52 protein-coding genes and 1 pseudogene (2 of these 53 only partly in view) are annotated in these 56,962 nt (G+C 70.5%); 23 read left to right on the top strand and 30 right to left on the bottom strand.

Annotated features, from left to right (window positions below):
* The 7 genes and pseudogenes from OG588_RS47740 to OG588_RS47770 all read left to right on the top strand — a co-directional run.
* Positions 1-754, top strand: a pseudogene (locus tag OG588_RS47740) (ABC transporter ATP-binding protein); it begins 162 nt to the left of the window's first position.
* The gene (locus OG588_RS47745) at positions 751-2,238 is read left to right on the top strand and encodes a glycoside hydrolase family 43 protein (protein WP_405952778.1); all 1,488 of its coding nucleotides are present in this window, start codon (positions 751-753) and stop codon (positions 2,236-2,238) included. Before OG588_RS47740 ends, OG588_RS47745 begins: the two are co-directional and overlap by 4 nt.
* A 56-nt stretch (positions 2,239-2,294) precedes the next feature.
* A complete protein-coding gene (locus OG588_RS47750) occupies positions 2,295-4,493 on the top strand; it encodes a beta-galactosidase (protein ID WP_405952779.1) in 2,199 nt (732 codons plus the stop codon).
* Complete coding sequence (locus OG588_RS47755) at positions 4,490-7,051, top strand: beta-glucosidase (protein ID WP_405952780.1); 2,562 nt, start codon at positions 4,490-4,492, stop codon at positions 7,049-7,051. Before OG588_RS47750 ends, OG588_RS47755 begins: the two co-directional genes overlap by 4 nt.
* Complete coding sequence (locus OG588_RS47760; RefSeq protein ID WP_405952781.1) at positions 7,048-8,619, top strand: DUF4038 domain-containing protein; 1,572 nt, start codon at positions 7,048-7,050, stop codon at positions 8,617-8,619. The genes OG588_RS47755 and OG588_RS47760 overlap by 4 nt, the downstream gene beginning before the upstream one ends.
* Positions 8,620-8,624: 5 nt before the next feature.
* On the top strand, positions 8,625-11,306 hold the full coding sequence (locus OG588_RS47765; protein WP_405952782.1) for a family 78 glycoside hydrolase catalytic domain: 2,682 nt from the start codon (positions 8,625-8,627) through the stop codon (positions 11,304-11,306).
* Positions 11,307-11,571: 265 nt separating this feature from the next.
* The gene (locus tag OG588_RS47770) at positions 11,572-11,985 is read left to right on the top strand and encodes a DUF6069 family protein (protein WP_405952783.1); all 414 of its coding nucleotides are present in this window, start codon (positions 11,572-11,574) and stop codon (positions 11,983-11,985) included.
* A 48-nt stretch (positions 11,986-12,033) separates the two neighbouring features.
* Here the strand turns inward: OG588_RS47770 and OG588_RS47775 are convergent, their stop codons facing one another.
* From OG588_RS47775 to OG588_RS47845, 15 genes are all read right to left on the bottom strand, one after another.
* Positions 12,034-12,834: an inositol monophosphatase family protein gene (locus OG588_RS47775; RefSeq protein WP_405952784.1), complete on the bottom strand. Its 801-nt coding sequence runs from the start codon at positions 12,832-12,834 to the stop codon at positions 12,034-12,036.
* Between the two features lie 116 nt (positions 12,835-12,950).
* Positions 12,951-13,958 (bottom strand): alpha/beta hydrolase fold domain-containing protein, encoded by a 1,008-nt coding sequence (locus tag OG588_RS47780; protein ID WP_405952785.1) that lies wholly within the window; start codon positions 13,956-13,958, stop codon positions 12,951-12,953.
* A 176-nt stretch (positions 13,959-14,134) separates the two neighbouring features.
* On the bottom strand, positions 14,135-14,581 hold the full coding sequence (locus tag OG588_RS47785) for an SRPBCC domain-containing protein (protein WP_405952786.1): 447 nt from the start codon (positions 14,579-14,581) through the stop codon (positions 14,135-14,137).
* A gap of 42 nt (positions 14,582-14,623) precedes the next feature.
* Positions 14,624-15,547, bottom strand: coding sequence for a zinc-binding dehydrogenase (locus tag OG588_RS47790; protein WP_405952787.1), 924 nt, complete (start codon positions 15,545-15,547; stop codon positions 14,624-14,626).
* A gap of 86 nt (positions 15,548-15,633) precedes the next feature.
* Positions 15,634-16,035, bottom strand: a complete 402-nt coding sequence (locus tag OG588_RS47795) for a helix-turn-helix domain-containing protein (RefSeq protein WP_019056206.1) — start codon at positions 16,033-16,035, stop codon at positions 15,634-15,636.
* A gap of 127 nt (positions 16,036-16,162) precedes the next feature.
* Positions 16,163-16,567 (bottom strand): nuclear transport factor 2 family protein, encoded by a 405-nt coding sequence (locus tag OG588_RS47800; protein ID WP_405952788.1) that lies wholly within the window; start codon positions 16,565-16,567, stop codon positions 16,163-16,165.
* Positions 16,568-16,637: 70 nt separating this feature from the next.
* Positions 16,638-18,080: a dihydropyrimidinase gene (hydA, locus tag OG588_RS47805; RefSeq protein ID WP_405952789.1), complete on the bottom strand. Its 1,443-nt coding sequence runs from the start codon at positions 18,078-18,080 to the stop codon at positions 16,638-16,640.
* Between the two features lie 26 nt (positions 18,081-18,106).
* On the bottom strand, positions 18,107-18,487 hold the full coding sequence (locus OG588_RS47810; protein WP_405952790.1) for a gamma-glutamylcyclotransferase: 381 nt from the start codon (positions 18,485-18,487) through the stop codon (positions 18,107-18,109).
* Between the two features lie 13 nt (positions 18,488-18,500).
* Complete coding sequence (locus OG588_RS47815; protein ID WP_405952791.1) at positions 18,501-19,664, bottom strand: NAD(P)/FAD-dependent oxidoreductase; 1,164 nt, start codon at positions 19,662-19,664, stop codon at positions 18,501-18,503.
* Entirely contained in the window at positions 19,661-21,034 is a 1,374-nt protein-coding gene (locus OG588_RS47820; RefSeq protein WP_405952792.1) for an FAD-dependent oxidoreductase, read from the bottom strand. The genes OG588_RS47815 and OG588_RS47820 overlap by 4 nt, the downstream gene beginning before the upstream one ends.
* Complete coding sequence (locus OG588_RS47825; protein ID WP_405952793.1) at positions 21,027-21,320, bottom strand: (2Fe-2S)-binding protein; 294 nt, start codon at positions 21,318-21,320, stop codon at positions 21,027-21,029. Before OG588_RS47825 ends, OG588_RS47820 begins: the two co-directional genes overlap by 8 nt.
* A 35-nt stretch (positions 21,321-21,355) precedes the next feature.
* Complete coding sequence (locus tag OG588_RS47830; protein ID WP_405952794.1) at positions 21,356-22,123, bottom strand: amino acid ABC transporter ATP-binding protein; 768 nt, start codon at positions 22,121-22,123, stop codon at positions 21,356-21,358.
* Entirely contained in the window at positions 22,120-22,848 is a 729-nt protein-coding gene (locus tag OG588_RS47835) for an amino acid ABC transporter permease (RefSeq protein WP_317770830.1), read from the bottom strand. Before OG588_RS47835 ends, OG588_RS47830 begins: the two co-directional genes overlap by 4 nt.
* Before the next feature lie 38 nt (positions 22,849-22,886).
* On the bottom strand, positions 22,887-23,762 hold the full coding sequence (locus OG588_RS47840; RefSeq protein ID WP_398842921.1) for an ABC transporter substrate-binding protein: 876 nt from the start codon (positions 23,760-23,762) through the stop codon (positions 22,887-22,889).
* A gap of 7 nt (positions 23,763-23,769) precedes the next feature.
* Complete coding sequence (locus OG588_RS47845) at positions 23,770-24,720, bottom strand: dihydrodipicolinate synthase family protein (protein ID WP_405952795.1); 951 nt, start codon at positions 24,718-24,720, stop codon at positions 23,770-23,772.
* Between the two features lie 257 nt (positions 24,721-24,977).
* Here OG588_RS47845 and OG588_RS47850 point away from each other — a divergent pair, with 257 nt between their 5' ends.
* Complete coding sequence (locus tag OG588_RS47850) at positions 24,978-26,015, top strand: LacI family DNA-binding transcriptional regulator (RefSeq protein WP_266866907.1); 1,038 nt, start codon at positions 24,978-24,980, stop codon at positions 26,013-26,015.
* Between the two features lie 137 nt (positions 26,016-26,152).
* Here the strand turns inward: OG588_RS47850 and OG588_RS47855 are convergent, their stop codons facing one another.
* Positions 26,153-26,656: a hypothetical protein gene (locus OG588_RS47855; protein ID WP_019056218.1), complete on the bottom strand. Its 504-nt coding sequence runs from the start codon at positions 26,654-26,656 to the stop codon at positions 26,153-26,155.
* A 342-nt stretch (positions 26,657-26,998) separates the two neighbouring features.
* Here OG588_RS47855 and OG588_RS47860 point away from each other — a divergent pair, with 342 nt between their 5' ends.
* The 3 genes from OG588_RS47860 (at position 26,999) to OG588_RS47870 (ending at position 29,435) form a co-directional block, all read left to right on the top strand.
* On the top strand, positions 26,999-27,724 hold the full coding sequence (locus OG588_RS47860; RefSeq protein WP_405952796.1) for a metal-dependent hydrolase: 726 nt from the start codon (positions 26,999-27,001) through the stop codon (positions 27,722-27,724).
* Positions 27,721-28,296 carry a helix-turn-helix domain-containing protein gene (locus OG588_RS47865; RefSeq protein ID WP_019056220.1) on the top strand — a complete coding sequence of 192 codons (576 nt, stop codon included), beginning with the start codon at positions 27,721-27,723 and terminating at the stop codon, positions 28,294-28,296. The genes OG588_RS47860 and OG588_RS47865 overlap by 4 nt, the downstream gene beginning before the upstream one ends.
* 74 nt (positions 28,297-28,370) lie before the next feature.
* On the top strand, positions 28,371-29,435 hold the full coding sequence (locus OG588_RS47870) for a threonine aldolase family protein (RefSeq protein WP_405952797.1): 1,065 nt from the start codon (positions 28,371-28,373) through the stop codon (positions 29,433-29,435).
* A gap of 102 nt (positions 29,436-29,537) precedes the next feature.
* Here the strand turns inward: OG588_RS47870 and OG588_RS47875 are convergent, their stop codons facing one another.
* Positions 29,538-30,938 carry a glutamate decarboxylase gene (locus OG588_RS47875; protein ID WP_405952798.1) on the bottom strand — a complete coding sequence of 467 codons (1,401 nt, stop codon included), beginning with the start codon at positions 30,936-30,938 and terminating at the stop codon, positions 29,538-29,540.
* Positions 30,939-31,134: 196 nt separating this feature from the next.
* Positions 31,135-31,566, bottom strand: a complete 432-nt coding sequence (locus tag OG588_RS47880; RefSeq protein WP_405952799.1) for an acyl-CoA thioesterase — start codon at positions 31,564-31,566, stop codon at positions 31,135-31,137.
* Positions 31,567-32,014: 448 nt separating this feature from the next.
* Here OG588_RS47880 and OG588_RS47885 point away from each other — a divergent pair, with 448 nt between their 5' ends.
* Positions 32,015-33,079, top strand: a complete 1,065-nt coding sequence (locus OG588_RS47885) for a LacI family DNA-binding transcriptional regulator (protein WP_366097693.1) — start codon at positions 32,015-32,017, stop codon at positions 33,077-33,079.
* Positions 33,080-33,388: 309 nt separating this feature from the next.
* Here OG588_RS47885 and OG588_RS47890 read toward each other — a convergent pair whose 3' ends face one another.
* Genes OG588_RS47890 through OG588_RS47905 form a run of 4 tightly spaced genes read right to left on the bottom strand, consistent with a single transcriptional unit; the run spans position 33,389 to position 38,016 of the window.
* Complete coding sequence (locus OG588_RS47890) at positions 33,389-34,780, bottom strand: glycoside hydrolase family 32 protein (protein WP_405952800.1); 1,392 nt, start codon at positions 34,778-34,780, stop codon at positions 33,389-33,391.
* Positions 34,777-35,631: a carbohydrate ABC transporter permease gene (locus tag OG588_RS47895; RefSeq protein ID WP_393049625.1), complete on the bottom strand. Its 855-nt coding sequence runs from the start codon at positions 35,629-35,631 to the stop codon at positions 34,777-34,779. The genes OG588_RS47890 and OG588_RS47895 overlap by 4 nt, the downstream gene beginning before the upstream one ends.
* Positions 35,632-35,644: 13 nt before the next feature.
* Positions 35,645-36,610, bottom strand: a complete 966-nt coding sequence (locus tag OG588_RS47900; RefSeq protein WP_405952801.1) for a carbohydrate ABC transporter permease — start codon at positions 36,608-36,610, stop codon at positions 35,645-35,647.
* Positions 36,607-38,016, bottom strand: a complete 1,410-nt coding sequence (locus OG588_RS47905) for an extracellular solute-binding protein (protein WP_405952802.1) — start codon at positions 38,014-38,016, stop codon at positions 36,607-36,609. Before OG588_RS47905 ends, OG588_RS47900 begins: the two co-directional genes overlap by 4 nt.
* Positions 38,017-38,220: 204 nt before the next feature.
* Here OG588_RS47905 and OG588_RS47910 point away from each other — a divergent pair, with 204 nt between their 5' ends.
* A complete protein-coding gene (locus OG588_RS47910) occupies positions 38,221-39,810 on the top strand; it encodes a glycoside hydrolase family 32 protein (protein WP_405952803.1) in 1,590 nt (529 codons plus the stop codon).
* A gap of 149 nt (positions 39,811-39,959) precedes the next feature.
* Here the strand turns inward: OG588_RS47910 and OG588_RS47915 are convergent, their stop codons facing one another.
* Positions 39,960-40,856, bottom strand: a complete 897-nt coding sequence (locus OG588_RS47915) for an NAD-dependent protein deacetylase (protein ID WP_405952804.1) — start codon at positions 40,854-40,856, stop codon at positions 39,960-39,962.
* Between the two features lie 185 nt (positions 40,857-41,041).
* On the opposite strand from OG588_RS47915, the gene OG588_RS47920 reads away from it, so the two are divergent.
* Positions 41,042-41,617, top strand: coding sequence for an EF-hand domain-containing protein (locus tag OG588_RS47920; protein ID WP_405952805.1), 576 nt, complete (start codon positions 41,042-41,044; stop codon positions 41,615-41,617).
* Between the two features lie 40 nt (positions 41,618-41,657).
* On the opposite strand, the gene OG588_RS47925 is transcribed toward OG588_RS47920, so the two are convergent.
* Together OG588_RS47925 and OG588_RS47930 are read right to left on the bottom strand one after the other, a co-directional pair.
* Positions 41,658-42,074, bottom strand: coding sequence for a CocE/NonD family hydrolase (locus tag OG588_RS47925; protein WP_405952806.1), 417 nt, complete (start codon positions 42,072-42,074; stop codon positions 41,658-41,660).
* A 159-nt stretch (positions 42,075-42,233) separates the two neighbouring features.
* Positions 42,234-43,139, bottom strand: coding sequence for an AfsA-related hotdog domain-containing protein (locus OG588_RS47930; protein ID WP_405952807.1), 906 nt, complete (start codon positions 43,137-43,139; stop codon positions 42,234-42,236).
* A 182-nt stretch (positions 43,140-43,321) separates the two neighbouring features.
* On the opposite strand from OG588_RS47930, the gene OG588_RS47935 reads away from it, so the two are divergent.
* From OG588_RS47935 to OG588_RS47950, 4 genes are all read left to right on the top strand, one after another.
* Positions 43,322-43,984 (top strand): ScbR family autoregulator-binding transcription factor, encoded by a 663-nt coding sequence (locus OG588_RS47935; RefSeq protein ID WP_405952808.1) that lies wholly within the window; start codon positions 43,322-43,324, stop codon positions 43,982-43,984.
* A 139-nt stretch (positions 43,985-44,123) separates the two neighbouring features.
* Positions 44,124-44,804: an SDR family NAD(P)-dependent oxidoreductase gene (locus OG588_RS47940; RefSeq protein WP_405952809.1), complete on the top strand. Its 681-nt coding sequence runs from the start codon at positions 44,124-44,126 to the stop codon at positions 44,802-44,804.
* A gap of 81 nt (positions 44,805-44,885) precedes the next feature.
* On the top strand, positions 44,886-45,941 hold the full coding sequence (locus tag OG588_RS47945; protein WP_405952810.1) for an MBL fold metallo-hydrolase: 1,056 nt from the start codon (positions 44,886-44,888) through the stop codon (positions 45,939-45,941).
* Positions 45,942-45,973: 32 nt separating this feature from the next.
* The gene (locus tag OG588_RS47950; RefSeq protein WP_405952811.1) at positions 45,974-46,735 is read left to right on the top strand and encodes an SDR family NAD(P)-dependent oxidoreductase; all 762 of its coding nucleotides are present in this window, start codon (positions 45,974-45,976) and stop codon (positions 46,733-46,735) included.
* A 43-nt stretch (positions 46,736-46,778) separates the two neighbouring features.
* Here OG588_RS47950 and OG588_RS47955 read toward each other — a convergent pair whose 3' ends face one another.
* Positions 46,779-47,492: a hypothetical protein gene (locus OG588_RS47955; protein WP_405952812.1), complete on the bottom strand. Its 714-nt coding sequence runs from the start codon at positions 47,490-47,492 to the stop codon at positions 46,779-46,781.
* Between the two features lie 123 nt (positions 47,493-47,615).
* Between OG588_RS47955 and OG588_RS47960 the strand changes: the two genes are divergently transcribed.
* On the top strand, positions 47,616-50,309 hold the full coding sequence (locus tag OG588_RS47960; protein ID WP_405952813.1) for a LuxR C-terminal-related transcriptional regulator: 2,694 nt from the start codon (positions 47,616-47,618) through the stop codon (positions 50,307-50,309).
* A gap of 63 nt (positions 50,310-50,372) precedes the next feature.
* Complete coding sequence (locus OG588_RS47965; RefSeq protein ID WP_405952814.1) at positions 50,373-51,494, top strand: alpha/beta hydrolase; 1,122 nt, start codon at positions 50,373-50,375, stop codon at positions 51,492-51,494.
* A 10-nt stretch (positions 51,495-51,504) separates the two neighbouring features.
* Here OG588_RS47965 and OG588_RS47970 read toward each other — a convergent pair whose 3' ends face one another.
* The gene (locus OG588_RS47970; protein WP_405952815.1) at positions 51,505-52,167 is read right to left on the bottom strand and encodes a TMEM175 family protein; all 663 of its coding nucleotides are present in this window, start codon (positions 52,165-52,167) and stop codon (positions 51,505-51,507) included.
* A 195-nt stretch (positions 52,168-52,362) separates the two neighbouring features.
* Here OG588_RS47970 and OG588_RS47975 point away from each other — a divergent pair, with 195 nt between their 5' ends.
* The 3 genes from OG588_RS47975 (at position 52,363) to OG588_RS47985 (ending at position 54,750) form a co-directional block, all read left to right on the top strand.
* The gene (locus OG588_RS47975; protein WP_405952816.1) at positions 52,363-52,830 is read left to right on the top strand and encodes a cupin domain-containing protein; all 468 of its coding nucleotides are present in this window, start codon (positions 52,363-52,365) and stop codon (positions 52,828-52,830) included.
* A 44-nt stretch (positions 52,831-52,874) separates the two neighbouring features.
* The gene (locus OG588_RS47980; RefSeq protein ID WP_405952817.1) at positions 52,875-53,789 is read left to right on the top strand and encodes an alpha/beta hydrolase; all 915 of its coding nucleotides are present in this window, start codon (positions 52,875-52,877) and stop codon (positions 53,787-53,789) included.
* 64 nt (positions 53,790-53,853) lie between these two features.
* The gene (locus OG588_RS47985) at positions 53,854-54,750 is read left to right on the top strand and encodes a helix-turn-helix transcriptional regulator (protein ID WP_405952818.1); all 897 of its coding nucleotides are present in this window, start codon (positions 53,854-53,856) and stop codon (positions 54,748-54,750) included.
* An 11-nt stretch (positions 54,751-54,761) separates the two neighbouring features.
* Here OG588_RS47985 and OG588_RS47990 read toward each other — a convergent pair whose 3' ends face one another.
* From OG588_RS47990 to OG588_RS48000, 3 genes are all read right to left on the bottom strand, one after another.
* Positions 54,762-55,772 carry a MerR family transcriptional regulator gene (locus OG588_RS47990; protein WP_405952819.1) on the bottom strand — a complete coding sequence of 337 codons (1,011 nt, stop codon included), beginning with the start codon at positions 55,770-55,772 and terminating at the stop codon, positions 54,762-54,764.
* Positions 55,773-55,780: 8 nt separating this feature from the next.
* Positions 55,781-56,200: a hypothetical protein gene (locus OG588_RS47995; RefSeq protein ID WP_405952820.1), complete on the bottom strand. Its 420-nt coding sequence runs from the start codon at positions 56,198-56,200 to the stop codon at positions 55,781-55,783.
* A 277-nt stretch (positions 56,201-56,477) separates the two neighbouring features.
* A protein-coding gene (locus tag OG588_RS48000; RefSeq protein ID WP_405953400.1) for an RNA polymerase sigma-70 factor crosses the window boundary here: on the bottom strand, positions 56,478-56,962 show its 3' portion. 382 nt of this gene lie beyond the right edge of the window; the window shows 485 of its 867 coding nt (coding positions 383-867); its start codon lies off the right edge, out of view; the stop codon is at positions 56,478-56,480.

Below are 56,962 nucleotides of genomic sequence, written 5' to 3' on the forward strand. Positions count from 1 at the left end.
GAGTCGGGCTCGGGCAAGACCACGCTGGGCCGAGCGGTTCTCGGACTGGCCCCGATCGCCTCCGGCACCGTCCGCTACGACGGCAAGGTCATCTCCGGCCTGGGCGCGAAGGAACGCAGGGCGCTCAGCAGCGACATCCAGGTGGTGTTCCAGGACCCGTACACCTCCCTCAACCCGGCGATGACCGTGAACGACATCCTCAGCGAACCGCTGCGCGTCGCGGGTACCCCTCGGACGGAGGCCGAGAAGCGGGTGCGGGACCTGCTCGACCACGTACGGCTGCCCGCCGACGCGGGGGAGCGGCTGCCACGGGAGTTCTCCGGCGGACAGCGCCAACGCATCGCCATCGCAAGGGCGTTGTCCCGGGACCCGAGGGTCATCGTCTGCGACGAACCGGTCAGCGCACTGGACCTGTCGACCCAGGCCCGGGTACTGGACCTGTTCGTCGAGATCCAGGAACGCACCGGCGTCGCCTACCTCTTCGTCACCCACGACCTCTCCGTGGTCCCGGCACATCAGCCACCGGGTCGCGGTCATGCGCGGCGGGGAGATCATCGAGACCGGCGACGCGGCGACCGTCACCACCGCACCCCAACACCCGTACACCCAGCGCCTGTTGCTCGCCGCGCCGGTGCCGGACCCGCAACGGCAGGCGGAACGCCGGGCCGAACGGCGACGGCTGGCGGCGGCCCTGGCGGCCGACACCTCCACGGAAGTTCCCACCAACGCCTCGATGTCGGGAGACCGAGCATGACGCTGCCCAACCCCACCGTCCCCGGCTTCCACCCGGACCCCAGCATCACCCGCGTCGGCGACGACTACTACCTCGCCTGTTCCAGCTTCGAGTACCTCCCCGGCATACCGCTGTTCCACAGCCGCGACCTCGTGCACTGGGAGCAGATCGGCAACGTGGTGACCCGGCCGGGGCAGTTGGCGGTGGAGAAGGTCCCCACGCTGGGTGGCGCCTGGGCGCCCACCATCCGGTTCCACGACGGCCGCTTCTGGCTGGTCGTCACCGACGCGATGGGGCGCGGCAGTCTCATCTTCACCGCCGACCGCGCCGAGGGCCCCTGGTCCGACGGCATCGTCATGGAAGGCGTGCCCGGTATCGACCCGGACCTCGCGTGGGACGCCGACGGCACCTGTTTCGTCACCTACTCGGGCCTCCAGCTCGACGGAGACCGCGCCGGCGAGCACCTCGGCGTCCAGCAGGTCCGCATGGACCTGGAAACGGGCCAAGCCCTCGAAGAACCACGGTCGTTGTGGTCGGGCACGGGCCTGATGTTCCCCGAGGCGCCGCACCTCTACGAGATCGACGGCACCTGGTACCTCCTGATCGCCGAGGGCGGCACCGAACGCGGGCACTCCGTCAGCATCGCCCGCGGCCACCGCCCCGACGGCCCCTTCGAGGGCTGCCCGGCCAACCCGGTGCTCAGCGCCCGCAGCACCGACCGCCCGGTCCAGAACACCGGCCACGCCGACCTCGTACGCACTCCCGACGGCAGCTGGGCACTGTTCCTGCTGGGCATGCGCCCCGGCGGACTGACCAGGGCTTTCTCCCCCATGGGCCGGGAGACGTTCAGCACCACGCTGGAATGGGCCGACGGCTGGCCGGTGGTGCAGCCGGTCCAACTGACCCCGGCCACCGCGCCGGTTGAGCACCACGACGACTTCACCGGCACCCAACTCGGCCTGGAATGGCTCTCGATACGAACCCCGGCCGCGGACTGGTCCTCACTCACCGAGCGCCCGGGCCACCTCGTCGTACACGCCGACGGCTCCACCATGGACGACCCGCGCCCCCGTTTCGTCGGCCGCCGCCAGCAGCACCAGGCGTCCGTCTTCTCGGTCCGCGTGGACGGCGCTGGTGGAGTCGGCGGGCTGAGCCTGCGGATCGACGAACACCATCACTACGACATCGAGGTGGGCGCCGGCACCGCCCGTGCCCGTGCCCGGGTGGGCCAGCTCTGCCAGACCTGGGAGCAGCCGCTTCCCGCAGGGCCGGTGACCGTACGGATCGAGACCGAGCCGGTCAGCGGCATGGGGCTCGACGCCCTCGGCCCGGACGTGGTCCGCCTGTCCGTCGACTCCGGCACCGGACCGGTCGAACTCGCGGCGCTCGACGGCCGCTACGTCTCCGCCGAGACCGCCGCGTCCTTCACCGGCCGAGTCGTCGGCATGTACGCCGCCGAAGGGACCGTCGCCTTCGACCGGTTCAGGTACCGGGGCGAGGACTGAGCCTTCCTCCCGTCCGAGACAGCCGACCGGCACCGAGAGAAAGTCACCAGCACCGTATGGGCACTTCCTCCCCACGCATGCTCTTCGGAGCCGCGTACTACACCGAGTACCAGCCGTACGAACGACTCGCACAGGACCTCGACCTCATGGCCGAGGCCGGGTTCAGCGTCATCCGGGTCGGCGAGTCGGTCTGGTCGACCTGGGAACCCCGCGAGGGCACCTTCGAACTCGGCTGGCTGCAACCGGTGCTCGACGCCGCCCAAGAACGCGGCATCCAGGCGATCATCGGCACCCCGACCTACGCCGTCCCGCCCTGGTTGCGCCGCAAGTACCCGGAAACGGCGGCCCGTTCAGGCACCGGGCAGCCCATCCCGTACGGCATGCGGCAGGACGCGGACTACTCGCACCCCGCCTTCCGGCATCTCGCCGAGCGGCTGGTCCGCAAGATCGTGGGGCGCTACGCCGACCACCCGGCGGTCATCGGCTGGCAGGTCGACAACGAACCCGGGCTACGCATCTTCCACAACGACTCGGTGTTCCAGGGCTTCCTCGACCACCTCCGCGACCGCTACGGCGACGTCGAGACCCTCAACCGCCGCTGGGGGCTGACCTATTGGTCCCACCGGTTGCAGGACTGGGCGGACCTGTGGACCCCCGACGGCAACTCCACCCCGTCGTACGACCTGGCCTGGCGCCGCTACCAGTCCCGGCTGACGCAGGAATACATCACCTGGCACGCCGAGTTGGTGCGCGGCCTCGTCCCGGAGCAGCACTTCGTCACCACCTGCGTCGCCCTCGGCCAGCAGGGCCTGGACATCTCGGCCATCGGCAAGCCCCTCGACGTCGCCGGGGCGAACATCTACTACGCCACCCAGGACGGGCTGGCCCTGCCGGGTCCCGACGAGCCGGAGGGCGGTCTCTATCCGTTCTTCGTCGCCTGGTCAGGACCCGCCTGGCTCTACCTCCAGAACGACATGGCGCGCGGCATCCGCCAGGAACCCTTCCTCGTCATGGAGACCAACGCCACCTCGATCGGCGGCTCCGCGGACAACTTCCCCCTCTACCGCGGCCAGGCCCGCCAGGCCGTGTGGAGCATGGTCGCGCGCGGCGCCAGGATGATCGAGTACTGGCACTGGCACTCCCTGCACTACGGCGCCGAGACCTACTGGGGCGGCATCCTCGGCCACAGCCTGGAACCCGGCCGGACCTACGACGAACTCTCGGCGATCGCAGGGGAGTTCAAGCAGGCCGGCAGTACGATCGAGGGCCTGCGCCCCCGCAGCGATGTCGCGATGCTGCTGTCCGCCGACAGCCGCTGGGCCATGGAGTTCATGGCGCCGCTCCGGGGCAACACCCCTGCGTGGTTCGGCGATCCGCAGTCCTACGACCGCATCGTCGCCGCCTTCTACCGGGGGCTGTTCGACGCCGGGTTGTCCGTCGACATCGTTTCCCCGGAGCAACTGCCGTCCAGTTCCGAGGAGTTGGTGGAACGCCGGCCGGTGCTGGTCGTCCCCGCGCTGTACATCGCGGACGACGCGACCCTCGACCTGCTGCGCCGGTACGCCGAAGCCGGCGGCCACCTCGTCCTCACCCCGCGCACCGGTTACGCCGACGAGGAGGCCGTTGCCCGGCACACGGTGATGCCCGGAGTGCTGCGCCCCGCCACGGGAGTGCGCTATCAGGAGTTCACCAATGTGCTGACGCCGGTCACGGTCACCCAGGGGGACGGGACGTCGTACGGCCCCGCCCTGCACGGGCACGCCACCGCCTGGGCCGATGGACTGATCGCGGAGGGCGCCACCGTCCTCGCCGGGTACGACCATCCCCACCTGGGCCAGTTCGCCGCCGTCACCACGCACGAGTACGGCGACGGCCGCGTGACCTACGTCGGTACCGTCCCGGACCGCGAGCTCTCGCGCAGCCTCGCGGACTGGATCGCCGCGGTCTCGGTCCCCTCCGACGCCTGGCGCGAGGACCGACCGCCGTCCGTCACCTGTACGTCGGCCACGACCGCCGACGGCGCTGTCCTGCGCTTCGTCCACAACTGGGCCTGGGATCCGGTCGGTTACCACCTGCCGGAAGACGTCCGCGACCTGTTCACCGGTGAGCCCTTCGCCGCCGGAACCACGCTCGAACTCGGGCCCTGGGACGTCCGGTTGCTCATCGAGCGCGAGGGCGACAGCTCCGTGGAGCGAACGCCCACCGCCCCCACTGCCCCCACTTCACCTTCACCTTCACCGAGGAGGACGCCGTGACCCGGCAGCCCACCACCGACGCCCCCTCCATCCCCTCCGCTCCCTCCGCGACCGACGAAGCCGAGCTCGCCAGGCGCCTCGGCGCGCTCACCCTGGAGCAGAAGGTGCGGCTGCTGACCGGCGCCGACTTCTGGTCCCTCCACCCCGAACCCGCCATAGGTCTGCGCCGGTTGGTCGTCTCGGACGGACCCGCCGGAGTCCGCGGTGAGCTGTGGGACGAGCGCAGCCCCTCCGCCAACGTGCCCTCGCCCACCGCGCTCGCCGCCACCTGGGACGAGCCCCTGGTCGAACGGCTCGGCGGACTGCTCGCCCATGAGGCGCGCGGCAAGGGTGTCGACGTCCTCCTCGCCCCCACCGTGAACCTGCACCGAACCCCTTACGGCGGACGGCACTTCGAGTGCTTCAGCGAGGACCCGCTGCTCACCGCCCGCATCGGCGTGGCCTATGTGCAAGGTGTTCAGGGCGGCGGCGTGGCGGCCACCGTCAAGCACTTCGTCGGCAACGACTCGGAGACCCAGCGCATGACGCTCGACGCGCGGATCGGTGAACGCGCCCTGCGGGAGCTGTACTTGGCGCCGTTCGAGCGGATCGTCGGCGAGGGCCAGGTCTGGGCCGTGATGGCCGCGTACAACGGGGTCAACGGGCACCCGATGACGGAGAGCCCGCTGCTGCGCCAAGTGCTGCACGACGACTGGGACTTCGACGGGCTGGTGATGTCGGACTGGTTCGCCGCCCGCACCACCGAGCCGTCCGCCCGCGCCGCGCTCGACCTGGTGATGCCCGGCCCGATCGGCCCGTGGGGCGACGCGCTGGTCGCCGCCGTACGCAAGGGCAAGGTCGAAGAGGCCCTCGTCGACGACAAGGTGCTGCGACTGCTGCGCCTCGCCGCCCGGGTCGGCGCGCTGAGCGATATCCCCACCACAGCCACGCCGCTCCACCACGACGCCGCTTCCGTGGCGACCCGACTGCGCGAGACCGCCGCCGCCGGATTCGTGCTGGCCCGCAACGAGGACACCCAACTACCCCTGGACCGCGCGGCGTTGAGCCGGGTCGCCGTCCTGGGACCCAACGCCGCCGCGGCCCGGACCCTCGGCGGAGGCAGCGCCACCGTCTTCCCGCCCTACACCGTCTCACCCCTCGACGGCATCCGCGCCGCCCTGGGCGACGGCGTCGAGGTCACCCACGGCGTCGGTGTCACCCCGCAAACTCGCGTACCCGCGGCGGCACTTGCCCACCTCCGCCACCCCGACGGCTCCGGTGAGGGCGTGGAGGTGAGCTTCCTGGCCGGGGACGGAACCCTGCTCGGCTCCGAGCGCCGTAGCGGAGGTGCCTACACCTGGATGGGGTCCTACGGCCCCGGAGTCCCGACCGGTGAGGTCGCCCGGGTGGAAGTGCGCACCGTGATCCGCGCGACCGACGCCGGCCGGTACGCCGTCGGAGGCTCGGGCATCGGACGCTTCCGGATGTCCGTCGCGGGCGTCGAGGTGTTCGACGTATGCCTCCAACTCCCGCCGGGGGCCGACCTGGTGGAGGGTCTGATGACCCCGCCGCAAAGTCTCCACACCGTCGATCTGGCGGCGGGCGAGGAGACCGAGGTCGTCCTCACCCACGACATACTCACCCACGACACAGTCACCCACGACGCCGACTCGACGGACGATGCCCTCGGCGACGCGGTCACCATGTTCCAGCTCAACCTCCAGCCGCCGCACGGCAGCGACGACGAGGAGATCGAGCGGGCCGTGGCACTCGCCCGCGAGGCCGACGTCGCCGTGGTCGTGGTCGGCACCACCGAAGAGGTCGAGAGTGAGGGCTTCGACCGCGAGGGCCTCGCCCTGCCCGGCCGGCAGGACGAACTCGTCCGCCGGGTCGCCGCGGCCAACCCCCGTACCGTCGTGGTCGTCAACTCCGGTGCCCCGGTGCTGCTTCCGTGGTCCGGGGAGGTCGCGGCGGTACTGCTCGCCTGGTTCCCCGGCCAGGAGTTCGGCAACGCGCTCGCCGACGTCCTGCTGGGCGTCGTGGAGCCGGGCGGCCGACTGCCCACCGGGTGGCCCGTGTCCGAGGAGGGGCTGCCCGCCACCGACCCGGTCGACGGCGTACTCGCCTACGACGAGGGGCTGTTCATCGGCTACCGGGGCGACGGCCGCACCGGATGGCAGCCGCCCCGCTACGCCTTCGGCCACGGACTCGGCTACACCACCTGGGACTACGTGTCGATCGACGCCCCCGGCGAGCTGCCGTCCGGCGCGGATCTCACCGTAGACGTGCGGATACGCAACAGCGGCACCCGGCACGGCAAGCAGGTCGTGCAGGTCTACGCCGGTCGCCCCGGCAGCGTTGTCGAGCGCCCGCTCCGCTGGCTCGCCGGGTTCGCTGTGGTCGAGGCGGCACCCGGCGAGGAGGTCGTCGCGACGGTCACCGTGGCCGCGCGCGCCTTCGAGCACTGGAACGCCGAAGTGGGCGGCTGGGCGGTCGAGTTGGGGACCTTCACCCTGGAAGCCGGCCCGTCCTCGGTGACCCTGCCGCTGGCCGCCGACATCGCCGTCGGCAACTCATGAGTGATGCGCGGCCGGAAGCGGACCTGGTCGTCGCCCCCTGGCGGCAGACCGAGATCACCCTGACCGGGACCCGCGACCACGCCAACCCGTACACCGACCTCGACGTATGGGCCGAGTTCACGCACGATTCCGGGACCGTCCTGCGCCGCCCCGCCTTCTGGGACGGCGGCCGGGTCTGGAAGGTCCGGTTCGCCTCACCGCACACGGACGGCCGCTGGACCTGGCGCAGCGGCAGTTCGGTGGCGGACGAAGGACTGTCCGGGCAGGGCGGAACGCTCGTCGTACGCCCCGGCGCTGACGACGCCAACTCCTTTCACCGGCACGGGTTCTGGCGCATGTCGCCCGGCGGGCGCAGCCTGGTGCACGCCGACGGGACGCCCGCGCTGCTGGTCGGCGACACCGCCTGGGCCCTGCCCTGGCGGGCCACCGAGGAACAGGTCACGGAGTACGCGGCGGACCGGCGGGCCAAGGGCTTCAACGCGGCCCTGCTGATGAGCGTCCAGCCCGACATGGACGCGCGCGGACCGCGCGACCGCACCGCCGACAAGGGCTTCGATGTCGGCTTCGAGGACCTGCCCACCGGGCACATCACCGTCCTGAACCCGGCGTACTTCCAGTACCTCGACCGGCTGATCGGCATCCTCCGCGACCACGGGATCGTCCCCGTACTCCAGCCGCTCTTCCACGGGTTCGGCTGGAAGGGCCTGCGCGTGGCGGGCCCGGTCGTCCCACCGCAGGAGTACGCGTGCTACTGCCGCTATCTCGTGGCCCGTTACGGCGCCGCCCCCGCCGTCTACCTGGTCGGCGCCGACGGCGAGGGCCACGAACCACAGATCGCGGCGGGCGGCGCGGAGGTCGGCCGCTGGGACGACTACGGCCAGCCCTGCGGTATCCACTACCGCCCGCACGCCGACAACTGCGCCCACCAGAGCGAGAGTTGGCTGCACTTCCAGTGGTGCCAGACCGGCCACATGGGCGGACACGTGCAGGAACGGGTCGCCGACATGTGGCGCAACACCCCCGCCAAGGCCGTCGCCAACGCCGAGCCGACGTACGAGAACACCGGCCGTCCCGGCCGCGCCGCGGGCTGGTGGCAGGGGCACGAGGCCTGGAGCAACCTCTGCGCCGGCGGCACGATGGGTGTGGTCTACGGCGCGGCGAGGCTGTGGCAGTGGCGGCTGCACCCCGCCGAACCCGGCCACGAGGAGTTCTTCCTCGCCAAGGACGCCGGCTGGCGGGAGGCACTGGACTTCGAGGGCTCACACCACGTCGGCCTGATCTCCCGCATTCTCGCCGGCCTTCCCCTGACGGACATGCGCCCCGACTGGCGCTCCGCCCTCGCACCCCGGGGCCTGTCCGTCCCCGGCGTGCTGTATCTCTGCTACGCAGAGGAGGGCGGCCCGCTGTTCATCACCGACCCGGAGAACGTCCCGCTCCCTTACCGGGTGATCGATCCCCGCACCGGCGAGACCGTCCGCGAGGGCGTGCGCACCACGGCCGCGGATCCCGTACCCGACGCAGGCGGAGCCCCACGGGTGTACATCTGCCATGACCCGAGCCGGAGTTGATACCCGTGCATGTCACGCCGCCCACCTTCGAGCACCACCGCGAACCCCTCGGTATCGGCGAGCACGCTCCCCGCCTCAGCTGGCGCACGGTCACCGACACCGGGGACTGGCACCAGGCCGCCCACCAGGTGGAGATCACCGCCGCCGACGGCACGGTCGTCACCGACACCGGACGCGTCGAGTCCGCCGAGTCCGTCCTCGTCCCCTGGCCCGGGCCGCGCCTCGGCTCCCGGCAACGCGTCGGCGTACGGGCCCGAGTCTGGGGTGAGGGTGAGCACGACCCCTCACCCTGGTCGACGACCTCGTACGCCGAGACCGGCCTCCTGGAACCGACCGACTGGACGGCCCGCCCCATCACCCCGGACAGCGGCGCCCTCGCCGAGGAACCGCTCCCCGCAGCGCTGCTCCGCCGCGACTTCACCCTCACCGGTCCCGTCGCCTCCGCCCGGCTGTACATCAGCGCGTACGGCGTCCACACGGCCGAGATCAACGGCGAGCGCGTGGGCGACCAGGTCATGGCTCCCGGCTGGACCTCCTACCAACACCGCCTGCGCTACCAGACGTTCGACGTCACACCCCTGCTGCGGACCGGCGCGAACACCATCGGAGCCCTGCTCGGCGAGGGTTGGTACACCGGGCGCCTAGGCTTCCACGGCGGTCGCCGCAACATCTACGGTGAACACCGCGCGCTCCTTGCCCAGTTGGAGATCGCGTACGCCGACGGCACGACGCACACCGTCCGCACCGATGACCACTGGCGTACGACGACCGGTCCCGTGCTGCGTTCGGAGATCTACGACGGCGAGGCCTACGACGCACGGCGTGAGCGGCCGGGCTGGTCCGCGCCTGGGCACGACGTGTCCGACTGGACCCGCGTCCACGAACTGCCTTCCCCGCACGCCGAGTTGGTGGCACCGACGGGCCCGCCCGTGCGACGCACCCAGACCGTCGCCCCGGTCGCGGTCATCACCACCCCGTCCGGCAAGACGATCCTGGACTTCGGGCAGAACCTGGTCGGCCGGCTGCGCATCCACGTCGAGGGCCCCGCCGGCCACGAGGTCACCCTGCGCCACGCGGAGGTGCTGGAGCACGGCGCACTGAGCACTCGCCCGCTGCGGTTCGCCGCCGCCACGGACACGTACGTCCTGAGAGGCGAAGGCGTGGAGGTGTACGAACCCCACTTCACCTTCCACGGCTTCCGATACGCCGAGATCGGCGACTGGCCCGGCCCGCTCGACCCCGCCGCCGTCGAGGCGGTCGTACTCCACACGGACCTGGCCCGCACCGGCTGGTTCGAGTGCTCCGACCGCCTCCTGAACCGGCTCCACGAGAACGTCGTGCAGGGCATGCGCGGCAACTTCCTCGACGTTCCGACGGACTGCCCACAGCGCGACGAACGCATGGGCTGGACCGGCGACATACAGGTCTTCGCACCCACCGCGTCCTTCCTGCACGACTGCTCCGGCATGCTGAGCGGCTGGCTGCGCGACCTGTCCGCCGAGCAGTTGGCGCGACCGGACGGAGTGCCGCCGCTCGTCGTCCCCGACGTACTGCCGGCCGCGTTCCAGGACGCGGGTGCCCAGGCGGTGTGGGCCGATGCCGCGGTGCTCCTGCCATGGACCCTCTATCAGCGATTCGGGGACCTGGAGGTGCTGCGTACCCAGTACCCGAGCATGCGGGCCTGGGGCGAGGCCACGATCCGGTTCACCGCCGCGGGCGACGGACTGTGGCGCCAGGACTTCCAACTCGGCGACTGGCTCGACCCGCAGGCCCCGCCGGACAGCCCGGGGGAGGCGCGGACCGACGGCGACCTCGTCGCCAACGCGTACGTCATCCGCTCCGCCGAGGTCCTGGCCGAGGTCGCCGAACTCCTAGACGGCACACAGCAGTTGGACGGTACTGGGCCGTTGGACGGCAAGGCGGACGCCGCCCGCCTCCGCGCGCACGCGCAGGCCGTACGCGAGCGGTTCGCCGACCGGTTCGTCACGCCGGACGGCCGACTGTCCTCGGACACCCAGACCGCCTACGCCCTGGCCATCGCCTTCTCGCTCCTACCGACGGAGCGTCAACAGCGGGGCGCCGCCGAACGGTTGGCGCAGATCGTGCGCCGTGCGTCCTTCCGTATCGCCACCGGTTTCACCGGCACACCCCTGATCTGCGACGCCCTGTGTGCGGCGGGCGAGCCCCAACTCGCCTACCGCATGCTCCTGGAGAAGGACTGCCCGTCCTGGCTCTACCCGGTGACCATGGGCGCCACCACCGTCTGGGAGCGCTGGGACTCGATGCTGCCCGACGGCACCGTCAACCCCGGCGAGATGACCTCCTTCAACCACTACGCGCTCGGCGCCGTCGCCGACTGGCTGCACCGCACGGTCGCGGGCCTAGCCGCCGCCGGACCCGGCTGGCGGCGGCTGCGCGTCGCCCCGCTCCCGGGCGGCGACCTGACCTGGGCGAAGGCGGCCCACGACACCCCGTACGGCAGGGCCGAGGCGGGCTGGCGCATCGAGAGCGTGAAGGGCGGCAAGGGGGACATCCTCGTCGTCGAGGCGTCGATACCCCCGAACACCCGGGCCGAGGTCCAACTCCCGGACGGCAGCGCCCCGTTCGAGGTCGGCTCGGGACGCCACACCTTCCGACGCCCCTGCACCGCCCCACCCTGGCCGCCGACCGCGATCCGGTACCCGTGAACCGCGGGCGACCGCACGCGGCGTGACCGGGTCGGGTCCCACGTCTGCGACCCGCTCGGCGGCGTCTCCTCGTCGTGCGGGGCTGTGAGCCTGGCACGCAGGCGGCCGACGAGTGGTCCGCCGTAGCCGGCGGCCGACTCCCGCTCCTCCCCTTCAGTCACGCTTGAAGTTTCAAGCGGATTCGGTCAGACTCTCGTTTGAGAGTTCAAACGGCTCGTTCCGGGGCCCTTTGGGCTCTGCCCGAATTCATCCCCCTGGAGCTGTCATGTCCCTTGCCTCTGATGCCGTCGCCGTCCGCCGTGGTCCGCTCGCCGTGGCGGGAGGCCTGCTCGCCGCGATCGTGGTGGCCTCCGCGGCGGACACGGTCCTCGCCCTCCTCGCCCTGGCCGTCGGCGCACCCGACGACTTCCAGCCGCTGAAGGCACCGTCGTACATCTTCCTGACGGCGGTCGGCATACTCGCGGGAGCCATCGGCTGGGCCGTGGTTCGCAAGGTCTCGAAGGACCCCCAGGCGCTGGTCCGATGGCTGGTGCCGACCCTCGTCGTGATCTCCTTCGTCCCCGACTTCCTGCTCTACGGCGACGGCGGCGCGACCGGCGTCGGGGCGCTGCTCCTGATGCACGTGTCGGTCGCGGCGACCGCGGTGGTCACCTATCGCAAGGTGATGCCCCTGTCGTAGGGACATGGTGGCGGCGTACGGTCACCGGCCGAGTGGCCGCCGTCCGAGTCACTGGATCCCGACCGTCGACCGCCACAACTCCCCGGTCTCCGCCGCCGCTTCCGGTGCCACGAGCAGCAACGGCTCGCCGTACGACGGCAGTTGTGGCATCGCCACCGCGCCCGCCTCGGTCGCGATGAGCAGGGCGGGCAGGCCGTCCACCGGGTGGAACTCGCCGATCGCGGCGGCGGTCGCCCGGCCCGCCGCGACCTGCACCAAGGACAGTGCGGTCGAGCCCAACACGCGGGCCGTGCAGTGGCGTTCGGCGAGTTTCGCGAGGAGCGTGTCAAGGCCGGGCCAGTGCGCGTGCGCCGCCCACTCCGTCAGGAACACATGGCCCGTGAGCGTGGTGTGGTCCGCCGCGTGGATCGGGGTTCCGTTCAGGTGCGCGCCCTTGCCCCGCACCGCCGTGAAGACCTCGCCCCGCCACGGGTCCGCGACCAGGCCCAGCAGCGGACTGCCGTCCGGCTCCGCCAGGCCCAGGGAGAAGGAGCACCAGCCAAGTCCGTGGGCGTAGTTGGTCGTTCCGTCCACGGGGTCGATCACCCAGTGCGGTGCGTCGTCCGACGTGCCTTCCTCGGCGCCGTACTCCTCGCCGTCGATGCCCCAGTCGGGGAACTCCCGCCGTAGCACCGCGCGTACGTGCCGTTCCACCGCCTCGTCCGTGTCCGTGACGATGTCGGCCGGGCTCGCCTTCTGCCGGACCGGGCCCGCACCTCCTCGGTTTCCGCCGCGAATCGCCTCCGCCGCCCACTCGGCCAATTCCACGGCCACCCGCAGAGCACCGTCCAGGTCATGTTCGTTCGGCACAGCTCTTCACCATCCCGTCCAGGTCGTCGCTCATGATCGCGTCCACATCCCAGGAGACCAGAACGGGTGGATGAACGTGGACTTTCCGCAGGGCGACACTTGGGCGGGGTGGGCCGTCACTGCGGCAGGCCCGCGCGGTCGAGGTGGCGGTGCAGGAATTCGGTGATGACGTTCACGACGGTCGCGGACGTCCAGGCGAGCGCGGCGTCCGAATCCGCGAGGACTCCGAAATCCCCGTGGTTCGCCCCGGCCACGACATAGCGGGTGCTGTCCGCGCCGGCGGTGCGCAGAGCCTGGTGCACGTGCTGCGTCTGGGAGGAGGAGACGAACATGTCCGCGCTGCCGTGCAGGAGAAGGAATGGCGGCGCGGAAGTCGTCACGTAGGTCGCGGGATCCGCAGCGGCGACCGCCTCGGGAATCTCCGAGAACAGTGCGCCGGCCTTGCCGGCATAGGCTGAGAAATGTGTCGCCGTGCGCTCGTAGTGGAGGCGCGCCTCCTCGTCGAAGTCGTCGGCGATCGCCGAGAGCAGCGAGGTGCCGAAGGCGTCGACCACGGCTTGCACGGTTCCTGAGGAAGTGCCCGAATGCCCGGAGAACTCGGGCAGTTCATTGGTGACCCCCGTCAGCGCCGCCACATGTCCGCCCGCCGACTCGCCCCAGAGCGCAGCCGTACGCGGGTCGATGCCGAAGTCGTCCGCGTGCTGCCGCAGATGGACGAGGGCGGCGCGCACATCGTGAACGGAATCCATGTACGTGCCGCCGTCGGGTGCGACGCGGTATTCGACGCTGGCGACGACGAAACCCGACTCGGCGACGTGCCGGCGCAAGTCGAGCGCCATCGCGTTGTTGCAGCGCAGGAACGCACCACCGGGAAGGAAGAGGACCAGCGGAAGCCGCTCTCCCGTCGCGGGCCGCAGCACGTCCGCCTTCAGCTCACGCGACTCGCCGTTGGGCAGATCCACCGTGCCGAAGACGACGTCGAGGTGGCTCTCGAGTTCGACGGTCCCCAGAGACATCTGCGGATTCGGGCTGACCTCCAGCAAGGTGCTGTCGGCGAGGTCGGGCGGGGCGATGGTGGCGGCGACCGGAACGGGGAGCCTGGGAACGGACGGGGTTTCTGCCATGTTCTCTCCGATCGTTGCAGGATGCGCGCCCCCGTCGTGGCGCCGAGGTGCGGTATAGCGATCCTTTCACCGTCGTAAAAAAACATCAATACACACGGAGAAGCTTCCTCCGCTTCTGTCGCGGCTGCCCTGAGCCCGCGTCCGCGACAGGGGTGGAGGAAGCCGTCCCCGCCCCGTCAGCCGGACAGGGCCTCCACGCGTGCCCGCAGGGCGGCGCCGTACCGGCCGTACGTCTCCTTGAGCTGGTCGAGCGCCGGTACAAGTTCAGCGGCGTTGGCGCCGAAGAACTCCTCGGAGTCGGCCAACTCCGTGGTGCCGTCCGGTTGTTGGGTGAGCACGAACGAGTGCCTGCCGAGGATCGCGTCGAGTGATCCGCCTTCCCAGACCAGCCGGTGGGGCGGCTCGACCTCGGTGATCCGCATCGTGACCTCCTGCGTGGTGGCGTCGCCGCCCGAGACCCGGCCCGGAACCTCTGCCCCGATCGCGACCTCCTCGGCCTTGGCGTCGAGTGCCAGAACCGGGTGCCACTGCGCGTACTGGTCCAGCGCCACGACCACGCGCCACACGGCCTCCACCGGAGCGGAGATCCTGGTCACCGCGGTGACGACAGGGGTTTCCCTCATGATCGGCTCCTTCCGCCGTCGTGTCCTACGGCGGACTCGGGGTCACGGCACCAGGACGATCCGGCCGCGCAGGCCGCCCCGGGCCAGCTGGGTGTGGGCTTCGGTGGCCTGCGACAGGGGGTAGGTCCGCGCCACGCGGGGCGTCAGCACGCCGACCTCGGCGAGGGCGGAGAGGAATGCGAGACGAGTGGGTTCCGGGCCGGCGAAGGTGTGGCGTACGACCACGCCCCGTTCGGGGTCGGGCAGCACATCCAGCCGCACGCTCACGAAGATGCCGCCGTCACGGACGGCCGCCAGCGCGGGTGCGCCCAGCGCCGCGGCGTCGAGTGCGCCGTCCACGCCTCCCGGCACCAACTGCCGTACCGCCGCGCTCAGTTCCTCGTCGCGCGACACGAACCAGGTGGCGCCGCGGTCGCGGAGGAACTCCTCGTCCTCGGGCTTCCCCTGCGCGACGATCCGCACGCCCCGGGTCCGTGCCAACTCGACGGCGTAGCCGCCCACGGCACCGGCGGCACCCGTGACGAGCAAGGTGTCGCGAGGCCGTAGCGGGAAGTGGTCCAGGGCCAGCGAGGCGGTCATCGCGTTGAGGGGAATCGTCGCCGCGAGCGTGAGGTCCATGCCCTCGGGGGCGGGCGCGAGGGAGTTGAGATCGGTCACCAGGTACTCGGCCTGGGCCTTCGTGGGGCGCACCACGGGGGCGTCGAACACGATCACCGGTGTACCGGTCTTGAGCAGGACACCCGGGCCGACCGCGTCGATGATCCCGGCGGCGTCCAGGCCGAGCCCGGTGTGCTCGACCCCCTCCATCGGTCCGAAGAAACCGCCCCACACAGCGGCGTCCGCGGGATTGAGCGCGGCAGCCGCGACTTTGACACGGACCTCGAAGGGGCCCGGCTCCGGGAGTGGGACCTCCACGACCTCGACGGCCTCGGGTCCACCGATCTTCCTGACGACTGCAGCGCGCATGATGTCCGCCCTTGCGTTTGCGTATCCGAACATCACGAACGCTAGGCGGGTTACGATCGATTAGTAAGTAGGCACTTTAAAGTGCGTTACTGCCGGGCGTCGTAGTGTGCCCGCGCCTCGTCGACCTCGTCCGTCTTCTCCGCGGCCCAGTCGCGCACCTGGGACAGCAGGCCGTACAGCCCCTGCCCGAGCGGGGTCAGCTCGTAGTCGACGCGCACCGGCACGGTCGGCGTGACCGTCCGCTTCACCATGCCGTCGCGTTCCAGCATGCGCAGTGTCTGGGTGAGCATCTTCTGGCTGACGCCCGGGATCTCCCGGCTGACGTGGCTGTAGCGCATCGGGTCGCCGTGGGACCCGAGGGTGCACATCGTCAGGCTGACCCACCGGTTGCTGATCGTCGAGAGCAGGGCCACCGCCGGGCAGTCCTGCATGTACGCCTCGTACGTGCCGGGCTCGATCCGGCGCGTCGGCTTGGCGTTGGTGGTCATCCGGGTCTCCCGTCAGGAGGGCCGCTCACTCTGAGGGGCTTACGTTCGAATCGATCGTAACCCGCCCGATCTCCGACGTTCGGGGTGTGTTCGAGTTCGCAAACGGAAAGCGAAGGGTCGGACGTGGTCAGGCCCTCGTGATGTCCCGGCCCGGCATCGGCTCCGCGAGCGCTGCCCGCCACTCGGGCGCGCCGAAGGAGTCCGTGAAGTACTGCGTCTCGTGCACCACATGCCCGTCGGTGAATTCCATGATGCTCACCACGTAACTGGGCACCCCGTCGTAGGTGATCACGCACTCGCTCACCCACAGCTCCCCGCCGCCGGTGATCCGGCGGACGATGAAGTGGCGGTCGGCGGGGTGGCCGCCGCGTTGGGCCGCGATCGTGGCGCGGCCCCGGAAGCGTTCTCCCGACTGGGGATAGTCGAGGAGCGCGTCCGGGGCGTAGATCGCGTGCTCGGTGTCGCTGTCTCCTCGCTCCGACGCCTGCCAGTGTTCCTCGATCGCGGCACGGGTCCGGATGTCAGGGTCCATGACGTGGTCCCTTCTGCGGGCGGGCGAATCGGTCTGGGGCCAGGAAACAGGGTAGGCGCGAGCCGCGCGATCAGCAGACCAGCGACCGGCTCAGCGGGCCCGAGCGCAGATGGCGGCCCCGGGGTTCGGCGTCCATCAGCCGGCCGGTGTCGACGACGGGACGGCCGCCCACCACGACGGTCTCGGGCCAGCCGGTGACCTGCATGCCCTCGTACGGCGTGTAGTCCGTGGCCATGTGCAGGGCGGTGCTGCGGACGGTGCGGGTGGCCGTCGGGTTCCAGATCGCCAGGTCCGCGTCCGAGCCCGGGGCGATGACTCCCTTGCGGGGGTACAGGCCGTTGAGCCTGGCCGGGTTGGCGCACATCAACTCCACGAAGCGGCCCATCGGCAGGCCGCCCTTGACCACCAGCTCGCTGAAGATCACCGGCATCCGGGTCTCAACTCCCGGCAGGCCGTTGGGCATGGCCCGTACGTCGTGGCTCACCGACTCCTTCTGGGCCGTGTCGTAGCAGCAGTGGTCGCTGCCGATCGTCGCCACCTGGCCCATGAGCAGCCGTGAGCGCAGCCCGGCGACCGTGCCGGCGTCCCGCAACGGCGGGCAGCACACGAAGCGTTCGGGGTGCGGGCCCGCGTACGCCGAGTCGTCGAGGACCAAGTGGTGGGCCACCGTCTCCGTGAACGCGCGCACTCCCCGACCCCGGGCACGGGCCACCAGGTCGACCGCCTCGGGCGTCGACTGGTGGACGAAGTACACCGGGGCCGACACCGACTCCGCGATGGCGAGGATCTCGGCGACGGACGCGTTCTCGGCCAACTCCGGCCGGGTACCGGCGTGATGGCCCGCGCTGATCGCCCCGGCCGCCTCGCCGCGCTCCTGTGTGTCCGCGATGATGTGGTCGGCCTCGCAGTGGATGACCACCATGCCGCCGAGGTCCCGCAGTGTGGTCATCACGTTGAGGATGGTCTTCTCGTCGGCCATGGTCTCGCCGCGGTAGGTGGTGAACATCTTCACCGTGACGATGCCGTCGGAGGCCAGAGACCGCAGCTGTTCCGGCACGGTGTCGTCCCACTCGACCACGCACCCGTGCAGCGCGCTGTCGCACAACCCCTGTGCCGCCTTGGCCCGTTGGGTCGCCGCTACGTCGGCCGGGTTCTCGCCGGGGCGCGGGATGGCGAAGTCCACGATCGTGGTCGTACCGCCGAAGACGGCCGCCGTGGTGGCCTGGCGGTAGTCGTCGAGGGAGGTGAAGTCCCCCGAGGTGAAGCCGACATGGCAGTGCGGGTCCACGCCGCCGGGCAGCACGAGGCGTCCCGAGGCGTCCAACTCGGTGGTGCCGGGGGCCTGTACGGCGCGGTACGCGCCCGGCTCCACCAGCCCGAGCACCTTGCCGCCGCCGATCAGGACGTCCGCGGCGCCCTGCCAGTCGGCGTTGACCACGGTGCCGCCTCGGACGACGAGGTCGACGGGCTGGGCGGATGCGACGGGTTCGATCGATGAGGGGTGGTGGGACATGGCTGACCTCCAGCGAGGACGAACTGTCAGAGAGAGGCGAGGTAGGCGTGCCAGCCGCCGTGGGCGGTGATGTCGACGACCCCGGGGGCCGTCAGCGCGGAGGCGCGCATCCGCATCGAGAAGGAGCCCGAGCCGTCGGCCAGGGCAATGACGCCCAGTTCGAGTTCCGCAGGTTCCCTGGGGAGCAGTTGCTCGCGCAGCACCTCGTAACTGACCTCGTACACCTCGCCGTTGATCGACGCGCCGCCCTCCGTGACCGGGTGCAGGCCGGGGAACTCGTCGCGTACGGAGAAGAAGCGGTACGTGGGCGCCGTGCGGGCGGGGCCGAGGAGGTGGGCCTCGCTCAGCGCGTGGTTGAGGGTGCCTCCGGACATGGCCTGGCCGTTGACGAACATTCTCAGGGTCATGGGGGAGTGCCTTTCAAGGTGATACGGGAGTGGAGGCGTCGTCGTGGAGCAGGCGGCCCGGTCCGAGGTCGTCCACCGGGTCGGCCGGGGCCTCCCCGGCGATCTGGCGGGCCAGCGTGTCGCCCCACACCGGGGCGAGGGTGAAGGCGTAGGTGCCGCCCGCGACGAAGAAGCCCGGGTGGCCGGGGACTTCGCCGACCACCGGCATCTCGTCCGGGGTCGCGGCCAGCGGTCCGGCCCACATCCGCAGCAGCCGCAGACCGCCGAGGAACGGCAGGACGCGCCCGGCCTGCGCGAGGTTGCCGGCCATGCTGGGCACGCTGACGGTGCTGCGCCCTTCCATGTCGAGCCTCGCCGCGGGCCAGCCGCCGCCGATCAGCAGGTTGCCCGCGCTGACCTGCTTGACCGACATGCCCTCGCCGATGTGCTGGACCAGATGGTGCATGACCGGCGGGACCCGCACGGTCACATGCATCTGGATCGCGACCGGGGACATCTGTATCCCCACCCCGGCGAGTGCGGAGATCTCGGTGATCCACGGCCCGGCCACGTTGACGATCACGGGAGCTGTCCAACTCCGGTCGCCCGACAGCACCTTGTAGTCGTCGCAGACCCGCTGGATGCCGGTCACCGGAGTGAAGGCGTGCACCTCGACGCCGAGTCGGCGGGCCGCGGCGAGATAGGCGGGGGTGATCAGGAGCGGGTTGGCGTAGCCGTCCAGCGGGCACCAACTGGCCGCGCGTACACGGTCGGAGAGCAGCGGCAGTTCCTTGCGGGCCTCATCGCCGGTGAGTACCTCGGTGGGGATGCCCGCCTGCCGCTCCCACTCGTGCTTCTCCCGCAACTCCGCTTCCTGGGCCGCTGTTTCGGCGACCATGAAGCCGCCGCCGCGTCGCAACTCCACGTCCGCGCCGAGCCGTTCCTCGATCTGCGACCAGTGGTCGGACGCCCGGCGTTGCAGCGGCAGCAGACGGGCGCTGTCGACCGGGACCTCCTGGCCCGGGCGGCGGGTGTGGATGGCCTGGATGTGGAGGTTGCCCGCGGTGGTGCCGGAGCCTTCCCTGTTCGGCGCGCCGCGCTCCAACACCACGACCCGGTAACCGCGTTCGGCGAGGTGGAAGGCGGCACTGGCGCCGAGGATGCCTGCACCGATGATGACAACGTCGGGCTGGTTCACGGGACCTCCTGCCCTTCGACCGTCGCGGCCATGGGCAGCGGCCGTATCGGCATCCGGGCCGCGAAGCACTCTGCCGCGCCCTCGTTCCGTCCGGCCAACGCCGCGACGATGTGGCCGCATTCGCGTCCTTGGCAGGGGCCCATGCCGGCGCGGGTGGCGGCCTTGGTGCCGTGCAGGTCGTTCCAGCCGGTCGCGGCTGCCTGCCGGATCTCGCCCGCGCTGACGCCCTCGCAGCGGCAGACCTGAGTCTCGTCGGGAATGTCGGCCGTGGCCGGCAACGGGTAGAGGCGGTCGGCCAGTTCGGCGAAACGGTCCAGGGCGCGGGCTCGGCGGCGGAGGCCTGACAGTCGCACGGTCGGGCGTTCGGGTGCCAGGCGGCGCAGGATCGCGTGGGCGGCGAGTTGCCCCCGTACGCCCGCCGCGTGCACCCCCGCGATACCGGCGCAGTCCCCGGCGACGTACAGGCCGTCGACCGAGGTCGCGCCGTCCGCGTCCACGACCGGGAGCTGCTCTGTGCCCGACGGGTCCGGCTCGGTGGCGCAGCCCAGCAGCCGGGGGAGCTCGGTGCTGGGGCGGAAGCCGAAGCCCACGCAGAGCGCGTCGGTCTCCAACTGCCTTACGCTGCCGTCCTCTTGGCCGATGTCCACGGCGGTGACCTGAGTGTCGCCGTGCGCCGCCAGCACGCGGGAGCCCTGTTCGACGCGGACTCCGTGTCGGGCGAGGGTGAGCAGATAGCGGGCCGCCTCGGCGAGCCGGGCGGGCTGCCGCAGCGCGCCGCCGATCGAGGAAATCCCGGGCCGGTACGGGTGGTTCAGCTCGACCAGTGCCTCGATGCGGGCGCCCACCTCCAGCAGCGCGCAGGCGACCGGCAGCAGGAATGGACCGGTCCCGGCCAGCACCACCCGTTGGCCCACGGGAACCCGGTCCATGGTGGCCAGGTGCAGGGCGAACCCGGGGGTGACGACACCCGGCAACGTCCAACCAGGGAAGGGCAGGGAGCGTTCGTACGCCCCGGTGGCGGCGAGGGTGGCGCGGGTGCTGACGCGACCGAGGGCGCCCGTGCGGACGTCCGAGGTGAAGAGGGTGCGGCCTCCGTCCTCCGCGCCCCAGACCAGAGTGCCGGTGCGGCAGTCGACGCCGGAGTCTCGTACCTGGCGGATGAGTTCGGTGCCGCGTGGGCGGAAGTCGCCGAAGGCGGCGGTGAGTTGCTCGGCCCGGCGCTTGTAGTACTGACCGCCCAGCGTGTCGGACTCGTCGAGCAGGACGACACTCAGCCCGCCCCGGGCCAGGACCAGCGCCGCGTGCAGTCCCGCCGGCCCGCCCCCGATGACTGCGACGTCCGCCTCCGACTCCGCCATGACGTCAGCCATGCGCGGCCTTCGACAGGGGTTCGGTGTGGGTGCGGATGTCCATGCCGTCGGTGACGTGCGCGGTGCAACTGCGGGATCCGGGGCGGCCGTTGATGGTCACCTCGCACTCCAGGCAGACGCCCATCCCACAAAAAGGGCCGCGCAGTTGGCCGTTGACCGGGTTGCGGCGCAGCGGCCAGATGCCGGCCGCGACCAGGGCGGCGGTCACGGACTGGCCCGCCCAGGCCTGGCCGGGGGTGCCGTCGATGGTCACGGTGACCGTCTGCGGAGGGGAGTCGGTGCTCATGGCTGTGCTCACAGGGCTCAAGGGGAGTGGGGGGTTCACAGGATCCGGTCCAGGAACTGGCGGGTGCGTTCGTGCTCCGGCGCGGAGAAGAAGAGGTCCGGGGACTTGTCCTCCACCACCGTGCCGTCGGCGATGAACACCACCCGGTCGGCCGCCGCCCGGGCGAAGCCCATCTCATGGCTGACCACGATCATGGTCATGCCCTCCTCGCGGAGCCGGACCATGACGTCGAGGACCTCGCCGACCATCTCCGGGTCGAGCGCGGAGGTCGGCTCGTCGAAGAGCAGCAACTCCGGGCGCATCGCCAGGGCACGGGCAATGGCCACCCGCTGCTGCTGGCCGCCGGAGAGCTGGGACGGGTAGGAGCCGGTCTTGTCGGCGAGTCCCACCATGGCCAGCAACTCGCGGGCCGCGCCGCGTGCTTCGGACTTGGAGACACCGTTCACATGCACCGGACCGGACGCCACGTTGTCCAGCGCGGTCATGTTCGGGAACAGGTTGAACTGCTGGAACACCATGCCGGTGCGCCGCCGCTGGACGGCGATCCGCCGCTCCCGCAGGGCTAGTTGGCGCCCGCCCCGCTCGCCGTAGCCGATCCGTTCGCCGCAGATGCTGACGGTGCCCGAGTCGGGGGTCTCCAGGTGGTTGAGGGTGCGCAGGAAGGTGCTCTTGCCGCCGCCCGAAGGACCCAGGACGAGCACGACCTCCCCTTGCCGGACGGTCAGGTCGATGCCCTTCAGGACTTCAACACCGCCGTAGGACTTGCGTACTTGGCGCGCTTCCACGACCGTCTCGATGGTCATCGGATCTCCATTTCGAGTGCCGGTACGGCGGCGGTCTTGACGCGACGGCCTTTGCTCGGCCCGGTCTGGTGGCCGCGGCCGACCCGGATCTCCAGCCACCGCTGGACCAGTCCCCACAGGGTGGTCATCGCCAGGTAGTACAAGGCGGCTGCCGTAAGGCCTTCCAGGACCCGGAAGTTGGTCTGGACGGCGAACTGCGTGCGGCGCAGCAGCTCTTCGACCGAGATCACCGAGACGAGCGTGGTCGTCTTGAGCAGTCCGTTGAAACTGTTGCCGAGCGGCGGAACCATCACCCGCAGCGCCTGCGGCATGACCACCACCCGGAACACCTTCCAGGGCGGCATACCCAGCGCGCGGGCGGCCTCGGACTGGCCGCGCGGGACCGACAGGACCCCGGCCCGGACGATCTCCGAGAGATACGCCGCCTCGTTGAGGACCAGGCCGGTCAGGGCCGCGCTGATCACGCCGAGGCGCAGGCCCAGCTGGGGCAACCCCGTGTAGATGATGACCAGTTGGACCAGGAGAGGTGTGCCCCGCATCAGCCACACGTAGAAGCCGGTGACCGCACGGACCGGCGCGATGCGGGACGCCCTGCCCAGCGCCACGAGCACGGCGAGCGGAAGGGCGAGCGCCATGCTGACCGCGGTCAGCCAGATCGTCGTCCAGGCTCCCTGGATGAGCTGGGGATTGGTGAGGAAGTCGAAGAAGGCATCCCACGACCACATGGCTCTCGCCCTTCGCTGGTTGCTTGGCGGTGAACGGGTTACTTCGCGCTGATCGCGCCGGTGGTCACCTTGAGGTCGCCGGTGTAGGCCGTGACGCCGTACTTCTTGTACAACGTGGCCAAGTACCCGTTGCTACGAAGGGTGTTGAGCGCGTTCGCGACCGCGTCGGCGGGCTTCTGCTTGCCGAAACCGAGGGCGAGCGGGGCCGGGTTCATGCCCTTGACCGCCGTCTCGAAGCGCCCGTCCTTCTGGTAGTAGCTGGTGACCGCCTCGACGATGGCCACGCCCTCCACCTGGCCCGCGGACAGCGCCTGGTAGGCATCGGCAGTGGTGGTGAAGGTGCGGACGGTGACCTGCTTCTTGCCGGCCGCCTTCAGCTCCTTGTTGAGCGCGGTGAGGGTGTCGAACTCGTAGCCCGGGGCCTCTACGGCGATGGTCTTGCCGGACAGGTCGGCCTCGGAGGTGATCTTCTTCGGGTTGCCCTTGGCGACCGAGATCGAGACGCCCTGGACCTCGTAGGGGACGAGCTTGACGGTCTTGGCGCGCTCCGGTGTGTAGAACATGCCGGTGTCGATCATGTCCCAGCGCCCGGACTGCACACCGGGGATCTGCGCGTCGAAGGGGATGTTGACGAACTTCGGGGTGAGACAGAGGAGTTTGGCTATCTCGTTGCCGAGGTCCACCCGCATGCCGACGATCTTGTTCGAGGCGTCCAGGTACTGCATGGGCGGCAGCGTCGCGTTGGTCGAGATCGTCAGCGTGCCCGCCTTGACCAGGTCCGCCTTGCCGACCTTGGGTGTACAGCCGGTCGGGGCCGCGGCGGCGGACGACGAGGACGAGTCACTGCTGCCGCAGGCCGTCAAGGTCAGAAGGAGGGCGGCGGCTGAGGAGGCCGCGATGAGAAGTCTGCGCACGGTCGGTTCACCTTTTTCCGGTGCTGGTGGAACAGGGGTGCAGCCCGGCCTCGTCGAGCGCCTCGGACAGGCCGAGCAGCGCTGACGGGTCCTCCAGGGGGAGCAGCGGGGGGCGTACATGCCCTCCGGGCTGCCCGAGCAGCCGCATGGCGGCTTTGAGCTGCGAGGTGGGTGAGGCGAACCGTGAGCTGTAGTCGTCGTTGACGAGCAGGTTCACAAGCCGTTCGTAGCGTGCCGACCATTCCCGGGCCCGGTCGAGATCACCGGCCCAGTAGGCCTCGTAGAAGGGGACGGCGAAGGGCGCGCCGAGGCCGCCGCCGTCGATGTTTCCGGCGCCACCGAACTCGGCCATGACGGCCATGCCCCGGCGGTGGATGAAGCGGCCGAAGACCTGGACCTTGCCGGCCAGGGCGGCGCAGGTGTCCGCGACCTTCAACTCGTCGCCCGAGCTGTCCTTGACCGCCACCACGGTGTCGAGTTCGGCCAGCCCGACCAAGGTGTCGACCGTGATGTCCACGGCGGTGCCGCGCGGCCAGTTGTAGACCATGAGCGGCAGATCGACCGCCCCGGCGAGAGTGGCGTAGAAGGCATGGATCTCGTCCTGGCTCGGGTGGACGTACGGCGGCGGGGTGGTGAGGATGCCGTCCGCGCCGATCGAGCGGGCGTGCTCGCCGTAGCGGGCGGACTCGGCGGCGGTGTAGGCCCCGCAGCCGATCACCACCGGCAGCTGTCCGGAGAGTTCGGCGACCGCGATCTCGGCGACCCGGAGGCGCTCCTCGGGGGTCTGGGAGAACCACTCGCCGGTGGTGCCGTTCACCAGCACTCCGTGCACGCCGTGCTCGGCGTACAGCGCGAGCAGTGCGCGCCAGGCGTCCTCGTCGAGGGAGCCGTCGGTGGAGAAGGGGGTGGGTGCGGCCGGCCAGTAGCCGCGCCAGGGGGCGGCGCCGGAAGTGTTCATCGTGTGTGCTCCGATCGAGTGTCCGTCCCGTCAGGACGTCCCGTCGGGACAGCACCTTGTGGGACCACTCTGTGGGATCGATTGCACAGCACCGTGGCATCGCCCGGAGGGGCCGGTCAACCTCGTTCTGGCTGGAAACTGCTGACGAAACGCATTGTTTACGCCACCGACTCGACCCCGTCTGACATGATGGCGATCACGGCTCGGCGTACGAGAAGAGTCGTATGGGATCGATTTCATGATCGGGGGGTGGGCCGGTGGCCGTCACCTTGGACCAGGTGGCCGAGGCGGCAGGGGTCTCCAAGAGCACGGCCTCGCGGGTGCTCAGCGGTTCCAGTCGGGTCAGCGCGCAGACGAAGCGCGCGGTGCAGTCCGCGGCGGAACGCCTCGGCTACCGCCCCAACCGGATCGCCAGCGGACTGCGCACCCGGCGCAGCAACCTCGTCGGGCTGGTCATAACGAACCTGGTGAACGCCTCGTTCCACCGCATCACCGAGGTGCTCCAGCAGCGGCTCGACGAACGCGGCTACCAAGTGCTGCTGTGCGTCACCGACTCGGACCCGGCACGCGAACGCCGTTACCTGGACATGCTGTTGGACCACCGCGTCGACGGCCTGATCATCGTGGGCACGGGCGACAACACCGCGACGGTACGGCAGGTGAGCGCGGCCGGAATCCCCGTGGTGAACCTGATGCGCTCGCCCGACAGCGCCCCCGGCGACTCCGTGATGGCCGCCGACCGGGACGGCGCCGAACTGGCCGTCCGGCACCTGCTCGACCTCGGGCACCGGAGCGTCGCCTTCATCGGTGGCCCGGCGGGAGTCGACTCCGGGCGCGACCGTTACGCGGGGTTCGCCGCGGCGCTGGCCACCGTCGGACTCGAACCCGATCCCGCCCTGTGCGCGCGGGGTCCGTTCACCGTGCCGTTCGGTGCGGAGGCGGCGATGCGGCTGATGGGCGCCGACAACCCGCCCACCGCGCTGTACAGCGCCAACCACGAAGCGACGTTCGGAGTGCTCGGCGCCCTGGTGCAGCTCGGGGTCCGGGTGCCGGAACAGCTCTCGCTGGTGTGCCACGAGGAGGCGCCCTGGTTCCCGTACTGGCATCCGCCGATCACCGTCGTCGACAACGGGGCCCGCGACCTCGGCGAACTCGCGGCGGAGCAACTGCTGCGCCGCATCGACAGTCGCCCCGACAACGGCGACCCCGGTGAGGAGAGCGTCGGCCGGCTCATCCGTGTCGGGTCGCGGCTGGTGGTACGCGATTCGACGGCGGCCCCGCGCCGACCGGAGTGACGGCCGGTTCCTGTGGGCAGTGCCGACGGGCTGAACGACAGACAGACGGTCTGAACGACAGGCAACGGAAGGCGCTCGGCTGGAACGGTCCAGCCGAGCGCTTCTCGGAGCCGCGGGGTTGACGCGGGTCGCCGGTGTCAGGCGCAGAGGACGCGTGTCTCCGGCGTGTAGACCGGGCCGCCGCTGACGTTCGTCGAGTCGCTGAACTCGGAGTAGTAGTACGAGTAGAAGCCGATGTTCCCGTTGCAGCCCGAATCGGCGGCGACCTGCAGGGTCAGCGTCACGGTCCGGCTCTGCCCGGGCGGGATGGTGGCGCCGTAGTCCGGGCCCAGGTCGGTGGGCCCCACACCGGTGCAGGGGGTGCTGCCGGTGTCCGTGGTCAGGGCGCAGTCGGTGAAGCTGTACTTGAGGTCGGGCCGCTGGGTGGTCAGCCAGGTGGGCTCGATCGTCTGGTAGACGAACAGGACGTCGTAGGTCTTGTTGTTGGTCAGCGTCATCGAGAGTTTCACCGCACCGCCGGGCGTCGTGGTGGCGGTGTCGGTGGCAAAGGTCAGGTCGGCGTCCGCCGCGCTCGCGCTCGGGGCCAGGCCGAAGACGGCGAGGGCGAGACCGAGGACGGTGGCGAGACCGAGGCGTCTCATACGGGGTGATCGCATGGGCCCGGAGGCTAGGCGGGCCGCGTGCACGCCGTCTGCCCCGCGGGCAGCCCCCCGGCCGGGATCGGCTGGATGCGTTTCTTGTGTGACAGGAGTGCGGCGAGTGTGTGAAGTGAGCTGACGGGGTGGAGGCGGGCCCGTCGGTGGTGGCCCGGCGGATGCCGATATTGGCGTGATACCGGAGGCGCCGGACGGCGTGCTGCCTCGTGCGGTACGCCTGTTCTCGGGCATCCGTCGACTTCTGGCGCGGGCGCGTACGAGAGCGGAGGCGTTGATTAAAATGAACGTTGCGTTCAGTATCTCGCTCGAGTTCGGTATAGTGAACGCATGGTTCATTCAATCGCGGCTGTTCGGGAGGGCGCGCAGATCAGCGCCTACCTCGATGACACCTACCTGGAGCAGGTCGACACGCGAGTGATCGCGGTCGGTGAGAAGGACGGGACGGCATGGGCGGCCGTCGAACACTGTCTGTTCCATCCGCAGGGCGGCGGCCAGCCCGCCGACCGGGGATGGCTCCAGGACGCGGAGATCGTTCCGGTCCGGGACCACGAGTCGGGGCTGGTCGTCGCTACGGCGGCTGCGGGCGGCGGTCTTCCGGAACTCGCCGTGGGGGAGTGGGTGCGGGCCCGGATCGATCTTGAGCCGCGGATGCTGCATGCCGCGCTGCACACGGCCGGACATCTCGTCGAGGCGGTCGGACGGACACAGGGATGGGAGATGGTCGGGAGCATCCACTTCCCCGGTCAGGCCCGCATCGAGTTCCAGGCACCGCCCTCGGACGCGCGACTGGCCGACCCGGAGGGACGGGAGGAAGTGACCGCCGTGCTGCGCGCCGCGGTGGCGGCCGCGGTCGCCGACGATCTGCCGGTCTTCGCGCGGTACCTCCCCGACGGGCGCCGCGAGGTGCATCTCGACGCGCTGCACTCCGCGCCCTGCGGCGGCACCCATGTGCGCAGCCTCGGCGACCTGACCGACGTGGAACTGCCGACGCTGAAGGTCAAGAAAGGCCGTATCCGCGTGTCCTACACCGCGACCCACCGGAGCCGTCGATGACGCCCCCGCCGTCCGGCCGACGGCCGGTGAGCAGTACCGCGGCAGCGGTCGGCGCGAAGATCCGGCTGCGCCGTCAGCAGCGCGGCATGAGCGCCGCGGAGATGGCCCGCCGCGCCGGACTGAGCAAGGCCACGCTGTCGCAGCTGGAGGCCGGAAACGGCAACCCCACGATCGACACCCTGGACGCGATCGCGATCGCCCTGCGCATCCCGATCGCCGACCTGCTGGCGCGCGACGCCGACACCGGTCCGGTCTTCCGACCGGGCACGGACATCGAACCCGGGGAAGTGTCACGGGAGTTGCTACGCCGGATCAGCAGCGGCAACAGTCTGGAGATCTGGCGGCTGCGCATCCCGCCGGAGACGGAGCTGGCCGGTGTACCGCACGCCACCGGCACCATCGAGCACCTGCTCATCGCCACCGGGCACGTCACCGCCGGTCCGGTCGACGCCCCGGAGGATCTGGGCCCGGGCGACATGCTCGCCTTCGCCGGAGACGCCCCGCACTTCTACCGGACCGGCGCCGAGGAGGTCGACATCACCGTCGTCTTCGCCTCGCCCATCAGCACCTGAGACTCCATCCGGCATCTGAGGCACCGTCAACAATGAATACCTCAGCAGGACTTGAGACCGAGGAACCCCTGCTCATGAGCACCGCCATCATCGCCACCACGCCCTCCAGTCGCGCCTTCATCAGCGACAACATGGCCGGCGCGTCCCCGCAGATAGCCCGCGCCGTCGCCGACGCGGCAGCCGGGCAGGTCCTGCCGTACGGCAACGACCCCTTCACCGAAAGCGCCCGCCGCAGGCTCGGGGAGATCTTCGAGCGGAACGTCGAGGTCTTCCCGGTCTCCACCGGGTCCGCGGCCAACGGCCTGAGTCTGGCCGCCCTCACGCCGCCGTGGGGGAGCGTGCTGTCCCACCCCGAGAGCCACATCAACACCGACGAGTGCGGGGCGCCGGAGTTCTTCACCAACGGGGCCAAGCTCGTCGGTGTCCCGGGTGCCGACAGCAAGATCGACCCCGACGCGCTGCGGGTCGCGGTGCGCCGCCGGGCCGGTGACGTGCACAGTGTGCAGCCGTCCGCGGTGAGCATCAGCCAGGCCACCGAGAGCGGCAGTGTCTACACCCTGGACGAGATCCGCCAGGTGTCCGCCATCGCCAAGGATGCTGGGCTGCGCGTCCACATGGACGGGGCGCGCTTCGCCAACGCCCTGGTCCATCTCGGCGCCACCCCGGCCGAGATGACCTGGAAGGCAGGCGTCGACGTGCTGTCCTTCGGCGCCACCAAGAACGGTGCGATGACCGCCGACGCCATCGTCTCCTTCGACCCCGCGCTCGCCGGTGAACTCGCCTTCCGCGCCAAGCGCGCCGGGCAGCTGGCCTCCAAGATGCGCTTCAACACGGCCCAGATCGACGCGTATCTCACCGACGACCTCTGGGTGCGCAACGCCCGCCAGGCCAACGTGATGGCCACCCGCCTCGGCGACGGCCTCAAGTCCATTGCCGGCGCAGGCCTGTTGGCCACCCCGCAGGCCAACATCCTCTTCTGCCGCCTGCCTCAGCAGGTTACCGAAGGACTCCTCGCGGAGGGCTACGCCTTTTATCACGACCGCTGGGAGCCGGGAATCGTCCGCTTCGTCACCGCCTTCTCGCACAGCGCCGACGACATCGACCAACTGCTGGACGCGGTCCGCCGCCACACCCACTGACGGGAGTTGCCGCGGACCGCGTACCGGCCGACGCTCAACTCTTCTCCGGAGAAGGCGAGTTGGCGGCTTCGGAGGTGCAGGGGGAGGGATGGGGGTGTGGCGTCAGGCGGTGACGAGCGGCTGGTGCGGTGGCGCGAGCGTCGGGCGGCTGGTGTGCAGGTTCCTGGTGACCTCGGTCAGGTCGGCGATGAACATGCCCGCGAGCTCGGCGGTGAACCCCGTGCGCACCACCAGCCGTAGGACGGAGACGTCCTGGCAGGGCGCGGGGAAGCTGTAGGCGGGCAGATGCCAGCCGCGGGCGCGCATCGCGTGGGAGACGTCGAACACCGTGAAGCCTTGCGTGCCGGGCGCCAACCGGAAGGCGAACGCCGGGAGTTCGGAGCCGTCCGTGATCAACTCGTAGGGCGCGACGGTCCGGATACGTGCGGCGAGCGCGCGGGCCGTGCTCCGGCTCTGCGCCGCCAGATTGCGCAGCCCTTCGACGCCGTAGCGGAGGAAGCTGTAGTACTGCGCGACGACATGTGCGCCCGGGCGGGAGAAGTTGAGGGTGAAGCTGGGGGAGCTGCCGCCGAGGTAGTCGACCTCGAACACCAGGTCGTCGGGGAGGGCTTCGGCGTCGCGCCACAGGGCCCAGCCCAGGCCGGGGAAGACATGCCCGTACTTGTGCCCCGAGGTGTTGATGGAGGCGACGCGTTCGAGCTGGAAGTCCCACATGAGGCCCGGGTCGAGGAACGGGGCAACCATCGCGCCGGACGCGCCGTCGACATGCACGGGGATGTCGGTGCCGGTGGCGGCCTGGTAGCCGTCCAGCGCCATGCAGATGTCCGCGACGGGCTCGTAGGAGCCGTCGAACGTGGAGCCGAGGATGGTCACGACGCCGATGGTGTTGTCGTCGCAGTACGCGGTGAGCGTGTCGGCCGTGAGGTGGTAGCGGCCCGGCTCCATCGGGACGTAACGCGGCTCCACCTCGAAGTAGTTGGCGAACTTCTTCCAGCACACCTGGACGTTCGCACCCATCACGATGTTCGGGCGCGCGGTGTCCTTGCCCTGGGCGCGGCGGCGTTCCTGCCAGCGGCGCTTGAGTGCGAGCCCGCCGAGCATCGCGGCCTCGCTGGAGCCGGTGGTCGAGCAGCCGCGGACCTGCTCCGGATGCGGCGCGTGCCAGAGCCGGGCGAGCATCCGTACGCAGCGCTCCTCCATCGCCGTGATCTGCGGGTACTCGGCGCGGTCGGCGAGGTTCTTCTCGGCGGTCTCCGCCATCAACTCCCTTGCCTGCGGCTCCATCCAGGTCGTCACGAAGGTGGCGAGGTTCAGGCGGGCGTTGCCGTCGAGCATCAGCTCGTCGCGTACGCGGCGGCAGACCAGGTCGGGCTCCGACGCGAACTCGGGCAGCTCGTCGACGGGCTGGAGAAGGTCGACGGCCGGCGGGAGGCCGCCGGTGCGGGAAACGGTCAGGGTGTCGAACTCGGCTTCGGGCATGACGTCGGTATGCGGGATGGGCATGAGTGTCTGGATGCCTTTCTGGTCCGTGCGGCCCCGTGCACTCCGACGCTAGATCGCCAAGCGGTGCGGTGTATTTGCCGATTACACCGATCCAGTGATCGATTTGCGGACTGATGAACTGGATTTTCCCTTGTACATACTGGGCATTACTTTTTGCGGGGCTGGACTTGCCTGTCGGCGGGGCGCTGACCAGGTCCTAGGCTTCAGGGCCCTGGATTCGACCGAACCCCGCTCGATGGGCCTCGGACCACTCGGTGGGGCGCATCGTCTCCCCGCTCAGATTCACGATGGTCCGCGTCCCGTGTGCATACGTGGTGCTGCCATCACGGGTGCATACGCGGAAGCCGGTCGTTGCCGATGTGCGGCCTACGCGCTCGGTCCAGAGGTGGACGGCGATTTCCCCGTTGCCGGTCACAGGGAGGTCGAACACGATGCCGACCGCCTTCACGACGTAATGGGTCGGCTTGGCCTCTTCGAATGCGCCGAAGCCAAGACTGAACGCGTACGTGTTCCAAGCGCGTTCGACCATCACGGTGTAGCGACTGTTGTGCAGCATCCCGTACGGGTCGAGGTCGTCGAAGTAAACGTCCAGAGGGATCAAGACGCCGTGGTCGACCGGCTCGGACACGGGAAGGGATGCAGGCCTGTCAACCATCATGAGTCCTCGTCGTAGCAGTTCGGCCCGTCAGGAAAATCTTCATGCCGTGCCTCGCCGATGATCAGGTGCGACTCCACCGTGCGGCCTGATCGCGGGTCCTGTCCAAGACCTGTTTCGCGCTCTGTGATGCCCGCGGGGCATGAGAACACCGTCCATCGGACCGAGGACGTCCCCTTCAGCGAGGGCGCCAGTCAGGTCCGCCACCACAGACCGGTCGTCGTGAGCGGCTTGCGCGGTCCGGCCAGGTCCGGCCAGGTCCGAAGCGGTCCCCGTCCTCCGGAGAGTCCGGTGATCAAAGGCGATCACATCGAACGCCCGCGCCGCGGCGCCCTGAGGATCTCCCGTATGCCGTGGCGCTCCCCGCGGATAGGGTGGGCGGTGATCGACAGGGTCGGGCTGGGCGAGGGCGGCGGACGGCGTGGGCGGTGCCGAGGAGAGCAGGAACACGGGCACCGGGCGCCCGACGTCACGCGACGTCGCCCGGCTCGCCGGTGTGTCCCACACCGCGGTGTCCTTCGTGTTCAACGGCCGGGCCGACGGCAACCTCTCGGCCGCCACCCAGGAACGCATCCGGCAGGCCGCGGCCCAGCTGGGCTACCGTCCCGACCCGGTGGCCCGCGGTCTGCGCCGTCGCCGTACGGCCGTGATCGGGCTGGTCACCGATGAGATCGCGTCCTCGCCGTTCGCCGGTCGGCTGCTGCGCGGCGCCATGGAGACCGCCTGGGACAGCGACCATCTCGTCCTCACCGTCGACTCCGGCGGTGACCCGGTCAAGGAGGACGCGGCCGTCGCGGAACTGCTCGACCGGCGCGTGGACGGCATCATCTACGCGGCCATGTCACTGCGCCGGGTCCGCGTCCCCGAGGGCCTGCACCGCACCCACTCCGTGCTGGCCAACTGCCTTCCCGAGGACGACTCCCTGCCCGCCGTGGTCCCCGCCGAGCGCGCCGGTGGCCGTACGGCGGCCCGGCTGCTGCTCGCCGCCGGCCACCGCCGGCTCGCCGTGATCGGCGGTCTGGACGACATCGCCTCGGTGGAACGCACCCGCGGCATCCGGGAGGCGCTGCGCGCCGAGGGCGTCACCGTGCCCGAGGAGTGGATCGTGCGCGGCGGCGGGGAGATCTCCGCGGGATACGCGGGGGCGCTGCGCCTGCTCGACGGGATCGAGCCGGGCCGTCGCCCCACCGGCGTTCTGTGCTACAACGACCGGGTCGCGGCGGGTGTCCTGCACGCCGCGACCCGGCTCGGGATCGACGTGCCCGCCGATCTGTCAGTGGTCGGCTACGACGACCAGGAGCACATGGCCGCCTTCCTCACCCCGCCGCTCACCTCGGTCGCGCTTCCGCACCGGGCGATGGGCGAGGCGGCGACCCGGCTGCTCCTGGACGCCATCGAAGCCGGCCAGGCACCACCCGCAACTGTCCGGCGCCTGGCCTGCCCTGTGGTCAGCCGCGCCTCCGTGGGCCCGGCGCCGACCCGGTGACCTGGGCACCCGGCCCGCACGTGACCTGGCCCGTGGTCAGCCGCGGGCCGGCGCACACCCGGTGCCCCGGGTACCCGACCCGCGCATGGTCCGTCGTGCCTTCGTGGGTGCGGCGCCCATCCAGTGCCCCGGGCCCCGACCCGCGCGTGGCCTGCACTCTGGTCAGCCGCGCCTCCGTGAGTCCGGCACCCACCCGGTGACCCACGCACCCGACCCGCGCCTGCCCTGCCCTGTGGTCAGCCGTGCCTCCCCGGGGCCGGCCCCCCCGGATGACCCAGGCACCCGACCCGCGCGCGACCTGGCCCGTGGTCAGCCCCGCCTCCCTGAGTCCGGCGCCCACCCGGTGACCCGGGCCTCCGGCCCCTCGACGACCAGCTCGGCGATGTCGTCGGGGCGCCGGTAGACGCGCTCGGTGACCATGGCTCGGTCCGCGACGAAGAGTTCGAGGAGTGAGCCGTCGACGAGCAGCCGGAGCGTGAGTTCCGGCGCCTTCGGCACGTGCACGGTGATCGGGGCGGAGCCTTCCCTGCCGGTCCGGGGCCAGGCGACGCGGTCGAGGACGACGGTCCCCGAGGCGGGGTCCGCCCGGACGGTCAACTCCCGGTCCGCCGCGTCCCGGAGCAGGCTCACCGTGGTCGGTCCGCATGCGGTGACCGTCAGGTCGTAGGCGTTCGGAAGCGGAACCCGGCCCGGCGCGGTGACGAACGGCTCGGCCCGGTGGAGCTGGTCGAGTTCCGGGGCCGGACTCACCCGCAGTGAACCGTCGGGGTGGATGTCGACCACCCGGGGTGCGGTGAGGACGCCCGCCCATCCGGCCCTGTCCAACTCCTCTTGCGGGCGGGCCTCCCACGACCAGCCCCAGAGCAGTGCACGGTCCGGCTCCTGGAGCACGGCGGGGGCGTAGAAGTCCCGCCCCTGGTCGAGCCTGCCGCCGGCGCGCGGTGCGAAACTCAACCCGCCCCGGCTGTCCGCCTCCAGACGGCCCGTCAGGTATCCGGTGGAGCAGGGATCCCCGTCCCACAGGGACACCAGGAGTACGTGCTCGCCGCCTGCCGTCCGGTACAGGTGTGGGCACTCCCAGCCCACCGACTTTTCGCCGAACACGCCAGCCGCCACCGGGTCCTTGCCGTCCAGCAGCACACCGGCGAACCGCCAGTCGGTCAGGTCGTCGCAGTCGTAGAGCAGGACCGACGGCGTGCCGTCGGCGTGCCCGGCGCCGACGAGGGCCCAGCGTCTGCCCGTGTGGCGGAAGACGAACGGGTCGCGGAACATCACCACGTCCAGTCCCGGCGGCGGCCCCGCCACCACCGGTGTCGGCAGCGGCTTCCACTCGGTCAGTTGCTCGTCGTCCGGGTCCGCCGCCCGCGCCAGGCAGATGGTGCCGAGTCCGGTGTGGGTACGGTCAACTCCCGTGTATACGGCGGTCGGTGTGCCCGCGTCGTCGGTCACGCAGCCCGACCAGCAGCCGGCCTCGTCGGGGCCGCCGGGCGTCGGGGTGAGCGCGATCGGGTGGTGCTCCCAGTGCGCGAGGTCGGTGCTGGAGGCATGACCCCAGTGGACGTTCGCGTGCACCGGTGCGTCGGGGTTGTGCTGGTAGAAGAGGTGGTAGCGGTCCCGCCAACGGAACGGCCCATTGGGGTCGTTGATCCAGCCGGCGGGCGGACGGACCCTGAAACGCGGCGCGTTGGGGTCATTGTTCAACGGTTGACTCCTGCGGACGTGATGCCCTCGCGGAGAGGGCGCTGGCCGACGGCGAACACGGCGACGGCGGGGAGCATCGAGAGCACGACCCCGGCCAGGACCACCGAGATGGACCCGGTGCCGAGGTTCCCCTGAAGGGAGACCAGACCCAGCGGAAGCGTGTAGTTCTGGCTGGAGGTCTCCAGGATGAGTGGGCGGAAGAACTCGTTCCAGTGGTAGTTGAAGGCCAGCACGCCGACGATCGCCAGGCCGGGTGTGGCGAGCGGCGCGTACACCGAGCGGAAGATCCGCCAGGTTCCCGCGCCGTCCAGCATGGCCGCCTCGCCCAGGTCCTTCGGCATACCGAGGAAGTACTGGCGCATCAGGAAGGTGCCGAAGGCGGTCGGGAAGGCCGGGATGATCAGGCCGAGGAGTGTGTCGGTGAGGCCCATCGTCTTCAGCACCAGGAACACCGGCACGATGGTGACCTGCAACGGCACCATCATGGTCGCCAGGACCAGGCCGAAGAGCGGCTTCTTGAAACGGAACTCCAGGCGCGCGAAGGCGTATCCGGCCAGGCCCGCCGTGATCATCTGGCCGACGGCGACCAGTGCCGTCACCAGCGTGGAGTTCAGGGCGAGCAGCCACACGTCGATCTGCTGGAAGACCCCGTGGTAGGCCGCGGTCGTCGGGTGCGTGGGGATGATCTGCGGGGGCAGGTCGAAGGACTGGGCCGGAGTGCGCAGCGAGGTGGCGACGGTCCAGATGACCGGGCCCAGCGTCAGCAGGGCGCACACGGTCAGCGCGGCGATCCGGGCCCAGGGGGTGAGTGAATAGCGCAGACGGCTCAGGGTCGGGGTTGCTTGGCTCATGCGGCTCACCGGCTCACTGGTAGTGGACGAAACGCCGGCTGAGCCGGAACTGGACGGCGGTGACCGCCATGATCATCGCGAAGAGCAGCACGCCCACCGCGGATGCCTCGCCGAAGTCGAGCTGCTCGAAGGCCCTCTCGTAGATCACCATCACCACGGTGCGGGTGGCGTCGCCGGGGCCGCCGTCGGTGAGGACGTAGGGCTGTTCGAAGACCTGGAGGGCGTTGATGATGCCGACCACCGACGCGACGAGCAGCGTCGGCGACAGCAGCGGCAGCGTGATGCCGAGGTGCTTGCGCAGGCCGGTCGCGCCGTCGAGGGCGGCGGCCTCGTGGATCTCCTTGGGGATGTTGTTCAGACCGCCGATGAACAGCAGGAACGAGAAGCCGAACTGCTGCCAGACGTAGACCAGGATCACCGTGGCCATCGCCGCGTGCTCCGAGGTCAGCCAGGGCACGGGCGCGACGCCGACCAGGCCGATCAGCCAGTTCACCACCCCGAAGTCCTGGTTGAACAGGTACTTCATCACCACCGAGATGGACGCGGCGGACAGCACCAGCGGGAAGAAGAACGCCGAACGGAACACCGAGCGCAGCCACACCGGCATCCGCCCGTTCAGTGCGAGCGCCAGTGACAGCGCGATCAGCAGTTGCAGCGTGACCGCGAGAACCATGAAGAGGAGCGTGTTGCGGAAGGAGACCAGGACGGTCGAATCCGTGAAGGTCGTACGGTAGTTGGCGCCGCCGGCGAAACGGGGCGGGTCGATCACGTTCCAGTGGAACAGGCTCAGTACCACGGACCCGATGATCGGCACGACCGTGAAGACGACGATGCCGACGACCGTGGGCGCCAGGAACAGCGCGGCCAGCAGCCGGGAGCCGCGGACGCGGACCGATGGTCGTACGGCGACGGCGGGTGGTGTGGCGGGCCGCGAACTGACGGGCGGAACCTGGGAGTTCGGGACCTGGGTGTTCGTCATACCGCACGCTCCATGGCCTGCTCCAGGTCGCCCTGCATCCGGCGCAGCGCGGGACCCACCGCACGCGGCGAGGCCAGCGCCGTGCCGGTGTACTTGAGCAGGACGTCGGTCACCTCGGCGACCTGCGGCGGCGCGGGGATCGGGCCGGTGTCGGGAAACCGGTCGAGGGTGTCGTAGAAGACCTGCCAGTGCGCCGGGCCGCTCGCGGCGTAGCGGGCGGCGTTCAGCATCGAACGCCGGGCCGGGGTGGTCTGGTTGGTCCGGAACAACCGGGTCATGGTGTCCTTGCGGGCCGCGTACTTGATGAACTCCCAGGCGGCTTCCTGCTTCTTCGAGGTGCGCAGCAGCGCGTAGCCCGCCGCGCCGAACTGGTGGCGCTGGGTACGCCAGCGCGGGAAGTACTGCACGTCGTAGTCGGCGGCCCGCATGCCGGCCTGTTGCAGGCCGCCCGCCCAGAAGCCGCCCGCCGGTGTGACGCCGACGTGGCCGGTGGAGAACACGCCGACCAGGTTGTTGCCGTTGCCGCCCTCGGGCCGAGTGCACAGGTTGTCCTGGACGAGGGAGGCGATGTAGTCGTACGCCTCCTCGACGCGGTCGGTGGTGGCCTGCGGGGTCGTCCAGCGGAAGCCGCCGCCGCGCCCCTTCCGGTCGGCGGCCGGGTAGAAGGTGTCCCACAGCCAGGAGCCGCCGGGTGCCTTCGACTCCTTCAACAGGTTCGTGCCGTTCGCGAAGAGCCAGGGCACCACACCGCCCCACAGCCGGTTGGTCCAGAAGTACGGCGTGAAGTGGGAGCCGCCGCCACGCTTCAACTGCCGTAGCAGCGCGGTGAAGTCGTCGCGGCTCCAGTCGGCCGCCGGGAACTCCGCGCCCGCCCGCTTCAGCACCTGCTTGTTGAGGTACATGTCGGCGGCGTTGAACTCCATGGGCAGTTGGTAGAGGTTGCCCTCGTACATCATCGACTCCACCAGCGAGGGGTGGACGTCGGCGAAGTACTCCCGCAGCTCCGCCGCGTCCCGCCGCACCCAGCGGTCCAGGGACACGCCGAGCCGTTGGGCGAACAACTGCACGCCCTCCGTGGCCACATACACCAGGTCGGGAGCGGTGCCCGCGGCGATCTGGGTGAGGATCTTCGCGAAGAAGTCCGACCAGTCGACGGCCTGCACCGCGTTCACCCGCAGCGGGATGTCGGGGTGGAGCCGGCGGAAGCCCTTGGTGAGGGCGTCGACGGTGGCCGGGTCGAAGGCGGAGCCGAGGGTGGCGACGACGAGGGAGCCGTCGTCCCGGCCGGGGATGTCGGCTCCGGTGAGCCGGTCCCAGCTCGCGGCGGTACCGGCCAGGGCGGCTGCTCCGGCCCCGTACGCGCCGTACCGCAGCAGCGTGCGGCGGGGGAGGTGCGAGTCAGTCATCCAACGGGCCTAACTCGTGTTAGTTCAGGGTTGATGCCCAGATGATGGGAACCGGGCGGCAAGCCTGTCAAGGGTCGGGAACGCATGACCTTCAAAGGGTCAGGACTCTTGACCTTTAACGAGTTAGGTCTACAGTCCTCGTTCATCTGAGCCGATTTTTCACGCCCTCTGCGTCGTGAGCCGCCACGAGAGGAACGATGTGCCATGCCCGGAACATCGGGGATATCCAGGAGATCACTGTTCGCGGGATCGGCGGTGGGCACCGCCGCCGCGCTGCTGCCCACCGGAACGGCCACGGCCGCGCCGAGGCCCAAGCGCGGGGCCACGGCCAAGAGCGCGACCAACTCTGCGGCGAGCGGGGCGAGTTACCGCGCCGCGTACCACTTCACGGTCCCCGACCAGTGGAAGAACGACCCGCAGCGGCCCGTCTGGATCGACGGCGAGTACCACTATTACTACCTCTACAACGCCGACTACTTCACCGGCGTCGTCGGCACCGCATGGCGCCTGGCCACCACCGAGGACCTGGTCTCCTTCACCGACCGCGGGGTCGCCGCACCCAAGAACACCACGTCCAACGGCGATCTCTGGTCGGGTTCGGCGGTGGTCGACACCGGCAACACGGCCGGATTCGGCGCGGGCGCGGTCGTCGTCATCGTCACCATGTCTCCTGGCGGCGGCACCGACTCCCAGGCGCAGTTCCTGTACTACTCGACCGACGGCGGTCTCAGCTTCACCAACCACGGGACCGGCCCTGTCCTGCCCAACCCCGGCGTCGCCGACTTCCGCGACCCCAAGGTGATCCGCGACGAGGACCGGGGCCGCTGGGTGATGGCCCTCGCCGAGAACGACAAGATCGGCTTCTACCACTCCGACGACCTCAAGTCCTGGACGTACGTGAACGGTTTCGTCCACGACGGCATCGGCGTCCTGGAGTGCCCCGACCTGTTCCGCATCACCGCCGCCGACGGCACCGTGAAATGGGTGCTCGGCGCGAGCGCCAACGGGAAGAGCTCGGGGCTGCCCAACACGTACGCCTACTGGACGGGTTCCTTCGACGGCAGCACGTTCACCGCTGACACGAGTGACCCGCAGTGGCTCGACCACGGCTGGGACTGGTACGCCGCCGTCACCTTCGAGAAGCGGGACGCGAGCGGCGCGGTGGACGTGGCCGCCCGGTACGCGATCGGCTGGGTGAACAACTGGGACTACGCCAACACCACTCCCACCATCGACTGCGACGGCTTCAACGGCACCGACTCCGTCGTCCGCGAGATCACCCTGCTGAAGGCGTCCGACAACACCTACTACCTCGCCTCCCGGCCCGTCGCCGGCCTCGACTCGCATGTCTCCCGCACCGTGAACCTGGGCGACGTGACCGTGGACGGCACGAAGGTGCTCGATTACACCGGTATCTCCTACGAGGTCACGACCGAGCTCACCTGGTCCCAACTCACCGGCGCAGGCCTCCAGTTGAGGCGCTCACCCGACGGCGGTCGGCACATCGACGCCGGGATCTACGCCGACTTCGCCTTCCTCAACCGGCGCAACACGGTGAACGCCGACACGTCCGGCAAGTGGCAGGAGAGCCACACCCCGTTCGACCCGTCCGCCGGCACGGTGAAGCTGCGCATCCTGGTGGACCGTACGTCGGTGGAGATGTTCGTCGACGACGGCCGCTATGTGCACACCAGTCAGGTGTTCCCGTACCTGCTGGACACCCGGCTCGCGCTGTTCACGATCGGCGGCAGCGCGGTGTTCCGTAACACGGTGATACGCGAGTTCTCGGTGTGAGAGCGGCTGGGCCGGCCGGGCCGGCTATGGGCGCGGGTGCGCACCGTACACGTGAACCCGATCGGCAGCGCCGATCCCGGTGAGCCCGGTTTCGTTCAAGGCCGTCATTCAGACCTGTTCGTCGCTACCTGTTTCTCAGTACCTGTTCCTCAGTCCGCGAGTCCGCCGACCGGGATGCCGAGTCGGTCGGCGACGGTCGTCAGGGCCGTGCCCAGGGGCAGCGCGACCCGGGTGCGGGCGTGCGGGTCGCCCCGGGTGGGGTCCCGGTTGACGATCAGTACCGGCTTGCCCTCCTGCGACGCCTGACGGACGAACCGCAGCCCGGACATCACCGTCAGCGAGGAGCCGAGGACCAGCAGCGCGGTCGACTCGCGGACCAGCCGCCGACAGTGCTCGACGCGCTGCGGCGGAACCGACTCGCCGAAGAACACCACGTCCGGTTTGAGGACGCCCCCGCAGTCGGCGCACGGCACGACGCGGAAGTCCCCGACCTGCGCGTCGGTGAGGTCCGCGTCACCGTCCGGGTTGATCCCGGCGGCGACCGGGTCGAAGCCCGGGTTCTCGGCCGCCAGGCGCCGGGCGAGTTCGCGGCGCGGGCCGATGGCGCGGCAGGAGAGGCACACGACCCGGTCCAGGCTGCCGTGGAGCTCCACGACGCCCTCGCTGCCGGCGGCCTGGTGCAGGCCGTCGACGTTCTGGGTGATCACGCCCGAGACGCGGGCGTCCCGGGCGAGGGCGGCCACCGCCAGGTGTCCCACGTTGGGGCGGGCCCGCCCGAAGGTGCGCCAGCCGAGGTGGCTGCGCGCCCAGTACCGGCGCCGCGCGTGCGCGCTCCCGGTGAAGTCCTGGTAGGTCATCGGGGTGTGCCGGCTCAGGCTCCCGCCCTCACCCCGGTAGTCGGGGATGCCCGACTCCGTGGAGATGCCCGCCCCGCTGAGCACCAGCACACCGCCTGCGCTCAGCGCGTCGACGATCGGCTCCAGGTCGGTGGTGCCCGGCAGCAGGTCCGCCGTGGGGGTCCAGCTCAGGGTGGGGCGCATGCGCATGCCGCCAGGGTACGGAATCGGCGGCGGCACCCGGTGAGTGCGGCGGGCGTGGACGGTTGCGGGGGAACGGTTCTCCATCCGCCGCGGGTAAACCGGCGCTCGGCGCATTGGGCGGGCTCGTCGGCGCGCGGGTACCCGCCGTAGTGAGCGCGAGCGCCGTTGCGGGACGGTCGGCCGCGGACAGCATGTCCTCAGCACTGCGAGTGAGGAGACATGTGATGTCCAGTGAGTTCCAGCGGACCAAGCTCCAGGCCATGTTCGAGGCGTTCGACGCGGACGGCAACGGCTATCTGGAGGAGGCGGACTTCGTGGCCCTGGCGGACCGTTGGGGTCGGCTGCCGCGAGTGAGAGAGGGATCGGAACTGGCGGCGCGCGTGGACGGCGTACTGAAGGGCTGGTGGCAGCATCTGTCGGCGACCGTGGACACGGACCGGGACGGCCGGATCGACATGGACGACCTCCTCGCCATGGTGGACCTGCTGCCGACCATCCCCGAGGCCGTCACCGCCACCGCCGACACCATCTTCGACGCGGTCGACGAGAACGCCGACGGGCGCATCTCGCGCGGCGAGCACCAGCGGCTCGTCGACACCTGGCACGGGCGGCCCGTCGAGACCGGCGGCTCCTTCGAGCGCCTCGACCAGGACGCCGACGGCTACCTCAGCCGCCCCGAGTTCGCCGCGCTGTGGACCCAGTTCTGGACCAGCGACGACCCCGCCGAACCCGGCAACCTGATGTGCGGGCCGATCGGCGCCGGGTGAGGCAGCGGCGACGGCCTGCCGCAATGGCAGGTGGGGCACGCTATGGGCGATCTCTCCGGCCTGTACCTTCTGCCCCGAACATGCCCACGCTGCCGTCGCACCACTCCTGTTCGGCCAGCCAGGCCACCGTGTCGGCGCCGTCCGAGGCGTCGTCCACGTGCGGTACGAAGACACCGTCCGAACCGACGGTGCCCCGGCAGTCCTGGACGACCACCGCGTAACCCCCGCGCAGCATGCCGTACGGAGTCGGCATGAGGCCGCTCTCCAGACCCGCCTTCTCCTTGTCGTAAGGCGTACGCGCGAGCAGTACAGGCAGCGGCTCATCCGTCTCCGGTCGCCAGACGTTCGTCGACAACTCCGTGCCGTCCCGCATGGGGACCCGCACGTCAAAAGCGGCCGCTTTCGTGCGCTCGGCCCGCGCGGCCGCGGCGCGGCGGGCGCTGGACGCGAGGGACACGGGCGCGGTGGCTGTCCAGGGGTGAGCACAGGAGGGCCGACGGCAGAAGAATTGATCACCCAGTGCCTTTTGTTTTGTGATGGGCGCCCGTCCTTGTCGCGAACAGGCGTCCATCGCGGGCCCACAACGGGTGCGGAAAATCCGCCCAGTTGTCCCTTGTCACTCGGTCGCGAACGACAGCGTGCCGGAGGCCGTCGTATCGCCGGCCTGGGTGACCTGGAAGGTCCAGCCGTCCTCGGCCGGGGCGCATTCGACGTGGACGGGGGAGTTCCACTCGGTGAAGCGCAGGGCCCGCAGGTGGCAGCCGCTCAGTCGGCCGGGGGAGGCTCCGGCCAGGCAGGCCGCCTGGCGGGCCGCCTCCAGCAGGACCATGCCGGGGACGTGGTCACTGGGGTGGTCGAAGAACCGTGGGTGGCGCAGGTCGGCCGGTGCCACCAGCAAAGACCCGGAGCGATCCCGGACCAGCATCACATCGCCGGGGGACGGCACCGACACCTCGGCCGGCGACGGGCGGCGGTGCACGTCGTCCGGGACGGGGGCCGCGGCGGCATTCGGGCCGCGGAACGTGTCGTACTCCTCCTCGGACAGGACGCGGACGCGCCCGAAGGCCGAGCCGAACTCGCGCCCGGAGGCGGAGAATTGGATCCGTACGCTCAGCGCGACCGGCCACGGCACGTCGTCCACGTGGCGCACGTCGGACACCTCGGCCCGGCACAGCACGTCGGTGGCGCCGTAACCGACCACCGGCTCCGTGCTGTTGTCGAGCTGGAAGCCCACGCTCCTGATGACGGGCTTGCTCGTGCTCGGGGCGCCGAGGAAGCGCTGGCAGATGTACAGGCCGACCTGGCGGATGGTCTCGGCGGCGAGCATCGGATCGTGCCGCTCGCCGGAACCCGAACCGGAACCGGAATCCGAACCCGAACCGGAACCGGAACCTGACGTGATGGACGTGGCGTACGAGCGCGGCCACTGCGCGGCGAGGAGGAAGCGGCCGTCGGGCAGGGCCAGGGCGTCGGTGAGCAGGACTTCGGCGACGGCTTTCCGATGCACGAGGGTCCGGGACACGCAGCTGTCCCAGCTCAGCGTCAGGTGTTCCGGAGCGGTTTCAGGGGGTGCGAGAGAGTGTGATTCAGTCATAAAATAATACAAGCTATGGTTCTTTGGCATACGTGCGGGAAACGTCGGCCTGTCGGCTAGATTCACCGGAAAAGACGATCCGACACGCAGGAACAGGGGCGACCGAGAATATGCAGGAACGTGCGGAAGTCACTCGGCGGGCTGTTCTGGCGACGGCCGCCGTGCTGTTCGAACAGCACGGATACGTCGGTACGAGCATCAGCGACGTCGCACGTACGAGCGGGTACACCAGCGGGGCGATCTATTTCCATTTCGGCAGTAAGGAAGGGCTGGCCCGGGGTGTTCTGGAAGCCCATTTCGCCGAATGGCCTCGCTATGTGGAGTGTTGGGAATCCCAGGACGCCCCCGTTCTCGACCGGCTGGTGGGCCTGAGTATCGCCGTGGCCCGGGAATTCCGGGACAACGTGATCGTCCGCGCCGGCAACAGACTCTGGAGCGAGCGCAGAATCATCCCCGTTTCCCTGCCCCGGCCTTTCGTGGGGTGGATCGAGGTGACTGCCCGCATGCTGGCCGCCGCCGAGGCCGCGGGGGAACTCGCCCCCGGCGTCGACGCCGAGCGCACCGCGCGGGTCCTCGTCTCCAGCTTCTACGGCACCCACACCGTCTCCGACGCGCTGAACGAACGCCGCAACATCGAGGACGCGGTGAGCGATCTGTGGACGCTGCTCCTGCCGGGCTTGCAGGCGGCGCCGGTGGACGCGGCGAAGTGCCTGGAGGGGGCGAGGACGTTGCTGGCGGCTACCCGGGGGAGGCCCGCGCCGAGTATGAAATGAAGGAGCGCGCGTACGCCTTACGCCTGACCTGACTCCGTGTCGCCGACAGATCACCGGAATCCGGTGAGGCTCGCTCACCTGCCTCACGACAAACCTGGGGTGCGGGGACCTCGGCAACGTCAGGCAAGGAGGCGGTCCCATGAGTGAGCGTGTGGCGGTGGTGGTCGGTGCGGGCGGAGACCTGGGTCTCGCCACGGCGGTGGTCCTCGCGGACGCCGGGTTCAGCGTGACGGCGGTCGACCGTACGGAGAAGGCGCTGGACCAACTCCCCGACGGCATAAGGCGGGAAGTGGGCGACGCGACCGACCCGGCCGTGGCCAGGAACGTCATCGACCGGATCGCCACCGAGTCCGGCCCGCCCGAGGTACTGGTGAACACCCTCGGCGCGTTCCGCCCGGGAGAGGCGGTCACCGCGACCCCCGAGGACCTGCGGCTCATGCTGGACGTCAACCTCGGCGCCGCGCTGTGGCTGAGCCAGGCTGTGGCGCCGTACATGCGCGGACGCGGCCGAGGCGCCATCGTGCACGTGTCCGCCCGGCCGGCGAGCGAACCGACCGCCGGCATGGCCGCCTACAGCCTCGGCAAGGCGGCGCTCAACCACCTCGTCCGCATCCTCGACCTGGAGCTGCGCCCGCACGGCATCCGCGTGAACGCGGTGGCGCCGCAACTCCTCGACACCGCCAAGAACCGGGCGATGCTCCCTCCCGAGGCGCTGGCCCATGCCATGCCGTCGGAGACGATCGCGCACATCATCGCCTTCCTCGCCGGCGACCTCGCGACGAACATCAGCGGCGCGATCGTGCCGGCCTACGGCGCGTAACCCGGGCAGGTTCCCCCGCCCCTTCCCGATCCACGCACATCCCCACCCCACGCACGTCACCACCGACCGAAGGGCACCACCATGTCATCGACGAACCGCCGCTCGTTCCTCGCCCGGAGCGCGGTGCTGGCGGCCGTTCCCACGGTCGCCGCGCTGGCCGACGGCGCACTCGCCGGCCCGGCGTCCGCCGCCACCGGCACGCTGCCCGACTACGCGCCGATCCCGCCGTCCGCGCTCGGCCCCGCCGTCAACTCGCAGGGCTACTACGTCGGTCGGGTCCGGCGGAACCTGTACTGGGTGACCGACGGCACCTACCAGGCGGCGTTCCTGACGACCCGTGAGGGTGTCGTGCTGTTCGACGCGCCTCCCACCATCGGGCACAACCTCCAGCGCGCCATCGACGAGATCGCCGCCGCCAACGGGGTCTCGAACAGAGTGACCCACATCGTCTACTCCCATCACCACGCCGACCACCTCGGCGCCTCGTCGCTGTTCGGCCGGCACGTGACACGGATCGGCCACGCCGAGAACCGGCGGCTGCTCGCCCGGGACAACGACCCGACCCGGCCGCTGCCCGACGTGACGTTCGAGAACCGTTACTCGCTGCGCGTGGGCGGCGAGCGCGTCGACCTGGCGTGGCACGGCACCAACCACTCGCCCGACAACATCTACATCCACCTGCCGGACCACGACACGCTCATGCTGGTCGACGTCAACCTGCCCGGCTGGGTCCCCTTCGACAGCTTCAACCTGAACGAGGACGTCCCCGGCTCCATAGCCGCCCCGGCCAAGGCCATGACATATCCGTGGAAGCACTTCATCGGCGGCCACATGGGTCGGCTCGGCACCCGGCAGGACATGGTCGTCCACCAGCAGTACGTGAACGACATCATCGACAACGTCAAGAAGGCGCTGACGGCGGTCGACCCCACGCCGTACTTCGCGAAGTACGGGGACAACTCCTGGGCCGCGGTCAAGGAGTACCAGGCCGCCCAAGTCGCCTACGCCGCCGACCCGGTCGTCAAGAAGTACACCGGCGTCCTCGCCGCCGCCGACGTCTACACGGCCAGCACGACGTTCATCATCCTCGAATCACTCCGCCTCGACCTCGGCCAGGGCTCGCAGGTCCATGCCTGATCACGGCTCGACACACCGGAAGGGGCGCTGAGATGCCGGGCCGACTCGCCGGAAAGGTCTGTGTCGTCACCGGCACGGGCGGGAGCGCGGGTCGCGCGACGGCCCTGGCGTTCGCCCGGGAAGGCGCCCGGCTCGTCGGGTGCGACGTGACGGTGGAGGCGGCGGAAGAGACCGTCGCGATGGTGCGCGCCCAGGGCGGCGAGATGGTGTCGCTGCAGCCGTGCCGTCTCGATGATCCCGCCGAAAGCGCCAGGCTCGTCGACTTCGCGGTGGGGGAGTTCGGCCGGATCGACGTCCTGTTCAACCTCGCCGCCAGGGCCCACTTCAACTGGCTCGAAGACGTCACCGACGAGGACTGGGACGGCGCGCGCCGGGACGAGGTCGACCTGGTCTTCTACCTCACCCGTGCCGCATGGCCCCAACTGAAGGCCAGCCAGGGCGTGGTGGTGAACATGGCGTCCCTGAACGGATCCCTCAGCTTCAAGGGCTTCCCGTCCCTGTCCCATACGACGAACAAGGCCGCGATCATCGGTATGACCCGCCAACTGGCCATGGAGGGAGGCGAGTTCGGGATCCGCGTCAACTCGATCTCACCCGGCCTGATCGAAAGCCACGCCACCCGCGAGCAGTTGGAGAACGCCGACTTCTCCCGCCAGATGCTCGGCCGGACCCTCCTGGGCCGCGTGGGTCTCCCCGAGGACGTGGCGAACGCGGCGCTGTTCCTCGCGTCGGCCGAGAGCGCCTACGTGACTGGCGTGGACCTCGTCGTCGACGGCGGCATGAAGGTCTGGTGACCGACAACTCGCCCGTTCGGAAAGGCCGTTGACGTCACCCGGATCACCCTGTCCGGCCCACGACGAGCTGGTAGAAGATCGGCTCGCCGGTCGTCGTCACCCGGTGCTGGAACCGCGTTCGTTCCAGCACCGCCAGACGACCGGCCGCCACCAGCCGCTCGACCGCCGCGCCGAACCCGTCCGGATCCGACTCGTCCATCCACCGCTCGTCGATCGTGAAGGCCACAGGGGCGCCGGGTGGCAGGAGCGCCAGTGCGTTCTCAAGCGCCGGTGGTGTGGCGTGCGTGCCGCCGAACGCCCCGGCCGACACCAACCCCCCTGGCGCGTACGGGCGTAGAGCCTCGCGCAGTGCGTCGGGGCGCAGGAAGTCGCCGACCACGTAGTCGGCGTAGACACCCGGCCGGTCGCGCAGACTCGCCTCGCGCGCTGCCGACAGCGCATCGACCCCGACAACCTGACCTACGCCCCCGGCACGGACGAGTTCGCCGACCAAGCCCGTGCCGGCGCCGACGTCGAGCACCGTCAGCGAGCCCGGCTCCAGCCCGAGGAGCGAGGCCGCGCGCAGGAAACCCGCCGCCGCGACCTGCGGTGATCGGCACCGCAGCCGGTCCTGGACGACATGCTCGTAGAGGCCGGGAACGGCGTAGATCCGCGTGTACTCGTGCAGGTGCACCGTCTCGTGCTCGCTCAGCGCGATGTACTCACCGTCGGTCTCCGGCGGGCCGAGCAGCCGGACGCCCGTGAACACATCTGTCATGTCCGCGAGGCTATGCGAACGCGTTTGTGCACCGCCAGCTGTGGCCGCTGCACCGGCAGCCGTCGGCGCCAGTAACTGCCGTCTCCAGCAACGGAGATCGGGGCGCTCGGTTAGGCTGACCGTGTGGCTGACGGACATCGCGCGACCCCCGACCCGCAGGCCGCAGCGGGTTCAGGTCAGGCGGCGGGCCGAGGGCGACCCGGGCTCATCGACCGCCGTGACCTCGTCGCCGCCCTGGACCGCGCGGCCGAGAAGCAGGTGACGTTGGTGGCGGCGCCCGCCGGCAGCGGAAAGACCTCGCTGCTGCGCACCTGGGCCGACCGGCCGCACCAGGACCGCCGCCGTATCGCCTTCATGTCCGTACGGCCGAGCCAGCAGGACGCGCAGTTGTTCTGGCTCGCGCTGCTGGACGCGGTCCGTGCTGCGGTCGGCGCCGAGGGGGCCGCGGAGCCGTCGGCCGTGACTCCCGGATTCGACGGTGGCGTTGCCATGGACAAGGTGCTGGCCGAGATCACGGCGTCCCCGAAGCCCCTCTTCCTGGTCATCGACGACCTGCACGAGCTCGAATCCGCCGCGGCCGTCGAGCAGTTGGGGACGCTGCTGACCGGTCTCCCGCCGGGCGCCCACGCGATCGTGGCCACCCGCCGTGACCCGTCCCTGCGCCTGCACAAGCTGCGGCTGGCCGGCGAACTGGCCGAGATCCGCGCCGCGCACCTGCGCTTCACGGAGGCCGATACCCGCGAACTCCTGGCCACCACCAAGATCGTGCTGCCCGACGACGTGGCCGGCACACTGCACCAGCGCACCGAGGGCTGGGCGGCCGGGCTGCGGCTCGCCGTGCTCTCCCTGACCGGGCACCCGGATCCGGAACGGTTCGTCGCCGAGTTCTCCGGCAGCCACCGTACGGTCGCCGAGTATCTGCTGGCGGAGATGCTGGAGCGCCAACCGCCGCACGTACAGCGGCTGTTGCTGCGCACCTCGCTGCTCGATCGCGTCAACGGCGAGCTGGCCGATCTGCTCACGGGTGCGACCGGATCGGAACGCATCCTGCTGGACCTGGAGGACGCCAACGCGTTCGTCGTGGCGCTCGATCCCGGCCGAACCTGGTTCCGCTACCACCACATGTTCGCCGACCTGCTCCGGCTCGAACTGCGCCGCACGCTCCCCGGGAACATCCCGGAACTGCACCGGCAGGCCGCGCGCTGGCTCGCCGAACGCGCTCAAGTCGCCGATGCCGTACGGCACTTGCAGGCCGCCGACGACTGGGCCGAGGCGGCCCGTCTGCTCGCCGATCACGCCGTCAGCCTCACCCTGGACGGGCAGGCCGGAACCGTCGTGGCGCTGCTGCACGCCTTCCCGGCCCGCACCGGCGAGGAACATCCGGAGCTGGCCCTCGTGCACGCCAACGCCGACCTGTACCAGCACCGCCTGGACGAAGCCCAGGCACACCTGGAGATCGCCAGGGCGTACGCCGACACGACGGCACCCGACCGCCGGCAGCGGTTGCGCATGGCGATCGCGTCCCTGGACCTGTTGCTGGCCCGGCTGCGCGGGAACTTCGACGCCGTGTTCGCGCAGGCCGACGCACTGCCGTCCCCCACCACCGGACGGTCCACCACCGAGGTCGCGCTCGCCGGTGACCTGCGAGCACTCGCCCTCCTCAACCTGGGCGTCACCGAGGCCTGGTCGCTACGGCTCGACGACAGCGAGCGACACCTGCTGGAGGGCGCCGCGCTCGCCCACGACATCGGCCGGCCCTATCTGGAGGTGGCCTGCCTCGCCCACCTCGGATTCGCCTCCGGCAACCGTTCCTTCACCCTGGTCAGACGCCGCTGCGAGCAGGCCCTGGCGCTGGCCGACCGGTACGGCTGGAGCGCCGAGCCGGTCATCGTCCCCGCGCAGGTGTCCTTCGCCGGGACGCTGATCTGTGCGGGCGAGTTCGACCAGGGGACACAGATGCTGGAGCGCGCCCGGCGCGCCACGCAGTCCGAGGGCGAGCCCGGTATCCGGCTACTGGTGCATCTGGTCTCCGCGATGCTTCCGGCGGCGCGGGGTCAACTCCAGGAGACCTTGGCCGAGTTGACCGCCGCCGAGCAGGTGCAGTCACACATGAGGGGCGAGCACGGGCTCTGGTCCCGCGTGACCGCCTGGACGGTGGCCACCCAGGCCCGCCTCGGCATGGTCGAGCAGGCGCGGGCCACCCTAGCCGCCCTGGACGAGCGGCGCGCCGCCACCGGCGAGATCCGTACCGCGGCCGCGGTGATCCGCCTCGCCGAGCAGGACCCGGCGGGCGCCCGCCGCGAACTCCGGCCGGTCCTCGACGGCACCGCCCCCGCCCACTCCACCCTCACCTCGATCGAGGCCCACCTCCTGGACGCGCTCGCCTGCCGCGACCTCGGCGACCAGCACGCGGCGGGAACGGCCGTGGAGCAGGCGCTGAACCTCGCCGAGCCGGACCGGATGATCCTGCCCTTCGCGATGACCGGCGCCTGGGAACTGCTGGAGACCCTCCCGCAGCGGACCTCGCACGCCGCGCTGGTCTCCGACATCCTCGACGTCGTCCGCGGCACCGCCCCGGGCGGCCCGGACCGGCCGCTCTGGGTACCGGCCGAGGACCTCAGCCCGAGCGAGCTGCGCGTCCTGCGCTATCTGCCGACGAACCTCACCCGCCCCGAGATCGCCGGCGAACTGTCGGTCTCGCTCAACACCGTCAACACCCACATCCGGCGGATCTACGCCAAGCTCGGTGCCGGCGACCGGTCGGCAGCCGTGCAGCGGGGCCGTGAGCTGCGGCTCCTGTCGAACGGCCGCGGCTGAGGACTGTACGATCACCGGATTCCGGCGACGCGGGTTCACCTGTCCGGCCACGACCATGAGCCCATGGGTGATGACCCCGTCCGCTACCAGATCCGGGTCTGCGGGCATCTCGGCCCCACCCTGCTGACGGCGTTCCCGGCGTTCACGCCCGAGCAGCAGGGCACCGAAACCGTGCTCACGGGCATGCTGCCGGACGCCTCGGCGCTCTACGGCGTCCTCCACGAGATCGAGGGCCTCGGCCTCGACCTCCTCGAAGTCCGCAGAGTAAGGCCACCGATGGGAGAACACTCCGTGAGTACCGAACAGCAGAACACCCTCGACGCGATCCTGCGCCGGTCGGCCCTCCCCGTCGGCAGCGAGGTCGGCGAACAGCGGCGCCTGCTCCGGGAGTTGACGTCGGCGCAGCCCCTGCCTTCCGACGTGACCCTGACGTCGACCACGCTGGGCGGCGTCCCCGTCGCCGCGATCACCATCGACGGAGTGGAACCCCGGCACGTCGTCCTGTACTTCCACGGCGGCGTCTACGTCCTGGGCGACGCGGCCAGTGCCGCCGGTCTGGCCTCGCAGGTCGGCCGGCGGACCGGCGCCAAGGTCTACTCCGTCGACTACCGGCTCGCCCCCGAGCACCCGTACCCGGCGGCGGTGGACGACGCACTCGCGACCTACGAAGCCCTCCTGAAGGACGGCATCGCCCCCACGGACATCGTCCTCGCCGGAGAGTCCGCGGGCGGTGGGCTCGCCATCGCCACCCTGGTCAACGCCCGGGACCGCGGACTGCCGCTGCCCGCCGCGGCCTACGTCATGTCGCCGTACGCCGACCTCACCCTCGCCGGGGCTTCCATCGACACCAAGCGAGCCGCCGATCCGCTGCTCTCCCGGGAACTCCTCGAACCCCGGGTCACCGACTACACGGCGGGACAGGACCCCTCGCTCGCCCTGATCAGCCCCGTCTTCGCCGACCTCTCGGGCCTGCCGCCGCTCCTCATCCAGGTCGGCAGCCACGAGGTGCTCCTCGACGACGCCGTACGCCTCGCCCAACAGGCCGCCGGCGCGGACGTGTCGGTCACGCTGGACGTCACCCCGGGTGTACCGCACGTCTTCCAGGCCTACGGTCCGCTCCTCGACGAGGCGACCGCCGCCCTGGAGAGGGCCGGACAGTTCCTGACGGCGCGGCTTCGAGCGTGACCTCGACTGTTCAGTCCTCCAGGCCCTGTTGCGCGGAGCGGCCGCGCCGTGCGTCGACGACCGAGTCGAGGACCGGAACCACGATCCAGCACAGGTATGCCCAGTGCGTCACGAGCGAGACCGGGATCGAGATCAGGAAACCCAGTGCCACCATGCCGAGGCGGCGGATGGCCCGGGCGAAGAGCTCGGGCGGGGTGCCGGGGCGCTGGAGGCCGTCGCGGGGGACCTCGCGGACCATCAGGATGAACAGGAGACAGGACAGGAACTGCACGACGGCGTAGAAGATGAACCGCGCCTGGAACGCTCCGTGGCCGCCGATCACGTCGGTCGCGAACGGGGTGACCACCAGTGTGAGCAGCCAGTACATCGTCAGGGACGTCAACCGGGTGTTGGTCGCCGTGACGTAGCGGAACACCCGGTGGTGGGAGCGCCAGTGCGCGGCGATCACCACGAAGCTGATCGTGAACGCCAGATAGCTCTCACGGTGCGACGTGGCCGAGTGCCACAACTCGGAGTTGGTCGACCCCTCCGGTACCGGCAGTTCCAGCGCCAGCAGGGTGAGCGCGATGGCGACCACGGCGTCCCCGAAGAACGTGAGCCGATCGCCGGAGACCGCCCGGGCCTCCATGTCCTGGTCCTCGGACGGCAGTTCTTGATCAGTCGAGACATCCATGGCAGCAGAGAATGCCACAAGCCGCGAGGCCCCTCGGACGCGCCCGGTACCGAGGTCCGGGCCGGGGGAGTGGTACTGCTGGTCCTACCCGTACGGCTGGCGGCCGGCGCGCGAAGAAGAGGATCATCGGACGGACAGGGCACGGCCCCGGCCGCAGACACCTCAGACAGCTGATCGCGCAGAACGGACCGCCGCATGACCATGGCCTACCTCGCACAGCCCGAGCAGCAGCAGAAACTGGAATGGCTCGACGGCGGCGAGTTCGCCGTACTCCTCGACGCCGCCGCGACCGGCGGACAGCTGACGGTGGGACGGTTCTCCGTCGCCAAGGGCGAGGCGCCGCCGTACCACAAGCACACCCGTGAGGACGAGGTCTTCATGCTCATCAAGGGGAGTGCGCTGCTGTGGTGCGACGACGAGGAGATGGAGCTGACGGAGGGCGGCATCGTCTTCCTGCCGCGGAACGTGCCGCACGGCTACCGGATCACCTCCGACACCGCCGACCTGCTGATGATCTGCACGCCCGGCGGCATCGAGGGCATGTTCCGGCACGCGGGACGTGACCTCACGACCCCGCGCCCCGAGGGCTTCGAGATCTCACGGGACCTCATGGCCGAGGCCGCCGACAGGTACGGCCAGATCATCGTCGGCCCACCCCGCTGACCCACGACTCCACCGCACCGACCGGAACCACGAAAGGCACAGCCATGTCCCGGCAACAGCGCCAGGCCCTCGACGAGATGCTGCGGCACGGCCCGCTCGACCTCGGCGGGGAGGTCGCTCAACAGCGCGCCCTCTTCCACGACATGATGACGTCCATCCCGCTGCCGCCGGACGTCAAGACGACGGAGGGCGAACTGGGCGGCGTACCGGTCGTCACCGTCGAGACGCCGACGACCGACCCGGCGAGCGTCCTCTTGTACCTGCACGGTGGCGCGTACGTCATCGGCTCCGCGGCCGACGCCGCGGGTCTGGCCGCCGAGGTCTCCCGGCGCACCGGTGCACGCGCCGTCTGTGTCGACTACCGGCTGGCACCCGAGCACCCGTTCCCCGCGGCGGTCGACGACGCCCTCGCCGTGTACCGGGCCCTGCTCGACGACGGAACTCCCAGTTCCGCCATCGCCTTCGTCGGCGAGTCCGCGGGCGGCGGCCTCGTCGCCGCGACCCTGGTCGCCGTCAAGGACGCGGGCCTGCCTCAGCCCGCCTCCGCCACGGTGTTCTCCCCGTGGGCGGACCTGAGCGTGTCCGGCGACAGCGCGACGAGCAAGGCGGCGGTCGACGCCTCACTGACCCCGGAGGGCCTGCGCACCCGCGCCCGCGACTACCTCGGCACCACGGACCCCACCACCCCGCACGCCAGCCCCGTCTACGCCGATCTGACCGGCCTCGCGCCCCTGTTCATCCAGGTCGGCTCCTACGAGATCCTCCTGGACGACGCCGTACGGCTGGCCGCGCGCGCCGCCGAGCACGACGTCCACGTAGAACTCCAGGTCTGGCCCGAAGTCCCGCACGTCTTCCAGGCGTTCGCCGCGCTGCTCGACGAGGGCGCCGCCGCGCTCGACGCCGCCGGAGCCTTCATCCGGGCCCGGTGGGCCGACGGCGCGGACACGTCCGGCGAGTAAAGACTCCGCTGTACGGCGGCTGAACCTCCGTGTACCGCACGGCAGTTGAACGACACTGTTCTCCATGGCTACGACGAACCACTTCGGCATCGCCCTGCGGGGGTGGCGCGAACGCGTGTCACCGCGGGACAGCGGGCTGGAGGCGGGCGGGGACCGGCGCATCCCCGGGCTGCGGCGGGAGGAACTGGCCGGGCTGGCCGGACTGTCGGTCGACTACGTGGTCCGGCTGGAACAGGGCCGCGCTCGCAACCCCTCCGCCCAGGTGGTCACCGCGCTGGCCAGGGCGCTGCGCCTCGAACCGTCCGAGCGCGACCACCTGTTCCGCTGCGCGCACCTCGCACCGCCCTCGGCCGGGAACGTGTCCCGGCACGTCCCCGCGAGGGTGCACCGCCTGGTGGGCCAGCTGGCGGGTAACCCCACCGCGGTGTTCGCCGCCGACTGGACCCTCGTCAGCTGGAACCCGATGTGGTCCGAGGCGATCGGTGATCCCCGTACGTACGGCTGGGGCGAGCGGAACCTCGTGGCAGGCATGTTCCGGTCGGACGGCGTAAAGGGGCGGGCGCCGATCGCGGCCTGGCCGGTCCGGTCCTGGGTGGGCGACGAGGTCGAGGAAGAAGACCTCGTCGCCGACCTGCGGGTGACGGCCGCCGCCCATCCCCACGACGCGCGGCTCGCCGCGTTCGTCGACCGCATGCTGCGCGACAGCCCGCGCTTCGCCCGCCTGTGGTCCAACGGCACCGCACGCACCCACGTCGGCGACCGCAAGACCGTCGAGCACCCCCGGGTGGGCGACCTCGACCTGGACCTCGACGTCGTGATGGCCGCCGGCACCGACCTCAGGATCATCACGTACACGGCGGCGGCCGGGACGACCGACGCGGAGAAGATGGACGCACTGCGCGCCACCTGTCCGGAGCCGGGCCTGGCCCACGCCATGTCGGGGTCCGACGGCCCGAGTTGAGGACGAAGGGGCTACGTCGACCTCGTCGAGGACCCCCGCAACCCGTCGGCCATCCATTCCCGGACGGTCGCCGCCCGGTCCGGGTCCGGGTCGGGCCCGGGCGTGCCGTTGATCGTCGCCACCAGCGAGTGGTACTTGGCCAGCAGCTTCAGGCCAGGCGCCTTGGCCGGCCGCCACACGTCCTTGCCGTTCCGGTCGAACTCGACGAGGGTGCGCCGGGCCCTGTCGACGTCGTGCTCCCCGGTCATGGCGGCGACCAACGCGGCCGAGCTGGCGGCCACTTGCTCGGCGAGGTCCCGGGCCTGCGGTGCGTCCGCGGGCACGCCGGCCTGCTGGGCGGCCTGTGCCGCAAGGAGGAGCTCGCGATGCCTCTCGACGCGGGCCGTCATCTCCGGGGAAGTCATCAACTTGCCCTGCGCGGTGCCGAATGTACGGTGGAAGAAGTCCCGCAGTGCTGTGCGGAACTCCTCGTCCCGCACGATCTCCGCGAGTGCGATCCAGGCCTCCAACTGCTCGGTGGACGGTTCCTCCGGCAGCTGCGGCCGCAGGCTGTGCAGCCGTTCGACATAACCGGGACGGACGTCCAGGCCGTCGGTCACGAAGTCCCAGAACCGGTCGACGAGTTGGTCACGGTCGTCGTCGGACATCGACGCCAGCTTGTGCATCAGGCTCACCTGTTCCGCCGTGGTGTGCTGCCGCGTGATGGTCCGCAGCACGGCACGGCGCGCCCGGAACTGCCGTAACTGGTCCTCGACCAGCCGCAGATGCGTGACGGCAAGATCGTGAAGGTTGGTCTCCCTTGCCAGCACCCGGCGGATGTCGTCCAGGCCGGCGCCCAAGTCGCGCAGGGTGCGCACGAGTTCGAGCCGGGCGATGGCGTGCACGTCGTACCGCCGGAAGCCGCCCTCGGTGAGACCGGTCGGCGCGACGAGGCCCTCGTCGGCGTAGAACCTGATCGCGCTCACACTCAGACCGGTGCGGCGGGCGACGTCCCCGATGGAGTGGAGCTCCAGTTCGTTCACGCCTGTCACTATGGGATCTCAAGTGGCCTGAGAGTCAACCAGTACGGGTACGGGCCGCCATGTGTGTCGCTGACGCACTGTCCTGTCTCCAGCAGCAGATCGTCGCCGCTGTTGTTGCCGCCCTCGCCGCGGGCGAACAACAACGACTGCAACCCCGTGAGGCGTTCACCCGGTCGCTGGGTCTGCTCCGTGCAGTCGAGGTCCTCCTCCAGCATCCGCGCCTGCTCCCACGACGCGTCCAACGCCGTGCGGTGCACGGTGACCGTGGCGGACAGCCGCACGGCTCCCTTCGCGCCGGAGGCGGGCACCTGGAAGTGCCGGGTCAGCGTGGCCAACGCGTCCTCGGGCAACGGGCGCAGCCGCCGCAGACAGTCGTCACCCAACACCGCCCACTGCTCGGGATCACTCTCGTACGGCGTCGCCCGCAACACCCCGGTCCCGAACAACTCCGGCCCGGAGATGACCTGTTGGACCAGCGCCCGGGCCTGCGCCGCGGTCTTCGGTTCCCTGCTCGGATCGGTCCCGGGGGTGGCCGACGCCGTGGGCTGTAAGCCGGCCGTACTGCTCCGAGCCGTCCCCGGCGAGGTCGCCGACGGCGAGGCGGAACCGCCACCGCCACCGCCCCCTCTACGCAGTCGGGTCGATCGTAGTGCCGGGGCGCCTCAACTCACCCTGTACAGAGGGGGGTTCGCAGCGGCGGCGGACTCACCTGACGAGTTCGGTCGGCTCGTCCAACTGCGTCAGCTTCCGCGGATTGCGCACCACGTAGATCCGAGTGATCCGGCCGTCCTCCACCACGACACTGATCGCGGACGGTTCGCCGTCGATCTCGATCCGGCCCGCCGGTTCACCGTTGAGCCACACGGGCGTGGTGTCGAACGCGGCCACCAACGTGTGCGCGCGGGCGAGGATCGGCGCCACCAGCTCGGCTCCATGGAGCGGGGCGAGCGCGGCGGCGACCACCCCGCCGCCGTCGGTCACCATGACCACGTCCGGCGCCATCACCTCCAGCAGCTCCTGCAACTGCCCGGTCCGCAGCGCGCGCAGGAACCGCTCCACCACGGCCCGCTGCTCCGACCGGCTCACCCGCACCCGAGGCCGCCGGGCCGCCACATGCTCCCGGGCCCGCCGCGCGACCTGTCGCACCGTGGCGGCCGACTTCCCGACGACCTCCGCGATCTCGCCGTACG

This window comes from Streptomyces prunicolor, assembly GCF_045162825.1.
GTDB lineage: Bacteria > Actinomycetota > Actinomycetes > Streptomycetales > Streptomycetaceae > Streptomyces > Streptomyces prunicolor.

Excerpts from the sequence above, each read along its gene's own strand:
- OG588_RS47795 (WP_019056206.1), bottom strand. The coding sequence starts at position 16,035 with ATGACCACCAACGCCAAGCCGACGCGCCGGATCGAGCCCGGCACGTAC.
- OG588_RS47915 (WP_405952804.1), bottom strand. The coding sequence starts at position 40,856 with ATGCGCATGCGCCCCACCCTGAGCTGGACCCCCACGGCGGACCTGCTG.
- OG588_RS47860 (WP_405952796.1), top strand. The coding sequence starts at position 26,999 with ATGGTTCATTCAATCGCGGCTGTTCGGGAGGGCGCGCAGATCAGCGCC.
- OG588_RS47745 (WP_405952778.1), top strand. The coding sequence starts at position 751 with ATGACGCTGCCCAACCCCACCGTCCCCGGCTTCCACCCGGACCCCAGC.
- OG588_RS47760 (WP_405952781.1), top strand. The coding sequence starts at position 7,048 with ATGAGTGATGCGCGGCCGGAAGCGGACCTGGTCGTCGCCCCCTGGCGG.
- OG588_RS47780 (WP_405952785.1), bottom strand. The coding sequence starts at position 13,958 with ATGGCAGAAACCCCGTCCGTTCCCAGGCTCCCCGTTCCGGTCGCCGCC.
- OG588_RS47810 (WP_405952790.1), bottom strand. The coding sequence starts at position 18,487 with ATGACCCTGAGAATGTTCGTCAACGGCCAGGCCATGTCCGGAGGCACC.
- OG588_RS47800 (WP_405952788.1), bottom strand. The coding sequence starts at position 16,567 with ATGGACCCTGACATCCGGACCCGTGCCGCGATCGAGGAACACTGGCAG.
- OG588_RS47905 (WP_405952802.1), bottom strand. The coding sequence starts at position 38,016 with ATGACTGACTCGCACCTCCCCCGCCGCACGCTGCTGCGGTACGGCGCG.
- OG588_RS47940 (WP_405952809.1), top strand. The coding sequence starts at position 44,124 with ATGAGTGAGCGTGTGGCGGTGGTGGTCGGTGCGGGCGGAGACCTGGGT.
- OG588_RS47770 (WP_405952783.1), top strand. The coding sequence starts at position 11,572 with ATGTCCCTTGCCTCTGATGCCGTCGCCGTCCGCCGTGGTCCGCTCGCC.
- OG588_RS47975 (WP_405952816.1), top strand. The coding sequence starts at position 52,363 with ATGACCATGGCCTACCTCGCACAGCCCGAGCAGCAGCAGAAACTGGAA.
- OG588_RS47910 (WP_405952803.1), top strand. The coding sequence starts at position 38,221 with ATGCCCGGAACATCGGGGATATCCAGGAGATCACTGTTCGCGGGATCG.
- OG588_RS47935 (WP_405952808.1), top strand. The coding sequence starts at position 43,322 with ATGCAGGAACGTGCGGAAGTCACTCGGCGGGCTGTTCTGGCGACGGCC.
- OG588_RS47950 (WP_405952811.1), top strand. The coding sequence starts at position 45,974 with ATGCCGGGCCGACTCGCCGGAAAGGTCTGTGTCGTCACCGGCACGGGC.
- OG588_RS47845 (WP_405952795.1), bottom strand. The coding sequence starts at position 24,720 with ATGAACACTTCCGGCGCCGCCCCCTGGCGCGGCTACTGGCCGGCCGCA.
- OG588_RS47895 (WP_393049625.1), bottom strand. The coding sequence starts at position 35,631 with ATGAGCCAAGCAACCCCGACCCTGAGCCGTCTGCGCTATTCACTCACC.
- OG588_RS47955 (WP_405952812.1), bottom strand. The coding sequence starts at position 47,492 with ATGACAGATGTGTTCACGGGCGTCCGGCTGCTCGGCCCGCCGGAGACC.
- OG588_RS47875 (WP_405952798.1), bottom strand. The coding sequence starts at position 30,938 with ATGCCCATCCCGCATACCGACGTCATGCCCGAAGCCGAGTTCGACACC.
- OG588_RS47820 (WP_405952792.1), bottom strand. The coding sequence starts at position 21,034 with ATGGCTGACGTCATGGCGGAGTCGGAGGCGGACGTCGCAGTCATCGGG.
- OG588_RS47920 (WP_405952805.1), top strand. The coding sequence starts at position 41,042 with ATGTCCTCAGCACTGCGAGTGAGGAGACATGTGATGTCCAGTGAGTTC.
- OG588_RS47825 (WP_405952793.1), bottom strand. The coding sequence starts at position 21,320 with ATGAGCACCGACTCCCCTCCGCAGACGGTCACCGTGACCATCGACGGC.
- OG588_RS47965 (WP_405952814.1), top strand. The coding sequence starts at position 50,373 with ATGGGTGATGACCCCGTCCGCTACCAGATCCGGGTCTGCGGGCATCTC.
- OG588_RS47750 (WP_405952779.1), top strand. The coding sequence starts at position 2,295 with ATGGGCACTTCCTCCCCACGCATGCTCTTCGGAGCCGCGTACTACACC.
- hydA (WP_405952789.1), bottom strand. The coding sequence starts at position 18,080 with ATGTCCCACCACCCCTCATCGATCGAACCCGTCGCATCCGCCCAGCCC.
- OG588_RS47945 (WP_405952810.1), top strand. The coding sequence starts at position 44,886 with ATGTCATCGACGAACCGCCGCTCGTTCCTCGCCCGGAGCGCGGTGCTG.
- OG588_RS47830 (WP_405952794.1), bottom strand. The coding sequence starts at position 22,123 with ATGACCATCGAGACGGTCGTGGAAGCGCGCCAAGTACGCAAGTCCTAC.
- OG588_RS47985 (WP_405952818.1), top strand. The coding sequence starts at position 53,854 with ATGGCTACGACGAACCACTTCGGCATCGCCCTGCGGGGGTGGCGCGAA.
- OG588_RS47970 (WP_405952815.1), bottom strand. The coding sequence starts at position 52,167 with ATGGATGTCTCGACTGATCAAGAACTGCCGTCCGAGGACCAGGACATG.
- OG588_RS47980 (WP_405952817.1), top strand. The coding sequence starts at position 52,875 with ATGTCCCGGCAACAGCGCCAGGCCCTCGACGAGATGCTGCGGCACGGC.
- OG588_RS47855 (WP_019056218.1), bottom strand. The coding sequence starts at position 26,656 with ATGAGACGCCTCGGTCTCGCCACCGTCCTCGGTCTCGCCCTCGCCGTC.
- OG588_RS47865 (WP_019056220.1), top strand. The coding sequence starts at position 27,721 with ATGACGCCCCCGCCGTCCGGCCGACGGCCGGTGAGCAGTACCGCGGCA.
- OG588_RS47870 (WP_405952797.1), top strand. The coding sequence starts at position 28,371 with ATGAGCACCGCCATCATCGCCACCACGCCCTCCAGTCGCGCCTTCATC.
- OG588_RS47835 (WP_317770830.1), bottom strand. The coding sequence starts at position 22,848 with ATGTGGTCGTGGGATGCCTTCTTCGACTTCCTCACCAATCCCCAGCTC.
- OG588_RS47900 (WP_405952801.1), bottom strand. The coding sequence starts at position 36,610 with ATGACGAACACCCAGGTCCCGAACTCCCAGGTTCCGCCCGTCAGTTCG.
- OG588_RS47785 (WP_405952786.1), bottom strand. The coding sequence starts at position 14,581 with ATGAGGGAAACCCCTGTCGTCACCGCGGTGACCAGGATCTCCGCTCCG.
- OG588_RS47790 (WP_405952787.1), bottom strand. The coding sequence starts at position 15,547 with ATGCGCGCTGCAGTCGTCAGGAAGATCGGTGGACCCGAGGCCGTCGAG.